This is a genomic window from Streptomyces sp. NPDC049887, assembly GCF_040656535.1.
In the GTDB taxonomy this organism is placed as follows: Bacteria; Actinomycetota; Actinomycetes; order Streptomycetales; family Streptomycetaceae; genus Streptomyces.
Map to the genome: position 1 here is coordinate 1 of NZ_JBFAMM010000007.1, position 55,263 is coordinate 55,263.

The following is a 55,263-nucleotide window of genomic DNA, read 5'->3' on the forward strand; positions in this document are numbered from 1 at the left end:
GGGCCCGCCCCCCGCGCCCGGGCGCGCTCCGGCCCGCGCACCGCGCCCGGGCGCGCTCCGGCCCGCCCACCGCGCCCGGGGTCCGGTCCCACCCGGTGAGGCGCGGGGCCGGCCCGCCCGGGTCGGCCCGCGTCGGGCGCTTCCGCCTCGTGCGCGCGCCGGCCTTCAGCCGCGCAGCTCCGCCGCGCACTCGTGGAGTACGTCGAGCGTCCGCAGCAGCAGGCCGGGGCCGAAGGTGACGCGGGTGGCTCCCAGACCCCCCAGGGCGGGGACGCTCGGGCCGCCGGGGGACTTCAGCGCGTTGATCGGGCCCGCGACCTCCCGGCGCAGCCGCGCCAGGGCGTCCGCCGGAGCGGCGATCGGATAGACGCAGTCCGCTCCCGCCGCCACGTACAGCCGGGCCCGCTCGATCGCGGCCCCGGGGCCGGGCACCCCGCGCAGGAAGGTGTCGACGCGCGCGTTGACGAAGAGCGCGTCGCCCGCCTCCGCCCGGACCTCCGCCAGCCGGTCCGCCTGCCGCCGCGGGTCCACGAGCGTCCCGCCCGGCCCGGAGTCCTCCAGATTGATCCCAACGGCGCCGGTCTCCAGGACGCGCGCCACGAGTTCCCGGGCCGGCAGGCCGTACCCCGCCTCCACGTCCGCGGAGACGGGGACGTCCACGGCCCGGACGATCCGGGCGATCGCCGCGAACATCTCGTCCGGCGGCGTCCGCCCGTCCTCGTACCCGAGTGACGCGGCCACGGCCGCGCTCGGCGTGGCCAGTGCGGGGAAGCCGGCGTCGGCGAGGACGCGTGCGCCGGCCGCGTCCCACGGTCCGGGCAGCACCAGGGGGTCCTCGGGCGCCCGCCCGTGGTGCAGGTCGCGGAAGTCCTCCACGGACATCGCGGCCCTCAGCGCTTGTACTGCCCGGGCGTGTAGTGGCCGGGCGCCATCCGCGTCGTCACGGCGAAGCGGTTCCACGTGTTGATCACTGCGATCGCCGCGATCAGCTGCGCCAGCTCCGCCTCCTCGAAGTGCTTCGCGGCCCTCTCGTACACCTCGTCCGGGACGAACCCGTCCGTCAGGACCGTCACGGCGTCCGTCAGCTCGATCGCCGCGACCTCCCGGGCCGTGTAGAAGTGCCGAGACTCCTCCCAGGCGCTCAGCTGGATGATCCGGTCCACGGACTCGCCCGCCGCGAGGGCGTCCTTGGTGTGCATGTCGAGGCAGAAGGCACAGTGGTTGAGCTGGGAGGCGCGGATCTTCACCAGCTCCAGCAGCTTGGGGTCGACCCCCTGCCGGGCGGCCGCGTCCAGCCTGACCATGGCCTTGTACACCGCGGGGGCGTGCTCGGCCCACTGCATGCGCGGGCTGTGCTCGTGGTTGAAGTCGTTTTCGATCTCAGGCATGTGATCGACGGTACGCGGAACTTGGCGCATCGCTATGGTCCATTTCCATGACGAACGACTGGGCCACTTTTCGCTCCGGAGCCGGCGCCGACCTCCATGTCGAGCTGCGCGGCACCGGCCTGCGGACCGGGCTGATGGACGCCCTGCGGGAAGCCGCTCGCAGCGGCAGGCTCGCCCCCGGAACCCGCCTGCCGTCCTCGCGGACGCTCGCCGCCGATCTCGGCATCGCCCGCAACACCGTCGCCGACGCCTACGCGGAACTCGTCGCCGAGGGATGGCTCACCGCCCGGCAGGGCTCGGGCACGAGGGTGGCCCGGCGCGCCGCCCCGAGCAGGCCGGCACCGCCGCCGCGCCCCGGCCCGGCGCGCGGCCGCCCCACGTACAGCCTGATGCCCGGATCGCCGGACCTGGCGTCGTTCCCCCGTGCCGAGTGGCTGAGGGCGGCCCGCCGCGCGATCACGGCCGCCCCGCACGAGGCCTTCGGCTACGGCGATCCACGCGGCCGGGTGGAGCTGCGCACCGCCCTCGCCGACTACCTGGCGCGGGCCCGTGGCGTGTACGCCGACCCGGAGCGCATCGTCATCTGCTCGGGATACGTCCACGGACTGATGCTGCTCGGGTCGGTGCTGCGGGCCGGCGCGCCGTCGGCCGGCCTCAGGGGCCGGGTGAGGGAGGTGGCGGTCGAGGCGTACGGGCTCGACATCCACTGGAGGCGGCTGACCGACGCCGGCCTGCGGCTGTCCCCCCTGCGCTTCGACGAGCGCGGCACCCGCACCGCCGATCTCGCCTCCTCCAGGGGAGCGGGAGCGGTGCTGCTGACGCCCGGCCACCAGTTCCCGATGGGGGTCGCGCTGCCTCCGGACCGGCGCACCGCCGTGGTCGACTGGGCGAACGGAACGGGCGGCCTGATCCTGGAGGACGACTACGACGGGGAGTTCCGGTACGACCGCCAGCCCGTCGGCGCCCTCCAGGGACTGGACCCCGAGCGGGTCGTGTACCTCGGTACGGCGAGCAAGTCCCTGGCTCCGGGGCTGCGGCTGGCGTGGATGGTCCTTCCGGAGGCGCTGGTGGGTGAGGTGGCCGCCGCGAAGGGGGTGTCGGACTGGTCCTCGGGCTCGCCGGACCAGCTGACCCTGGCCGAGTTCATCTCCTCCGGTGCCTACGACCGCCATGTGCGGGCCATGCGGCTGCGCTACCGCCGCCGCCGCGACCAGCTCGTCGACGCGCTCGCGGAACGCGCGCCGGGCATCCGGGTGAGCGGCATCGCGGCCGGCATGCACGCGGTGCTGGAACTCCCGCCGGGTACCGAAGGCGCGATCGTCCAGGCCGCCGCCTGGCAGGGCCTCGCCGTGGTGGGGCTCGGCCGCTTCCGTCACCCGTCCGCCCCACCGGGTCCGGACGCTCTCGTCGTCGGCTACGGCACCCCGGCGGACAGTGCGTGGTCGGGGGCGCTGGACGCGTTGTGCCGGGTGCTTCCCTGACGCCCTCTCAGGCGCACCGCCCGGGCCCGACCGCCCCGGACCGGTCGGACCGCCGGCGCACCGGGAGCGCACGACGGCCCGGTGGAGCTCCTGACCGCCTGATCCCGACGGGCGTCCCGACACCCCTCGTGCACGGCCGGGTGCGGGCCTCCGCGCCGTCCGGGACCGGGTCAGCCGCGGTCGCCGGGCCGGGCCCCGGAGGGGCCGGACGGCGTCACCGCGGCCGGGATCTCGCCGAAGCGGGCCAGCGCCAGCGCGCCGGCCACGGATACGGCGAAGCCCAGGACCGCGAGCCAGGCGAGGCCCTCGCGGGTGCGGTCACCCAGCCAGACCACCCCCACGGCTGCCGGGACGACGGTCTCCGCGAGGACCATCCCGGCGGTGGCCGTGGTGACGGAGCCGTGGGCGAACGCCGAAGTGAGCAGCAGGAACGCCGCCGCGCCACCGAGCAGCAGCGCATACAGCGCCGGATCGGCCGGCGAGGGCCGCTCCAGCAACCGGACCGCCACTTCCGGTACCCCGAAGCCCAGACCCGCGCACACCCCCAGTACCGGCGCACGCGAACGGCCGGGCAGCCGGCCGGCGGCGGCGCCGCACAGCAGCACGCCGGCCCCGGCGCCGAGCAGTGCCCATCCCAGCCACGGTGGTGCGGGCGCCCTGCCCTCCGGCCCCGAGGCGAGCCCCAGCATCGCGAGCCCCGCGCAGACCGCGACGACCGCCGTCCACTCCGTCCGGCTCAGCCGTGCCGCCAGCACACGCGTGGCCAGTACCGCGGTTACGGCCAGACTCGCCGCCAGCGCCGCGCCGACCGCGTAGATGGGGATCAGCAGCAGTGCCACGACCTGCAGCGCGAAGCCCGCCCCGTCGAGCCCGAGTCCGAGGAGGTAGCGCCACCGGCGCACCGCGCGCACGAACAGTGCGACATCCACCCCCGCGTGGGACGCCCCCTCGTCCTGGCCGGCGGCCGCCCGGGCCGCCGCGGCCTGGAGGACGGTGGCCGTGCCGTAGCAGACCGACGCACCCAGGGCGCAGAGCATTCCAAAGATCACAAAACGACTCTAGACGTGGAGGGTTCGCGGACCCGGTTACGGACTTCCGAAGCCGCCCTCTAGTCTGTCCGGCGGCCGGTCGTCCGGCTGGAAACGTCCGAACGCCGAGGGGGAGGCCCGGAGGATGGCACGTCGCAGGCTGAGGTCGAGCACGGTGGTGCTGGGCGGTATGGGAGTGCTCGCGACGGCGATCACGTCGTGCGGTTCGGAGCCCGACAAGCGCTGCGTCGACCCCGTCACCCGCGAGGTGCTGCCGAGTTACGAGTGCGACGACAGGACCAGCGGAAGCGGCACCTACTACTACGGCGGCAGCAAGTCCGGCGGCAGGGTGTCGGGCGGCAGCTTCGACAAGGCCGCGGTGGAGCGCGGCGGCTTCGGCTGCTCCGGCTCCGGCGGCGGCTGAGGGGCCCGGCGGCATGGAGCGGCACACCGTCGAACCCCGCCCCGGCTGGCAGCGGATCGTCGAGGAGCAGGGGCTCGTCTACCCCCTCACCCGCTACCCGGACGGTTCACTGCGGCCGTACTGGGACGAGAGCGCCTACTACGCGTTCTCGCTGGCGGAGGTCGAGGCGCTGGAGGAGGTCGTCGAGGAACTGCACGCCATGTGTCTCACCGCGGCGGCCCACATCGTGGAGCACGACCGCTTCGCGGACCTCGGCATCACCGACCCCCGACTTGCTCGCCTCGTCGCCGAGTCCTGGCAGCGGCGCGCCGAACTCCCCTCCCTGTACGGAAGGTTCGACCTTCGCTACGACGGCTCCGGGCCGGCCAAGATGCTGGAGTACAACGCCGACACCCCCACGTCACTGGTGGAGGCGGCCGGCCCCCAGTGGTTCTGGATGGAGGACCGCTTCCCGGATGCCGACCAGTGGAACTCGCTGCACGAGCGCCTGGTCGACGCCTGGAGGCGGCAGGCCCCGCTGCTGCCGCCCGGACCGCTGCACTTCGTGCACTCCGACGGCGACGAACTGGGCGAGGACCTGATGACGGTCGCGTATCTGCGCGAGACCGCCCAGCAGGCCGGGCTGACCACCGAGGCGCTGTCCGTGGAGCAGATCGGCTGGGACCGGCTGTCGGGCCGTTTCGTGGACGACCGGCTCCGCTTCATCCGCAGCTGCTTCAAGCTCTACCCCTGGGAGTGGCTGACGACGGACCGCTTCGGCCCGCACGTCCTGGACACCCTGGACAACGGCGGCGGCACCGGCAGCACCTGCTGGATCGAACCCGCCTGGAAGATGCTGCTCTCCAACAAGGCGCTGCTCGCGGTCCTGTGGGAGCTCCACCCCGGGCATCCGAACCTGCTGCCCGCCTATCTCGACGGCCCGCGCGAACTCGCCGCCGGCACCGGCTGGGTCGCCAAACCGCTCCTGGGCCGTGAGGGCTCGGGCATCACGGTCCACGAGCCGGGAACGGCGCCCGAAGTGCGCGACGAGCCCTGCTGCTACCAGCAGTTGGCCCCGCTCCCCGATCTGACGGCACCCGAGGGCGACGGCTCCGGCGGCGGGAACCGCGTGGTGCTCGGCGCCTGGGTCGTCGAGAACGAGGCGGCCGGACTCGGCATCCGCGAGTCCGCCGGGCTGGTCACGGACGAGTACGCGCGCTTCCTGCCGCATGTGATCCTCTGACCGCCCGAGGCACCGGCCGGGAGGAACTCTCCGGCCGGCGGAAGCGGCCGCCCGGACGGAATCCCCCGACGGGCGGAGCCGTCCGGTCCGTGGGCGAGGGCGCCGCCCGAACGCGGCGGTGGTCCGGGGCCGGCAGGGCCCGGGTCCACCGCCCGTCGCTCACGTCCCGGTCAGGCCACGCCGCCTCCCGGACTGCGCTCCGGCGCCCCGCTCACTCGCCCGCCAGCACCGCGCGCAGCTGGTCGAGGCCCCAGTCCAGGTCCTCCTTGCTGATCACGAGCGGCGGCGCGATCCGGATCGTCGAGCCGTGTGTGTCCTTGACCAGGACACCGCGGTCCATGAGTTTCTCGGAGACCTCCCGGCCCGTGCCGTGCGAGGGAGCGATGTCGACACCGGCCCACAGCCCGCGCCCGCGCACCGCCTCCACCGCGCCGCCCCCCACCAGCAGCCCGAGTTCATGGTGCAGATGGTCGCCCAGCTCGCTCGCCCGCTGCTGGAACTCGCCGGTGCGCAGCATCGTGACCACCTCGAGCGCCACCGCGCAGGCCAGCGGATTGCCGCCGAAGGTGGAGCCGTGCTCGCCCGGCCGGTAGACCCCGAGGACCTCGGAGGAGGACACCACCGCCGACACGGGGACGACACCGCCCCCGAGGGCCTTGCCGAGGACGTACATGTCGGGGACGACACCCTCGTGTTCGCAGGCGAACGTCCGTCCGGTGCGCCCCAGACCGGACTGGATCTCGTCGGCGATGAACAGGACGTTGCGCTCGCGGGTCAGCTCCCGTACACCGGCGAGATAGCCGGCCGGCGGCACCAGCACCCCGGCCTCGCCCTGGATCGGCTCCAGCAGCACCGCCACCGTGTTCGCGCTGCACGCGGCCTGCAGGGCGGTGAGGTCGCCGTACGGCACGATCTCGAAGCCCGGTGTGTACGGACCGAAGTCCGACCGGGCCTCCGCGTCCGTGGAGAAGCTGATGATCGTCGTCGTACGGCCGTGGAAGTTGTTCGCCGCGACGACGATCTTCGCCTGGCCGGGCGGGACCCCCTTGACCCTGTACCCCCACTTGCGGGCCGTCTTCACGGCGGTCTCGACCGCTTCCGCCCCGGTGTTCATGGGCAGCACCATCTCCATGCCGCACAGCTCGGCGAGCTGGGTGCAGAAGTCGGCGAACCGGTCGTGGTGGAACGCCCGCGAGGTCAGCGTCACCCGCTCCAGCTGGGCCTTGGCGGCGTCGATCAGGCGCCGGTTGCCATGGCCGAAGTTGAGCGCCGAGTACCCGGCGAGCATGTCGAGGAAGCGGCGCCCCTCGACGTCCGTCATCCACGCACCGTCCGCCGTCGCGACCACGACGGGCAGCGGGTGGTAGTTGTGGGCGCTGTGCGCCTCCGCGGAGGCGATGGCTCTCTCCGTTGCAGACACGGGGTCTCCGTTCGTACTGCGGCGTGGGTCCACTGCGGCGTGGGTCGCCCGATCGGACCGGGGCCGGGCTGCGTGCCCCCTTTCTATCGTCGCTCGCCCATCGGATGAAGAAACATCGGGCTTCCGGTGCGGTCCGCCGGAGACCTTCCCGTTTCCCCGCCGTTCGCGCACCCGTGGCCGTGCCCCGGGGCCACCACCAGTAGGGTGGACGGTACGCACGGCGACTGGCGTACGCGGAACGAACCGCGGGGGAGCCGTGTGCGGCAGAACCTGCGAGGTGCCGCCCGCCTGGGCACCCCGGACGCACCCGCCATCTGCCCGGAGGACGCCATGCCCGTTCCCGCCACGCCCGCCCGCCATCCCGCGCTCACCGCCGCCGATCCCGAACTGGCCGCGCTCGTGGGCGCCGAGGAACGGCTGCAGGCCGACACCCTGCGGCTCATCCCCAGCGAGAACTACGTCTCCCGGGCGGTGCTGGAGGCATCCGGGACCGTCCTGCAGAACAAGTACAGCGAGGGCTACCCGGGGCGCCGGTACTACGAGGGCCAGCAGAACATCGACCGGGTCGAGCGGCTCGCCGTCGCCCGCGCGAGGTCCCTCTTCGGCGTCGAGCACGCCAACGTCCAGCCCTACTCCGGCTCCCCGGCCAATCTGGCCGTGTACCTCGCCTTCGCCGAGCCGGGCGACACCGTGATGGGCATGGCCCTCCCCATGGGCGGCCACCTCACCCACGGCTGGGGCGTGTCGGCCACCGGCACGTGGTTCCGGGGCGTCCAGTACGGCGTCCGGCGGGACACCGGCCGCATCGACCTCGACGAGGTGCGTGAACTCGCCCTCGAGGAACGGCCGAAGGTCATCTTCTGCGGCGGCACCGCCCTGCCGCGCACCATCGACTTCGCCGCTTTCGGTGAGATCGCCCGCGAGGCGGGCGCAGTCCTCGTCGCCGATGTCGCGCACATCGCCGGCCTGATCGCCGGTGGCGCCCATCCCTCGCCGGTCCCGCACGCCGACGTGATCTCCACGACCACCCACAAGACGCTGCGCGGCCCGCGGGGCGCCATGCTGATGTCCCGCGAGGAGCACGCCAAGGCCATCGACAAGGCCGTCTTCCCCGGCCTCCAGGGCGGTCCGCACAACCAGACCACCGCCGCCATCGCCGTGGCTCTGCACGAGGCGGCCCAGCCCTCCTTCCGCGACTACGCCCACGCCGTCGTCGCCAACGCCGGGGCGCTGGCCGAGGCCCTGGCCGCCCGTGGCTTCGAACTGGTCTCCGGCGGCACCGACAACCATCTGGTGCTGGTGGACCTCACGTCCAAGGACGTCCCGGGGAAGGTCGCGGCACAGGCCCTGGACCGGGCGGGGATCGTGGTCAACTACAACACCGTCCCCTACGACCCGCGGAAGCCCTTCGACCCCTCCGGCATCCGCATCGGAACACCCTCCCTGACGTCCCGCGGCCTCACCGCGGAGCACATGCCGGCCGTCGCGGACTGGATCGACCGCGGGGTGGCCGCCGTCCGCAAGGGCGACGAGGACGCCCTGGCCTCGATCCGGGCCGAGGTCCGCGATCTGATGTCGGCCTTCCCGGCGCCCGGCCTGCCGGCCTGACCCGACGACTGCCCCCGCGTCCCCGGCGATCCCGTCCCGCACCTCCTCCGCCGCGTCCGCTCCTGTACGTCCGTTCCCCGCGTGGTCGGGAGTGTGCGGCCGGTGCGGCCGTCCCAGGGCCGGCCGGACGGCGCGGTGGTGCACGCGGTCCGGCCCCGCCGCGTCCGGATGCCGTTCCGGCTACCCCACGCCCCGGCCCCGTCCATGGGCCGTTCCTCGTCCACGGGCCGTCCCCGTCCTCGTCCACGGGCCGTCCGGCCCGATCCGGTCGGGGGCGGCCCCGTCCGGTACCTGGCGCCCGGCAGCCGGGCTTCCCGGCGGGCGAGCTCACCCGTCCGCGGGGCCGACCGCACTGTGTTCCTCGTCTCACCGCCCCCGATCCGCGGCAGCCACGGCCGACGGGCCGCGCCGTCCCGGAGCCGACCCGGTGGCTGCCACGCCCCCGGGAGGGCGGACGGCGCCGCGTCGGAGCCGGCGCCGCAGGCCACCGCCGTGCGCGGCGCCGCCGCTGCCCGAGTGCACCCGGGCCCGCATTCGCCTCGGGCTTCCCGGAACGTGCTCGCGCGACCACCGCCGCCGAGTCGACGGGGCCGGAGCGCGGCCCTCTCCGGGGTCCCCTCCCGCATGCCCGCACCCCTGACGCACCGCGCGCCGCCGATCGGTTCCCGACCTGTCGGCGCCACCTGAGAGAATGCTGGACATGGCCTCTGAACGTCCTCGTGTGCTCTCGGGAATCCAGCCCACCGCCGGCTCGTTCCACCTCGGCAACTATCTCGGCGCGGTCCGTCAGTGGGTCGCCCTGCAGGAGACCCACGACGCCTTCTACATGGTCGTCGACCTGCACGCGATCACGGTCCCGCAGGACCCGGCCGAGCTGCGCGCCAACACCCGACTGGCCGCCGCCCAGCTGCTCGCCGCGGGACTCGACCCGGAGCGCTGCACGCTGTTCGTCCAGAGCCATGTGCCCGAGCACGCCCAGCTCGGCTGGGTCATGAACTGCCTCACCGGCTTCGGCGAGGCATCGCGCATGACGCAGTTCAAGGACAAGTCCGCCAAGCAGGGCACCGACCGGGCCACCGTCGGACTCTTCACGTACCCGATCCTGCAGGTCGCCGACATCCTGCTGTACCAGGCGGACCAGGTGCCGGTCGGTGAGGACCAGCGGCAGCACATCGAACTCACCCGCGATCTCGCCGAGCGTTTCAACGGCCGTTTCGGCCGGACCTTCACGCTCCCCGAGCCGTACATCCTCAAGGAGACGGCGAAGATCTACGACCTGCAGGACCCGCAGATCAAGATGAGCAAGTCGGCGTCCACCCCCAAGGGCCTGATCAATCTGCTGGACGAGCCGAAGGCGACCGCGAAGAAGGTCAAGAGCGCCGTCACCGACACCGACACGGTGATCCGCTTCGACCCGGCCGAGAAGCCCGGCGTGAGCAACCTGCTCACGATCCAGTCCACCCTCACCGGCACGAGCGTCGCGGAGCTGGAGCGGAGGTACGAGGGCAAGGGCTACGGCGCGCTCAAGACCGACCTCGCCGAGGTCATGGTCGACTTCGTCACCCCGTTCAGGGCGCGCACCCAGGAGTTCCTGGACGACCCGGAGACGCTCGACTCGCTGCTGGCCAAGGGCGCGGAGAAGGCCCGCGCGGTGGCCGCGGAGACCCTCGCGCAGACGTACGACCGGGTGGGATTCCTGCCCGCCAAGCACTGAGGACGGCGGTTCCGCCGGGCACCGGGCCAAGTGCCCTGGCGGGACCACGGCCGCAGGCGTCACACTGGCCTGCGCAGACCACCCAGAACCCGGATGAGGAGAACGACGTGGGGACCGTAACGCTCGGCGTTTCGATCGCGGTCCCGGAGCCCTACGGCAGCCTGCTCCAGGAGCGGCGCGCCGGCTTCGGGGATCCCGCCGCGCACGGCATCCCCACGCACGTGACCCTGCTTCCGCCCACCGAGGCCGACGAATCGGTCCTTCCCGAGGTCGAAGCTCATCTGACGAGGGTCGCGGCGGCCGGCCGGGCGTTCCCCATGCGGCTGTCCGGCACGGGCACGTTCCGTCCGCTGTCACCCGTGGTGTTCGTCAAGGTGGTCGAGGGCGCGGCGGCCTGCACCCGGCTCCAGCAGCGGGTGCGGGACGACTCGGGACCGCTCGTGCGCGAGTTGCAGTGGCCTTACCACCCGCACGTGACGATCGCCCACGGCATCGCCGAGGAGGCGATGGACCGGGCGTACGAGGAACTCGCCGGTTACGAGGCCGCGTGGACCTGCACCTCCTTCGCCCTCTACGAGCAGGGCGCGGACGGCGTGTGGCGGAAGCTGCGCGAGTACGCGTTCGGCGGCGGCTCCGTGCCGGGCGTCCCGCCGCAGAGCGCCCCGGTCGACGCACCGACCCCGACGCACCGCTGATCCGGTGCCGGGACGCACCACTGCTCCCCCGGGGCGTGTTCCCGTGACCGCGGGGGCGGCCCGGTTCACGGCACAGCGGGCGGAGCGGACGGCCCCGGCCGCGGCGGGCCGGGCCTCCCCGTGGGACCGCGGACCGCTCAGACCGGGAGACGGCGGAACAGCGGCCGGGGGACGTGCCGCAGCGCCGACATCACCACCCGCAGCACCCCCGGGACCCACACGGTCTCGGAGCGCCGCCGCAGTCCCCTCTCGATGGCCTGCGCCACCTGGTCGGGAGTCGTGGCCAGGGGCGCCTCCGCCAGCCCCGCCGTCATCCTCGACCGTACGAAGCCGGGCCTGACGACCATCACGTGCACGCCCGTGCCGTGCAGGGCGTCGCCGAGCCCCTGGGCGAAGGTGTCCAGCCCCGCCTTGCTTGAGCCGTAGATGAAGTTGGCCCGCCGGGCCCGCTCGCCCGCCACCGACGACAGCACGACGAGCGAGCCGTGCCCCTGCGCCTGCAGTGCGCCGGCACAGATCAGCCCGGAGGACACCGCTCCGGTGTAGTTGGTCTGGGCGACGCGGACCGCGTCGAGCGGCCGGGCCTCGTCGTGGGCCTGGTCGCCCAGCACGCCGAACGCGAGCAGCACCATGTCGATGTCGCCCTCGGCGAAGACCTTGCCGAGGGCCTCCTCGTGCCCGGTGGGGTCCAGGGCGTCGAAGACCACGGTGCGTACGTCGGCGCCGAGTTCACGCAGTCCGTCGGCGGCGGAGTCCAGCGCGGGGGAGGGGCGGCCGGCCAGCCAGACCGTGCGGGTTCGGCGGGCCACCAGCCGCCGCGCGGTGGCCAGGCCGATCTCCGACGTGCCGCCGAGGACGAGCAGGGTCTGGGGGGTGCCGAAGGCGTCCTTCATGGTGCGTGCTCCTTGCGTCACATGGGTGCTGGGCCGGCCGAGGTCACAGGGACAGCCGGCGGGACAGGTCGGACACGAACACCCCGCGCGGGTCGAGCCGTGCGCGCAGCGCCCGGAAACGGTCGATGCCCGGGTACATCACCGACAGCAACTCCGGTCGCAACCGGGAGTCCTTGGCCAGATAGACCCGTCCGCCGCAGTCGGCCACCACCTGGTCGAGCCCGTCCAGGAACGGGCCGAGGCCCGGCAGCCCGGCCGGTACGTCCAGGGCGAGCGTCCAGCCGGGCATCGGGAACGACAGCCAGCCCGGGTCGCCCTCGCCGAACCTCTTCAGCACGGCGAGGAACGACGGGCACCCGTGCCGGGCGACGCGCCGCACGATCTCGCGCAGCGCCTCCTCCTGCCCGTGGCCGACCACGAACTGGTACTGCACGAAGCCGCTCCGGCCGTAGACGCGGTTCCAGTGCGGAACACCGTCGAGCGGATGGAAGAAGCCGGGGATGCTCTGCAGCTGCCCGCGGCGTAGGCGCGGGGCGCGGCGGTACCAGAGCTCGTTGAACAGGGACACGGAGGCGCGGCCGAGCAGCCCTTCCGGGAGGAGGGCGGGCGCTGGGGGGAACTGCCGGGGGCGGAACTCCAGCGGCCGGCGCCGAGCGCGCGCCGGGAGCGCGTCCAGCGGCGCGTGCTCCCCGCGGGTGAGAACCGCGCGGCCCGTCGCCGCCCCGCGCGCGAGCAGGTCGATCCATGCGACCGAATAGCGGTAGCGGTCGTCGTGGGCGGTCAGACGGGCCATCAGGTCGTCGAGGTCGCCGGCGCGCTCGGTGTCCACCGACATCAGCGACGTCTCGACGGGGTGCAGCCGGATCGTGGCGGAGAGGACGACGCCGGTCAGGCCCATGCCGCCGGCCGTCGCGTCGAAGAGCTCCGTGCCGGGGATCACCGTGCGCACCTCGCCGTCCGCGGTCAGCAGTTCGAGCGAGAGCACATGGCGGGAGAAGGACCCGGACACATGGTGGTTCTTGCCGTGGATGTCCGCGCCGATGGCGCCGCCGACCGTGACGTAGCGGGTCCCGGGCGTGACCGGTACGAACCAGCCGAGCGGCAGCAGCACCTCCATCAGTCGGTGGAGGCTGACCCCTGCGTCGCAGACGACGACCCCGCCCTCGGCGTCGATCGTGCGGACGCGGTCCAGGCCGGTCATGTCGAGGACGGCCCCGCCCGCGTTCTGCGCCGCGTCGCCGTAGGCCCGGCCCAGCCCGCGGGCGATGGTGCCGCGGTTGCCGCATCGGTGCACGGCCGCCACGGCCTCCTCGTGCGTGCGGGGGCGGACCAGCAGCGCCGCGGTGGGTGCGGTACGTCCCCATCCGGTCACCGGCACCGGCAGATAGTCCTCCCGGCCGTAAGGGGCCGCGGGCGCGGTCGGGGCGGCGTGCTCGGCAGGGGTGACGGGGACGCACTCGGCAGACATGCGCGCGACGGTATCGCCCATTACAGACGATTTGCCATCAATGTCCCTGACTCGCCGAAACGGGTGATTAACCGGGTGTCACAAAATATGACCGCAAAATTCGGCCCCATGTTGAGAAGAGTCGTTCCCGGTGCATCGAAAGGGGCGGCAGATGCGAGACACCGAAGGCACACCCCGGCCGGAACGGAGGGGCCCGCATGACCCGCGCGATCCGATCGACCCGCGGGACACGCACGATCCGCAGGTCCGGCGGCCCGGGCGCGGGCAGGAGCCGATCGGCTGGACCGCCGCCGAGCGGCGGCTGCTGGCCGTGCTGCGCGGCTGCGGCGACGGGCCCCGGATCGCGGCGGCGGCCCGCGCGCTCTCGCACGGCGGTGAGCACGCCGCTCTCTGGCTGGCGGGCGGCCTGGTCTGTGCGGCGGCCGACCGCGAGCGGCGCGACGGCTGGCTGCGGGGCACCGCGCTGATCGCCGCCGCCCATCTGACCAGCATGGGCGTCAAGCGCGTGGTGCGGCGCCCCCGGCCCGTGCTGCCCACGGCCGAACCCCTCGTACGCACCGCGGGGCGGCACTCCTTCCCCAGTTCGCACGCCACCTCGGCGGCGGCCGCCGCCGTGGCCTTCGGGGTGCTGCGTCCGGCCGGCCGTGTGCTGGTCCCGCCGCTCGCCGCGGCCATGTGCCTGTCCCGCCTGGTCGCCGGGGTCCACTACCCCACCGACGTGGCCGCGGGGGCGCTGCTCGGAGGGTTGCTCGCACACGGAGGCACGGTCTGGCTGCGGGCCGCGGGAGGGTGCCGGCCCGGCGGGGGACGCCGTGTCTGAGCGCAGCACCGCACTGCTGGAGCAGCCGGGAGAGCCGGGACGACCGCCGCTGCCGTCCGGCGGGGGCGGCCGCGGACGGCGACGTCCGCTGAGCCTGCCGATCGGCCTGGTCAGGACCGCCAGACCACGCCAGTGGATCAAGAACGTGCTCGTCGGGGCGGCGCCCGCCGCGGCCGGGGAACTGGTGTCCCGGCAGACCGCCGGCCAACTCGGTCTCGTCTTCCTGCTGTTCACGGCCGCCGCCTCCGCCGTCTACCTGATCAACGACGCCCTGGACGCGGAGGCCGACCGAGCGCACCCCGTGAAGTGCCGGCGCCCGGTGGCCCGCGGGGACGTGCCGGTGCCCGTCGCCTACGGCGCCGGGGCGCTGCTCGCCGTCGCCTCGACCACGGCGGCGGCCGTCCTGTGCAACACCATGACGGCCGCGCTGCTGACGGCGTACGTGGTGATGCAGATCGCCTACTGCGTCCGGCTCAAGCACGTCCTCGTCGTCGATCTCGCCATCGTCACCACCGGGTTCCTGATGCGCGCCGTGGTCGGCGGGGTGGCGCTGTCCATTCCGCTGTCCCGCTGGTTCCTGATCACCACCGGCTTCGGTGCGTTGTTCATGGTGGCCGCCAAGCGCTACTCGGAGGCCGTCGAGATGCAGGGCACCGCCGGTGCGACCCGGGCCCTGCTCACCTCGTACACGACCGGCTACCTCCGCTTCGTGTGGCAGCTCGCGGCCGGTGTGGCGGTCCTCGGCTACTGCCTCTGGGCGCTGGAGGGCGGCGGGAGCGCCGACGGCTCCCTGCTGCCGTGGCGCCAGCTCTCGATGATCGCGTTCATCCTGGCGGTGCTGCGGTACGCGGTCTTCGCCGACCGGGGGGCCGCGGGCGCACCCGAGGACGTCGTGCTGCGCGACCGGCCGCTCGCCGTCATCGGACTGGGCTGGCTGGCGATCTACGGAATGGCGGTCACGGGCCTGTGACCGAGCCGCTGCACCGGCCGCACCTCCTCCACCCGCTCCCCCGCCCCCGCGCCCGGAAGGGCGGGCCGGACGGGCGGGAACTCGTCTCGTTCCTGTTCGTCGGATGCTGCGCCTACGCCGTCGACCTGGTGCTCTTCCTGGTGCTCCGCGGCCGGTTCGGCTGGGAGCCGCTGACGGCCAAGGCCCTGTCCTTCCTCGCCGGCTCCACCGTCGCCTACCTGGGCAACGCGCTCGGCACCTACGGCGGGCGCGGGCGGGCCCGGCGGGTCGCCTGGCGCGACTTCGCCGCCTTCTTCGGGGTCAACACGGCCGGCGCCGTCGTCCAACTGCTCTGCCTCGCCGTCTCCCACCACGTCCTCGGCCTCACCTCGGCCCGTGCCGACACCGTGGCAGGTCTGGGCGTGGGCATGCTCCTCGCGACCTGTCTGCGCTTCTGGGGGACGCGGACGCTCGTCTTCGGATCAACGGAGCCGTTCGGGGGAAGGCGTAGGCCATGGACTGGCTGACCCGGCTTCCCGTCATCGGACCGCTCGTGCAGCGGCTGATGCGGACGCACGCATGGCGCTCGTACGAGAAGCTCGACGAGGCGCGCTGGACCCGGCTGGCCGCGGCGATCACCTTCATCAGCTTCCTCGCGCTGTTCCCGCTGATCACCGTCGCCGCCGCGATCGGTGCCGCGCTCGTGGGCAAGGAGCGGCTGAAGTCCCTGCAGGACAAGCTGACCGAGCAGGTGCCGGGCATCTCGGACCAGCTGGACCTCGGCGCGCTGGTGGACAACGCCGGCACCGTCGGACTGATCGCCGGTGCGCTGCTGCTGCTCACCGGCATCGGCTGGGTCGGCTCGATGCGGGAGTGCCTGCGGGTCGTCTGGGGCCTCGACGACAAGGAGGAAGGCAACCCGCTGGTCCGCAAGGGCAAGGACGCGGTGGTCCTGCTCGGCCTCGGCGCCGTGGTGCTGGCCTCGTTCGCCGCGTCGGCGCTCGGGTCCAGCGCCGTCGGCTGGACGGCGGACCAGATGGGCATCGACCGCGACGGGGCGGGAGGCGTGCTGCTGCAGACCGCCGCCCTCGCCGTCGCGGTCGTCGCCGACTTCCTGATGCTGCTCTACGTCCTGACACTGCTGCCCGGAGTCCACCCCCCGCGCCGCCGGCTGATCGTGGCGGCGCTGATCGGGGCGATCGGCTTCGAGCTGCTGAAGCTGCTGCTCAGCGGCTACATCTCCGGTGTGGCGGCGAACTCGATGTACGGCGCGTTCGGTGTGCCCGTCGCCCTGCTGCTGTGGATCAACTTCACGGCCAAGCTGCTGCTCTACTGCGCCGCCTGGACGGCGACGGGCAGTGGCTCCGGGGCGGCGGAGCCCGTCAGCGGCGAGGCAGACGACGGGCCAGATCGGGCAGCGGCCAGCGCCGGTTGACCAGGAACCCGCCGACCGCGAGCAGCACCAGTGCGACGATGGCGACCGAGACGGCGATGCCCGCACCGGTGGACTCGCCGTGGGCGGCGGCGGACGCCTCGTCCGGGCCGCGCTGGTTCTGACCGCCCTCATCGCCGGTCGGCGCCGGTTCGCCGGACTCGCCCGACGCGTCCGTGTCCGCCGACCTCGGCGGCACCAGCTCGCCGACCGGCTCCACCTTCCCGGCCGCCGCGAAGCCCCAGTCGAGCAGCCGGGCGGTCTCCTTGTAGACCGCGTGGCCCTCCTTCGACGACGGGTTCATCACCGTGACCAGCAGCACCTTGCCGTTGCGTTCCGCCACCCCGGTGAAGGTGGATCCGGCGAGCGTGGTGGTGCCGTTCTTCACCCCCGCGATGCCCTGGTACGGGGCGACGCCGAAGTCACCGGTCAGCAGCCGGTTGGTGTTCTGGATCTGGAACGACTCGCGCTTCTTGCCCGGCTTCTGCTCGCCCGGGAACTGGGCGCGGGGGGTCGCGCAGTACTCCCGGAAGTCCTTCTTCTGCAGACCGCTCCGGGCGATCAGGGTCAGGTCGTACGCGCTCGACACCTGGCCCTTCTCGTCGTATCCGTCCGGCGTGACGACACGGGTGTCGAGGGCCTGCAGTTCCTCCGCGTGCTCCTGCATCTCCTGCACGGTCCGGGGGATGCCGCCGTTCATCTCGGACAGCACGTGGACCGCGTCGTTCCCCGAGCGGAGGAACACCCCGAGCCACAGGTCGTGGACGGAGTAGGTCTGGTTCTCCTTGATGCCCACCAGGCTGCTGCCCACGCCGACGCCGTCGAGCTCCTCCCGGGTGACCGTGTGCTTCTGGTCCTTGGACAGCTTGGGCAGCACCGTGTCCGCGAACAGCATCTTCAGCGTGGAGGCGGGGGGCAGGCGCCAGTGCGCGTTGTGCGCGGCCAGCACCTCGCCGCTCTCGGCATCCGCGACGATCCAGGACCGGCCCGTCACTTCCTTGGGGAGGACGGGTGCGCCCGCCGCGAGCCTGACCTGGGTGCCGGGCCTGCCGAGTTGCGCGCCGCCGACGGTGGACATCACCGACGGCGGGTTGGGGGCCTTCTCGTCCCGGGTGCCGGCCTTGGCGGCGGCGGTCGCGGGTGCGGCGGTGAGCGCGGGCAGCAGCGCGGCGACGGCGACTGTCAGTGCGGTTTTCCTCAAGGCAGACACGGACGAGAACGTACATGGAGTCGACGACGGCTCCGACACCGGCCGGGTGACCCGCCGCGAGCTCCGCCGGTACAGCCCAGCCGGGCCGGATGCGGATGCCAGGGCTCCGGTTTCCGCGGGCGGGGAACCGGCTCCCGCCTGCACCGGACCCCGCCGCTCCGGCGCAGGCGACTGCGGCGATACTGAGTCCATGAAGCTCAGTCGCCCCGTCTCCTGGTTCCTGCTCGCGTTCGGGGTGTGGAGCTGGGTCATCTGGGTCACTTTCGTCAAGAACCTGTGGCAGGACGCGAGCGGCCTCGCCTTCGACGACGCCGGTGACCCGACTGCGTACTTCTGGGTCCATCTGCTGCTCGCCGTCACGTCCCTGCTCCTGGGGACGGCCGTCGGGGTCATCGGGTTGCGTGGCGTACGCGCATTGCGCCGCGACCGCGAATAGGGGAACGGTGCCGTGCTGGTCGTCCTGCTTGTGATCGCTGCCGTCGTCACCGTGCTGGTGACGGTGCACTGGTACGTCTGGCGGCGCCTGATCCGCGACACGACGGCCGGGCCCGGCGCGGCCCGCCGTACGGGCACGGCGGCCGTGATCGTGCTGCCGCTGCTCACCGTCGGCGCGTTCGTCTCCAGCCGGGCGGACGCGCCCTTCTGGCTTCAGCAGACCTTCGCGTGGCCGGGCTACCTCTGGCTCGCCGCGCTGCTGTACCTGACGCTCGCCCTGGTCGCGGGCGAGGCCGTCCGCCCCCTCCTGCGCCGTGCCCTGGCCCGCCGTGCGGCGGGCCGCGCACCCGGGACCCCGCCGGCCGGGGTGACGGACACGCCCCCGCCCGCCGGGGCGTCCGCGAACCCGGCAGCTTCGGGCGCGGCCCGCCGTCCGGCCGGGGGCGCCCCGCCGTCCGGCCTCGCGACGGCCGCGGACCCGGCCCCGCCCGACGCCGGCCCGGGAACGGCGACCGCGGTCGCCGCAGCGGCCGAGGACATGCCGGTCGGAACCGACCGCACCGACGGCCGTCCGGCACCCGGCGCACCCGAGGCGCCGCCGGCCGGCCCACCGGAGGCCGATCTGCCCGCGGCCGGTGTGTCGCGCAGGCTGTTCGTGGCGCGGATCGTCGGTGGGGCTGCCGTCGCCGCGGCCGCGGGCACCGTCGGCCACGGGACGTACGGCGTTCTGCGCGGGCCGAGCGTCAAGCGCGTCACGGTGCCGCTCGCGAAGCTCGCGCGGGGCGCGCACGGCTACCGGATCGCGGTCGTGAGCGACATCCACCTCGGGCCGGTCCTGGGCCGCGCCCACACCCTGCGGATCGTGGACGCGATCAACGCCACGCAGCCCGATCTCGTCGCCGTCGTCGGGGACCTGGTCGACGGCAGCGTCGCCGACCTCGGAAGCGCCGCCGAACCCCTCGCCGGGCTCCGCGCGCGCGACGGCTCGTTCTTCGTCACCGGAAACCACGAGTACTTCTCCGGCGCCGACGCCTGGGTCGACCACGTGCGCGAGCTCGGACTGACCCCGCTGCGCAACGACCGCGTCGAGATCGCCGGTTTCGACCTCGCCGGGGTCGACGACGTGGCGGGGGAACGCGAGGGCCAGGGCCCGGACTTCGCACGGGCGCTGGGCGACCGCGACCGCAGCCGTGCCGCCGTGCTCCTCGCCCACCAGCCGGTCGTCATCCACGAGGCCGTGCGCCACGGAGTGGACCTCCAGCTCTCCGGCCACACCCACGGCGGCCAGCTCTGGCCCGCCAACTACATCGCGGACCTGGCCAATCCGACCCTGGCGGGTCTGGAGCGGTACGGCGACACCCAGCTCTACGTCTCGCGCGGGGCCGGGGCCTGGGGACCTCCGGTGAGGGTCGGCGCCCCCTCCGACATCACCGTGGTGGAGCTCGCCTCCCGCGAAACCTGACGGTCACCGGGACTCGTGCCGCTGTGGCGGAAGAAGGACCACGCCCCGCCGGCCGGTACGGACCGCGCCAGCCGCCCGGCCGGGGTCACGCCGTGGTGCCGCGCTCCCCGCGGCCGCCCCTGCCCCGGCTCACTTTCGAGCCCTTGCCACCGTCTTCGCCACCGTCCGCGGCGGAGACCTTCCGGTCCGTTTTCCGCCCGGGCATGCCCGACGCGGCCATGCCCGCGGCCGTCGGCATGAAGTCCCGCAGCAACTCGTGGGTTTCCTGTACGAGGGGGCGCAGGATGCGGAACCGGGAGAGCGAGACCGCCCTGGCGGTGACCGGCGCGAGCCGCTCGACGAGCCGGCGGCTGTTGGCGCAGCCCTCGGAGCGGTCGTACACCCAGAACAGGACGAGCCCCATCTGCTGGAGCCAGAGCAACCGCGGCAGGGCGTCGGCCAGTTCGGGGTCGACCTTGACGGAGGCCCCGGACAGCACCTGCCGGTGGACGTCGATGGCCGCCTCCCGCGGCCCCTCCGACTCCGGGGAGAAGGGACTGAGCGGACTGTCCGGGTCGGCCGCGTTCTTGAAGAACTGGGACGCGAACTCGTGGTACGGCTCGGCGATGTCCAGCCAGCCGAGCAGGACCCCCCGGATACGTGCCGCGAGGTCCTTCTCGCCGCCGTCCAGGACCTCCGCGACGGCCGCCCGGTGCTGTTCGGCGATCCGGTCGTAGAAGCCCTGGACGAGGTGTTCCTTGGAGGAGAAGTAGTAGTAGGCGTTTCCCACGGAGACCCCGGCCTCCTGGGCGATGGCCCGCATCGTCGTCCTGTCGTAGCCGCGCTCCTGGAAGAGCCGGAGGGCCGTCTCGAGGATGAGGGTGCGGGTCTGCTCGCTCTTCGCGGGCTTTCCGGCCCGGTCCTGCTTCTCGTCCGTCACGTCGTTCACGGTGAGTGAGCCTAGCCGGGCGGGACCGGGACCTCGCACCGCCCTTCGCAGGAGGTGGCGGTCATCTCGCGGTACTTGGCCGCGGCGAGGACCGTCACCTTGGCGAAGGGCCGCCCGGCGGGAGTGCTCAGCCAGTGCGCCTTGGGCCGGTGCTCGGCCAGCGCCCAGAGGCAGACGATCCAGGCGGAGGCGGCCCGGTAGACCTGACCCCGGTCGCCGATCACCGTGATCTCCCTCAGGGTGCTCTCGTGGTCGAGGGCCGGGAAGCGGCGCCTGGCCTCCGCGGACGCGGCCGGGACGAGGTCCAGCGGGACGAGCTGCCGCTGCCGCAGCAGCCAGTGGCGCAGGTGGACGCAGAGCGGGCACCGGGCGTCGTACAGGACGGTCAGCCGCTTCACGGGGACCCCCACGGCCTCTTCACGCACCCGTCGCGGGCGCGGCCAAGGGCCCGTTGTCGGCCGGTCCGGTCCAGCCCTGCGGCGGAACCGGCGGGGTCTGCTCGCGCTCCATCACACCGCGCCGGCGGATCTTGTTGAGCACGTAGACGTTGGCGAGGTGCATCACCCCGAGGACGAGCAGGACCACTCCGAGCTTCACCGAGAGCGCCTCGAACAGTCTGCGGGCGTCGGCCACGGCGTCGTCCTGGCTGAGGTAGAGGGCGACGAAGCCGAAGTTGACGAGGTAGAAGCCCACCACCAGCAGATGGTTCACGGCGTCCGCGAGCTTTTCGTTCCCGTGCAGGACGTCGGAGAGGAAGATCCGTCCGTTCCGGCTGAGCGTACGGGCCACCCAGATGGTGAGCGCCACGCTGATCAGCAGGTAGACGACGTACGCGACGACAGTGAGGTCCATTCCCCACCCTCCTTTGAACGCGTTCAAAAGGTCTTGCCGAGGACTGTAGCCCTCTTCTTGAACGCGTTCAAGTCGGTTCGGGGCAAGGGAGGACGACGGGCGCCGCCCACCCGTGTCCCGTAGGGTCGTCCGGATGACCATTGCTCACGACGTGGCGGGGGACGGCCCCGCAGTGGTGCTCCTGCATTCCTCGGTCTGCGACCGCCGGATGTGGGACGACCAGCGGAACGCGCTGGCACGGGCCGGGTACCGGGTCGTGTGCCCCGACTTCCGGGGCTTCGGCGACACCCCGGCCGAGGCACTGCGCCCCTACCGCGACGCGGACGACGTCCTCGCTCTTCTGGACGGGCTCGGGATCGGGCGCGCTGCCTTCGTCGGGGCCTCGTTCGGAGGCGGGGTCGCCGTCGAGATCGCGGCGACGCGACCGGAGCGGGTGACGGCGCTCGCCCTGCTCTGCGCCGCCCTGCCCGGCCATGAACCGGGGCCCGGCCTGCTGGCCTTCGACGAGGAGGAGGACCAGCTACTGGACGCGGGCGACCTCGACGCGGCCGTGGAGCTCAACGTGGCCACCTGGCTGGGCCCGGAGGCCGGCGAGACCGTGCGGGGCCGCGTACGGGCCATGCAGCGGCATGCCTTCGAGGTCCAGCTCGCGGCGGACGCCGAGGCGGAGCAGGCCGGTGCGGAGCCCGTGGACGACGAGGAGCCCTCCGTCGACCCGTCCGCGATCACCGCCCCTTCCGTCGTGGTCTCGGGCCGTCACGACCTCGACGACTTCCGGGCCATGTCCGCCCGCCTCACGGAACTGATCACGGGAGCGCGCGCCGTGGAGCTTCCCTGGGCCGGGCACCTCCCCGCGCTGGAGCGTCCGGCCGAGGTGACGGAGCTGCTCCGGGACTTCCTGCGCGACAGCGTCCTCCACGGGGACGGCGCCGCGGTGCCTGTGGCGCCCACCGTCTGACGCCCCGCGGCCCGGTCCGTCCGGTCCTGCCCGGGCGGGGCGCGGCGGGCCAGGGCGTCAGGCGCTCAGCGCACGGGCGTGGTTGATCCGGTCCATGACCCAGTACAGGGTGTCCGCGCCGGTCGCCGGGATCAGCGTCGTGTGATGGCGGCCGCCGCTGGTCACGCCGACCTGGATGTAGCCCGTCGTCCGCCGCTCCTTCATGAGCAGGAAGAGCAGCCCGAGGAGGCAGAAGACCGCGAAGACGACCGCGAGCACGACCCCGACGGTGGGGATCCGCTCCTCCGTGCGGGACATGTCCGTCACGTGCCACACCGCCCCCTTGAGCGGCAGCGTCCCGTTCGGGGTCACGATGGAGTCCTGGAGGACGACGATGTCGCCGACCGCCAGCAAGGGGACGCCGGGGCCGCCCAGGTGCGCGAGCGGCGCCGGGGCGAAGCCGTGGCCGAACCCGGGTGCGGCCGGCGGCTCCGCCGGGCCCCACTGGTAGTCGCCGCCGTCCTGATAGGGGTTCGGCTGGTTCATCGGTCCCCGCTCTCGCATGACAGAAGCTGGCACGGCACAAGCACGCGTGACGGGAACGCACAGGCAAGGGCCCGTTCCCGTACGGCGAGCGTACAGAAACGGGCCCTTGACGGAGCGTCCGACCCTTCGCTCAGAAGCGGCGGGTGATCAGCGCGCGCTTGACCTCCTGGATCGCCTTCGTGACCTCGATGCCACGCGGGCAGGCGTCCGTGCAGTTGAACGTCGTGCGGCAACGCCACACGCCGTCCTTGTCGTTGAGGATCTCCAGGCGCTGCTCGCCCGCCTCGTCACGCGAGTCGAAGATGAAGCGGTGCGCGTTGACGATCGCCGCCGGGCCGAAGTACTGCCCGTCGTTCCAGAACACCGGGCAGGAGGACGTGCACGCGGCGCACAGGATGCACTTGGTGGTGTCGTCGAACCGCTCGCGGTCCTCGGCCGACTGCAGCCGCTCGCGCGTCGGCTCGTTGCCCTTGGTGACCAGGAACGGCATGACGTCCCGGTACGCCTGGAAGAACGGCTCCATGTCCACGACCAGGTCCTTGAGGACCGTCAGGCCCTTGATGGCCTCGATCGTGATGGGCTTCTCCGGGTTGATGTCCTTGATCAGCGTCTTGCAGGCGAGCCTGTTCTTGCCGTTGATCCGCATCGCGTCGGAGCCGCAGATGCCGTGCGCGCACGAGCGCCGGAAGGTCAGCGTGCCGTCGACGTCCCACTTGATCTTGTGGAGACCGTCGAGCACGCGCTCCTTCGGGTCGATCTCGATCTGGAAGTCCTCCCAGACCGCCGCGTCCGAGATCTCCGGGTTGAAGCGGCGGATCCGGAAGGTGACCGTGATGTACGGGGAGGAGACGGACTCCGCCTCCACCTCCACCTTGTCCATGGTCGGGGTAGCCATCAGTACTTACGCTCCATCGGCTGGTAGCGGGTCTGGACGACGGGCTTGTAGTCGAGACGCACGGTCTCGGTGCCGTCGGCGCCGACCTCGCGGTACGCCATGGTGTGGCGCATGAAGTTGACGTCGTCGCGGTTCGGGAAGTCCTCGCGGTAGTGACCGCCGCGGGACTCCTTGCGGGCCAGGGCGGAGACGGCCATGACCTCGGCCAGGTCGAGCAGGTTGCCCAGCTCGACGGCCTCCAGCAGATCCGTGTTGAACCGCTTGCCCTTGTCCTGGACGGACACGTTCTTGTAGCGCTCGCGCAGTTCGGCGATCTTCTCGACGGCCGTCTTGATGGTCTGTTCCGTACGGAACACCATCACGTTGGCGTCCATCGTCTCCTGCAGCTCGCGGCGCAGCTCGGCGACCCGCTCGGTGCCCGTGGAGGTGCGCAGGCGCTCGACCTGCTCCTCCACGAGAGAGGCCGGGTTCTCCGGCAGGTCCACCCACTCGGCCTTCGCCGAGTAGTCGGCGGCGGCGATGCCGGCCCGCTTGCCGAAGACGTTGATGTCGAGGAGCGAGTTGGTGCCGAGGCGGTTGGCGCCGTGCACCGACACGCAGGCGACCTCACCCGCGGCGTACAGCCCCGGTACGACGGTGGTGTTGTCCGCCAGGACCTCACCCTCGACGTTGGTCGGGATGCCGCCCATCGCGTAGTGCGCGGTCGGCTGGATCGGGATCGGGTCCGTGTAGGGCTCGATGCCGAGGTACGTACGCGCGAACTCGGTGATGTCCGGGAGCTTGGCGTCCAGCTGCTCCGGCGGGAGGTGCGTCAGGTCCAGGTAGACGTGGTCGCCCTCGGGGCCGCAGCCGCGGCCTTCGCGGATCTCCGTGTAGATGGAGCGGGAGACGACGTCGCGGGAGGCGAGGTCCTTCATGACGGGCGCGTACTTCTCCATGAAGCGCTCGCCGTCCTTGTTGCGGAGGATGCCGCCCTCGCCGCGGGCGCCCTCGGTGAGGAGGATCCCCATGCGCCAGATGCCCGTCGGGTGGAACTGGAAGAACTCCATGTCCTCCAGCGGCAGGCCGCGCCGGTAGCAGGCCGCCTGGCCGTCACCGGTGAGCGTGTGCGCGTTGGAGGTCACCTTGAAGAACTTGCCGGTGCCGCCGGAGGCGTAGATGACGGCCTTCGCCTGGAAGACGTGGATCTCGCCGGTGGCCAGCTCGTAGGCGACCACGCCGGCCGACTTCCTGACGCCGTCGACCTCGGTGATCAGCTGGTCGAGGACGTAGAACTCGTTGAAGAACTCCACGCCCTCCTTGACGCAGTTCTGGTACAGCGTCTGGAGGATCATGTGGCCCGTGCGGTCCGCGGCGTAGCAGGACCGGCGGACCGGGGCCTCGCCGTGGTTGCGGGAGTGGCCGCCGAAGCGGCGCTGGTCGATGGTGCCCTGCGGAGTCCGGTTGAACGGCAGGCCCATCTTCTCCAGGTCGAGGACGGCGTCGATGGCCTCCTTCGCCAGGATCTCGGCGGCGTCCTGGTCGACCAGGTAGTCACCGCCCTTGACCGTGTCGAAGGTGTGCCACTCCCAGTTGTCCTCCTCCACGTTCGCCAGCGCGGCGGCCATGCCGCCCTGCGCGGCACCCGTGTGGGAGCGGGTCGGGTACAGCTTCGTGAGCACGGCGGTACGGCTGCGCTTCGTCGCCTCGATGGCGGCGCGCATGCCGGCGCCGCCGGCGCCGACGATGACGGTGTCGTACTTGTGAATCTTCATGGTGTGGAACCTCAGCCCCGTCCTAGCGGATGTTCGGGTCGAAGGTGAAGATCACCAGCGTGCCCAGAAGGATGGTGAACACCGTGGCGGTGTACAGCAGGCCCTTGAGCCACAGACGCGTGTTCGGCCGCTCGGCGTAGTCGTTGATGACGGTACGCAGACCGTTGGCGCCGTGCAGCATCGCCAGCCACAGCATCAGCAGGTCCCAGACCTGCCAGAACGGGTTCGCCCAGCGGCCCGCGACGAAGGCGAAGCCGATCTTGGAGACCCCGCCGTCCAGGACGAGCTGGATCAGCAGGTGGCCGATGACCAGGACGACGAGGACCACACCCGAGAGGCGCATGAAGAGCCATGCGGCCATCTCGAAGTTGCCGCGGGTCGACCGCGGGGTCCGGCCCGTCCGCTTGCGCGGGGGCTCGATGTACGGCGCGGGGTTGTCGGGGCCGTAGGAGGCGCCTTCGACGGCGCCGATCGCGGAGGAGGTCTCAGCGGACATGTCTGGCGTCAGCTCCCGAACAGTTCACGTGCGGCGTGGCCGAGCACCGGGTATACGGCACCGGCCATCAGGACGACCCAGATGCCCATCACGGTCCAGAGCATCTGCTTCTGGTAGCGCGGGCCCTTGGACCAGAAGTCCACGGCGATGACGCGAAGGCCGTTCAGCGCGTGGAAGAGGATGGCGGCCACCAGGCCGTACTCCAGCAGCGCGACGATCGGCGTCTTGTACGTCGCGACGACCTCGTCGTACGCCTCGGGGGAGACGCGGACGAGAGCGGTGTCCAGCACGTGTACGAACAGGAAGAAGAAGATGAGGACGCCGGTGACTCGGTGAGCCACCCAGGACCACATACCTTCCCGGCCGCGGTACAGCGTTCCAGCCGGCACGGAAAAACCCTCCGGGAGCGGGGATTGGAGCCGGCCGCCAGCGTCCTACCAAGGTGACAGCTCTGTCGGTCTGGCCCGGCCGGGTACGGTCCACCGGCCCTCGCCATCGTAGCGACGACTTGTCGGATCCCTCGCCCGGGGTCCGCTGGTGTGATCAAACAGGCACGGACGGGCTATCGGGGCGGCCTCCGGTGTGGCCGGATTCGGGGTGTCCGGGATGATTGGCGACCACATGTGCCAGTCGGGCCCGGGCGAGGCGGCGCAGTTCGTCGGCGGCCACCACGCGCTCCTCGTCCGGATCGTTGGCGAGTCGCGAGCGGATGCCGGCCAGTACCTGGTCCGGCTGCTCGTCGGTCCGGAAGCCGTCCAGGCAGATCACGAAGGCGTGGCCGAAGCTCGCCTCGTACGCGGCGTGCGCGGCGCGCAGGGCGGTGTGCGCGGCCGCCGGGGCGGCGGGGTGCAGCCCGGACGACGACTCCGCGGCCAGCGCCTGGTCCAGGTCGGCGGCGGCGAGGTCGTAGCTGGCCTCGTCGGCGGCGGCGAGCAGGGCGCCGAGGTCGGGATAGGGGCGATGGGCGGCGACGCGCCGGGCCCAGCGGTCGCTCCCGCAGCAGCTGAGGAGGGCCGCGGTGGTGGCGGCCGCCGGGGCGGTGTTGAAGCGCTCCAGGCCGGGCAGGTGCGCCCCGGCGGCCGGGCGCGGCCCGGGGACGGGTGCGGGGGCGGCGGGACCGGCGGGGGCGGGGATCCGTACCGCCGGGGGGAGCGTGGGCGGTCGCTGCGGGAGGCCGGTGTGCGATTCGCTGGACAGCGTGGGCTCCGGTGCGACTGGGAAGCGTGGGGTGGTTGAGCTGCAACGCTATCGAGGCGCGCCAGAAGGTGTCCGATAGATACGTGAATTTCACCCGGACGGGAGAGTTTCGGTGCGCACCGTAGACGACGGCGGGGTGAAACACCCGATTAGGCTTTGTTCGTCATACTTCTTCAGGAGGAGGAGGTTTTTTCGTGATGTGGCACTCCCGGAGAGTGCGGCGCGCGGCCCCGGCCGTCGCGGCCGCCGCGGCGCTGTCCACGGTCGTCTCCTGCGGCGCCGGCGGCTCCGCGGGCGCCGAGCGGGCCCAGGGGACGCCGCGGGCGGAGGCCACTCCGACCCCCTCCCCGACGAAGACGTACCCGCTCTCGACCGCCCCCCGCACGATCCCCGCCGTGCGCGAGCACGAGGCGGCCCGCGGACCGGGCTGGCGCGCGGCGACGGGCAGCGCCGTCGTGGTCGCCAAGGGGAGCGAGGAGCTGGCGGACGAGGGTCGGCTGCTGGCCGGGGAGCTGAAGACCGGCTTCCGCAGCAGCGGGCCCGTGAACGCCGGCGACATCGAACTGTCGCTCGACTCCGCCGGCGGGGGCGCGCCCGAGTCGTACACGCTCACCGCGCGCGACGACCGCGTCCGCATCACGGGGCCGGACGAGGCCGGCGTCTTCTACGGCACCCGCACCCTGAAGCAGGCCGTCCGGTCCGGCGGCACGATGCCCGAGGGGGTCGTCCGCGATCGGCCCGACCGGCCGCAGCGCGGTCTGAACGTCGACATCGCGCGCAAGCACTTCACCGCGGACTGGATCGAGGCCCGGCTGCGTGAGATGGCCGACCTCAAGCTCAATGTGCTCGGCCTGCACTTCTCCGACGACCAGGGCTTCCGGATCGCCTCCGACACCCACCCCGAGGTCGTCTCCCGGGAGCACCTCGGCAAGGCCGAGGTGCGCAGGATCCTCGCCCTCGCGCGGAGCCTGCACATCACCGTCGTGCCGGAGATCGACTCGCCCGGGCACCTGGGCGCGGTCATGCGGGCGCACCCCGGGCTCCAGCTGCGCGACGTCCGGGGAGTGCCCAGGCAGGGAGCCATCGACATCTCCGATCCGGAGTCCGCGCGGATCGTCGACGACCTGCTGCGCGAGTACGCCCGGCTCTTCCCCGGCCGCTGGTTCCACGTCGGCGCCGACGAGTACCAGGCGCTCACCGTGAGCGACCCGCAGGCGTCGTACCCGCAGCTGGCCCGGGCGGCCGAGCGGAAGTACGGGCCGGACGCCACGGTGCAGGACCTGGCGACGGGCTGGCTGAACGACCGGGCCGCGGTGGTACGTGCCGGGCAGAAGCAGCCCAAGGCGTGGAACGACGGCTTCTTCCGCGGCGGTGCGGTCTCGCCGGACAAGGGCATCGAGGTCGAGTACTGGACGGGCAAGGAGATCGGGGCCAGGCCGCCGGCCGAGTACCTGGCCGAGGGCCGCAAGGTCGTCAACCTCAACGACGAGTACCTCTACTACGTGCTCGGTGAGCCCAACGAGTTCACGTACCCGACGGGCCGGCGCATCTACGAGGAGTGGACGCCGCTCGTGCTGCGGGGCACGGCTCCCGTCCCCGAGCGCTACTCGGACCAGATCCTCGGCGGGCGCCTCGCGATCTGGGGCGACCGGGCACAGGCGCAGACCCAGGACCAGGTGGCTGCGGGCATCCGCATGCCACTGCGCGCGGTGTCCCAGAAGCTGTGGACCCCGGGGCGGCCCGCGCTCACGTGGACGCAGTTCAACGCGCTGGCGGACAGGCTCGGCTGAGGTCAGGGTCCGGCGGAGGCCGGCCGTTCGCGTACGGTTGTGCGCCGCGCTGCCCTGGGGAGGGGCGCGCTCTTGTCTCCGTGTCCCGTGGGGGGAACTTCTCATGACGCATGCGCCCGTACCCGTACCCGCGGTGTCCGCGCCCGGCCGTGCACTCCGCTCACCCATCGGGCTCTCGTACGCCGTCACCGCGCTGCTCGGCGTCGTCGTCCTCGTCGACCTGCTGATCGTCGCGGCCTCGCCCAACATGCGGTCGTTCCTGAGCGGCGTCAAATCCGGCACGGCCGACTTCGACGCGGACGCGGCGAACCGCGCCGACTACGCGATGGCCGGATCGAGCGGGTTGTACGTCGCCGCCGTGGTGGCGGCCGGCACGCTCTTCATCGTCTGGTTCCACCGCGTCCGGCAGAACGCCGAGGTCTTCGCGCCCGGCACTCAGCGCAGGACCCCGGGCTGGGCGATCGGCGCCTGGTTCATCCCCATCGCCAACATGTGGATCCCGCGGGGTATCGCCGCCGACGTACTGCGGGCGAGCCGCCCCGACCCCTACGGCGGCGGGGCGGAGGGTCGGGGCCTCCTCAACGCCTGGTGGGGCGCCTGGGTCTGCTCGCTGGTCTTCGACCGGTACGCGAGCAGGACCTACGACAGGGCCGAGGACGCCGAGGCGATCCACGACGCGGCGGCGCTGGTGCTGGCCGGCGCCGGGATCGATATCGTCGCCGCGGTGCTCGCAGTCCTCTTCGTCCGCAGGATCACCTCGATGCAGCACGCCAAGGCCCTCGCGGGCCGGACCGCGCCGTCGGCCTGAACCCGGTCGAATCGGAAACACCGGGTGGTTCTTCGGCCGCCCAAGTGACGATTTTCGGCCACTCGGCGCTGTAAGTGACGTACTGCGAACGCACAGTCGGGGAGACGTCCATGGGCCTGGTGCAACTGATCGCGGAAGCGGACGAGCGGAGCCTGGCCGCGAGCGGTCTCGCGTGTCTGGACCGCTGCCAGCCCCTGCTCGACGAGGAGCCCGACGTGCTGCGGCCCCTGTGGGCGGGCATCTCCGAGGGCGAGGAGGGCTGGGCCGGGCAGCTGGCCGCTGCGAGGGCGGCGCTCGACGAGACGCCCGTCGACGACGCGTCGAGCGAGGCATGGGCGCCGGTGCGGAGGATGATCGCCGCCGCCCCGTCGGAGTGGGCCACCGGACCGCTCGGCGAGTGGGCGGCGGCCTGCTCCGCCCTCGCGCTCGAACTGCACCGGGAACTCGACCCGTCCGGCGGCCACGGAGGCCCGCTCGTCGCCGGCGAGGAGCGCCGTCAGATCCAGATCCTCGAGATCCTCGCCGGCAGTCCGGACGGCGCCGCCCTCCGCCGCGCCCTGGACCTCTCGACGGAGGGTCGACGTGTGCTGCGCGCCGCCCTGTCCCGGCGGGCGAGGGCCCAGGGCTGAGCCTTCCCGCGGCGCGTCACCCGGTGGGCGCGGCCGGCTCGTTCCCGGGGACGGTGAGCCCCAGCGGGCCACCGGTGGCGATCACATCGGGACCGGCGAGCAGATCCGCGTAGCCGTCGTCGTCCAGGTCCTGCGCGGTCAGCGACCCGGCGTACGCACCCACCGCGAGGGAGGGCGCGCCGGCGGTGCTCAGGCCGGTGGGCGACCCGTGGTACGTCACGATCCCGCGCCCGGTCGACACGGCCAGGTCGTCGTACCCGTCGCCGTTGGTGTCGCCCGAGGCGAGGGCGGTCCCGCCGGCGCCCATCAGCACGGTCGTCGAGGCGGTACGGCGTCCGCGCTCGGGGTTGCTCAGCACGACGAGCGGGGTGCCACCCTCCGGTGTGCGGTAGGCGACGGCCAGATCCCGGTCCCCGTCCCCGTCGAAGTCGCCGCCGACGGAATCCTGCTCCTCGGCGCCGTCCGGTACGGCGGCCGCCGCCTCGGAACCGGGGTCCTGAGGCCAGGGCACTCCCAAGGCGTCCGGCCCCTCGCCCCGTGCCGCGGCTGCCGCGCGGATGGCGGGCAGATCGGCGTACAGATGACCGCCGGGGCACTCGGTCGGGTACCCGTCGCGGTGTCCCGGCAGCCGCGGGAGCGTGACGCGCTGCCCCCGCCGGAACTTGCCGTTGTCCACGGACGCCGTGAGCGTCGTGGTCCCGTTGAGGGCCAGCCCGTAGAGGCCGAGCTTCCAGGAGGCGATCCTCATGACGGCGTCGCGGATCGCGGGCGTGGTCGTGGCCGTGCTGTAGTCGCCGATCACGGACACGCTGCTCGTGTCGACGTTGAAGCCGTACGTGTGGGCGCCCTGGACCGGCCGGTCGATGCCGCCGGCCCGGCCCTCGAAGATCCTGCCGCACTTGTCGACCAGGAAGTGGTAGCCGATGTCGTTCCAGCCCTGGCCCTCCACGTGGTAGGTGAAGATGGCCCGGACGATCGCGGGCGAGTCGGCGCACTGGTACGTGTTCGACCCCGCGGTGTGGTGGACGAACACCGCCTTGGTCGTGGAGTTGTAGGTGGGCGGCCCACCGACCTTGGACTCGTCCGCGCCCCATCCGGCCCGCGTGGTCATCGCCGGAGCGCCGGCCGGCACCTCTGCACGGGCGGACGGCGGGGCCGGGGCGCCTCCCTGCGGGTCCACGAGTTCCACCCGCAGCCCACGGGGCAGCGACACCCCCTCGGCCCGCAGTTGCACCCCGTCCGACGGCCCGGTCCACAGCGGCCGGCTGCCCGCCCGCAGCCCCGCGGAGGCCTGTCCCGGGCCGGTCTCGGGCGTCCGCTGGTCGATGTCGAGCATCTTCCAGTCCGACCAGGCGCCGGTACGGCTGTCCCGGGTGCGGACCTCGACGGTGCCGCCCAGCTCCGCGTCCGGGTCGTCCCATGTGACGCCGACCAGGCTGAACGGTTCGGTGGCACGCGCGGGGAGCTCACGCCTCGCCGGGTCCGTGCCCGGTACAGGCACGCTGTGGACCTCGCCCGAGCCGGGCGTGCCCGGACCGTGCGCCGGGGAAGCGGGGGACGGGACGGCGGGGACGGAGGGGGAGAGGGGAGCCGAGGGGGGCGCGGCGGCCGTGAGCACGGTGAGGCACACGACGGCGGTGCACGCGGCGGTGAAGGCCACAGGACGGCATCTCATGGGGCCGGAGCATAAGGAAGCGGCGGGCATATGGTGTGCAATGACGCTACGCCCGTGACGGTGACGCCCGGAAAGAAAGGGTGATTGACGGGCTGTCCGAAAATGATCGCCACGAACTCCCGTTCTCCGGGCATTGGTACGGTCCGGTCATGGCCGTTGATCGCGCGTCAGGTGTGCCGGACGCATCAGAGGAACCGACGAGGACCCCCGTCACCGCCGACGACGTGCAGCACGCCGTCAGACTGGCGCTCGCCACCCTGCGGGCCGGGCTCGGCGCCGACTGGGACGTCAGGGCCGGCGCCCTGGAGTGGACCTGCTGGGAGACCGTCGAACATCTCACCGACGACCTCTTCGCCTACGCCGCCCAACTGGGCCCCGAGTCCCCGCCGCTGGACGGCCACGTCCCGTTCGACTGGATGGCGCGCCGGGACGGCGGACCGGCGAACGTCACCTTCGCCGACCGGGCCGCCGGCCCCCGGGGCCTGCTCCTCATGCTCGACGCCTGTGGCGGGATGCTCACGGCGATGGTCCGCACGACCCCCGCGGAGGCCAGGGCGTACCACACCTTCGGGACGGCCGACGCCGAGGGCTTCGCCGCCATGGGTGTGGTCGAGACCCTCGTCCACACCCATGACGTGGCCCAGGGCCTCGGCCTCGGCTGGTCCCCGCCGGCGGGCCTCTGCGCGCGAGTCCTCGCCCGCCTCTTCCCGTACGCCCCGACGGACACGGACCGCTGGGCCACCCTCCTCTGGGCGACGGGTCGCGGGGAACTGCCGGGCCGCAAACGCCTGGAGTCCTGGCGGTGGCACGGGGCCACGCGGGACTGACGCGGACCGGAAGGCGAGCGGCCGGACCCCTTTCTCATCGGGGGCCCCGGCCGCTGACGTTAGGCGGCCGTGCCCGTCCCCGTGACCTCGTACGTCACATCGCCGTCGGGACGGCTCGGGGCTTCGGGCGCTCCTTCGTGTCGAGCACGCCGTGGCCGAGACGAGCCCGCCGTGGGCGAGCAGTACGGCCGCGGCGATCGGCAGCACTTGCCAGGACACGCGTAGCCGATCGGTGTGCACATGCACGTTTCGGGCTCGTCGGGTTCATTCTCCCGGCTGGTAGCGTCCGGGGCCCACGGCTGATCCGGCGCGGCGGAGGCGGTGGGGCAGGCGGCCGTAGGGCCCGCCCGCCCCACCGCCGACGCTGTTCAGAGAGGTACAGGTGAATCTTCACGACGTCGTCCGACTTCTCGGGCTCACAGTTCCGACGTCCGCCGAGGGACAGGCGTCCGGGCAGGTCGTGCCCGGGGACTTCGAGCTGCTGCTGCGGGCGGTGCCCGCGGGCGTGGTGGCGGGGTCCGTGATCCTGAACCGCGCCGACGTCCCGGTGCGCTCGGTGAAGGACTTTGCGGCGGAGGCGGAGCTGCGCCTCGGAGACATGCGCGAGGCTCTGACCTCCCGCGAGCAGGCGCTCCCGGCGTCGCTCCACCCGGAGCCCGGGGGCCTCGTGCCCTGGGGCCGGACCGCGCGCGACGGGGTGCTGCTCTGGGACGCCTCCGCGCCGGACACCGCGGACTGGACGACGGTCCTGGCGGACAAGGACTTCCAGCTCTGGCTGGACCTTCCCTTCTCCGTCCCCGAGTTCCTCGCACGGGCGCTGATGGCGCGCGAGGAGGGCACGCCCGCGTTCGAGAGTTTCGAGGAGTACGAGTCGGGTTCGTTCTGGAAGGTCGCGGACGACATGCGCGCGACAGCCATGGCGATGGCGAACCCGGACTTCCGGGCGGTGGAGGAGCTCGTCACCAGACTGCGGGCGCTCGGCGTCCCCGGTGTCCGGGAGTACGCGAAGGAGCGCGTCACTCGGGCGCTGGAGCTCGCCCGGGAGTCCTCGCTCGCGTACCCGGAGGAGTATCTGGCGGTGATGCGGGAGTTCCCGGGCGGGGTGATCGCCGGGATGCAGGTGTTCCCCGTCGACCGGGTCGGCTGGTTGACCGAGGACCCGGTGTTCCTGCAGTGGGGCGAGTCGGAGGGGCGGGCGTTCGGGTGGCTCGCGCTCGGCGGTGATCCGGGGGAGTGGCGCGTCGCGTACGTCGAGCCCGACGGCACGTCCCTGACGCATCTGCGCGACCAGACCTTCGCCTCGTTCCTGCGCCGCCGACTGCGGGGGGACGACTCGCTGTTCTGATCCGCTCCGGCCCCTGCCCGGGGCTGATTCGAGTGCGGTAGTTCTGCACGATCTGGGAACGATGATCAGGGCGGATCTCGAGTCCGGCGCGAGGAGGAGGCAGAGTTTCTGCCCAGTCAACCGCTTCGAGGTGGGCGGCCCGGAGGAGTCCGTGCACCGGCTCTACCTGTTGCTGCACGGCCGCAGCAGCCGAAAGGTGGCGTGCTCAGTCGGCCCTGGGCCGACCGGACTCGTCGTCCGGGGGAGGGGCGAAAGGACGACCGGGGCCGCCACCCCCCACAGGAGAGGCCCCGGCCGTCGTCCGCCGGAGCCGCGGAGCGGCTCCGTACTTCTCTCAGCGCCGCGCGTGCGTTTTCTGTCACACCGCACGCCGCCGCAGAATGTTGCAGGTTGTACAAGACGTGGACGTGGCACCCGCGGAGGACGTAGCGTGTCGCTGCGCGCTGGGGTGTGCGGCGGTGGTGACCAGCCGCGATGACGAACGGGTAGTGGGAGTGCTGGGGGACGACGCGGAGCTGACCGCCGCGGTGAGCGCGGCGCAGGACGGGGACGAGGACGCCTTCCGGACTGTGTACCGCGCCGTTCACCCGCGGCTGCTCGGATACATAAGGACGCTGGTCGGCGAGCCGGAGGCCGAGGACGTGGCGTCCGAGGCCTGGCTGCAGATCGCCCGCGACCTCGAAAGGTTCAGCGGTGACGCCGACCGCTTCCGCGGCTGGGCGGCGCGCATCGCCCGCAACCGCGCCCTCGACCACATCCGGATGCGCGGCAGGCGCCCCGCGGTCGGCGGGGACGAGACCGAACTCACCGGGAAGCCCGCCGAGTCCGACACCGCCGGCGAGGCCATGGAGGCCATGTCGACCGGCCGGACCATGGCGCTGATCGCCCAGCTCCCCCAGGACCAGGCCGAGGCGGTCGTGCTGCGCGTGGTCGTCGGCCTCGACGCGAAGACCGCGGCGAAGACCCTGGGCAAGCGGCCCGGCGCCGTGCGCACCGCGGCCCACCGGGGGCTGAAGAGGCTCGCGGAGCTGCTGGGGGCCGAGCATGGAGCAGAGCACGGAGGGGCGTCGGAGACTTCTGGGCGCGGTACCGGACTCGGCGCGGTACCGTCGCCGCGCACCGTTCGCCCCGGCGCGACGCGCCCCACCGGTGTGACGCATTCGCGTCTGCGGACGCAGAAGGACATGTGATGGCCGACGAGCGTTACGAATGGCTCGATCAGGAGGCGGCGGAGCGGTTGCTCCGCGGTGAACCGGTCGAGCCCGTCGGTGTTGACGCGCGTCACCAGGCCCTTCGGCTCGCCCACCTGCTCGACGAAGCGCGCGCCCAGGAGACCGTGACCGAGCCCCTCAGGGGCGAGGACGCCGCGCTCGCCGCGTTCCGCAAGGCACGTGACGGTGGCGCGGCGGAACTGCTGCCGACGGTGCGGCTGACGCCGGAGACCCGGCCGGTCTCCTGGAGCCGGTCCCTGCGCTGGGGGCTGGCCGCCTCGCTCACCGGATTCGCGGTGGGCGGCGTGGCCGTCGCCGCCGGGGTCGGGGCGCTGCCGACGCCGTTCGGCGGTCCTCAGCCCGCACCCGCCTCCTCCGTCTCGGGTGCCGTCACCCCCGGGCCGGTCACCTCCGAGGACACGCCCGGCGAGCTGCGCAGCCCCGACCTGCCGTCGCCCGCGGACACCCCCCTCCCGCCGAGCGCCCCCGCGGCCTCGGGCGGCACCGACGCCCCGGACCGTCCGGGGGACGGGCCGGGCGCAGGTCCGGGGCCGGACGAGTCCGCAGCGCCGGACGGCCGCGGGGACGGGGCCACCAACGGCAGGGACTGGTACCGCACGACCGTCGACGCCTGCCGCGACTACCGCAACGGCACGCTGGACGAGGAGCGCAAGCGCAAGCTGGAGGCCGCGGCGCAGGGCGCGGACCGTGTGAAGCGGTTCTGCGACCGGATGCTGTCCGCCGACGGCACGGGCGACGACGGCGATGACGGCGGCGACGGCAACGGCGACGGCAACGGCGGTGACGGCGGCCAGGGCGGCGGGGACGACGGCGACGACGACGGTGACGGCTCCGGCCCGGCCGGCTTCCCCCGCTCCCCGTTCCTGCCCCCCGCCTCCGTGCGGCCCGGTGCCGCCGAGCAGCCCTTCGTGCCGCCGAGCGGAGTACGTGCCGCGGTGCCGGGTGCGTCCGTCTCCGGGCCGTCGCTGTCCGGCGGGTTCCGCGCTCTCCCCGTCGGCGGCCCGCCGTCGGCGGACGACGCGCGCCCGCTCTCGCTCGCAACGCTCTGAACTGCGGTTTTCCTTGCGCGGCAAAATTTTCCGGCCAGGTGTGACGTTTTTCGGCTGGGTGACGCAGTAATAAGTGAGCCGACTGGTCATCGGCGATGCCTGAGCCGGGGTTCCCCCCGTACCCACGGCTCAGAGCACACAGGCGCGGGCGGGACACGTTCCCCCGGTCCCGCCCGCGCCTCCTCACTTCTTCCGGCCGGTCCGCGCCGCCTCACCAGTGGACGACGACCTTGTCGCCGACCTTCACCTGGCCGAAGACCGACGCGATCTTCTTTCTGTCGCGGACGTTGACACAGCCGTGCGAGGCCCCGTTGTAGCCGCGGGCGGCGAAGTCGGAGGAGTAGTGCACCGCCTGGCCGCCGCTGAAGAACATCGCGTACGGCATGGGGGTGTGGTAGAGCGTCGACTCCCACTCCTCGGCCTTCCAGCCCACGCTGAACGTCCCTTCGCGGGTGGGCGTGTTCTCCGAGCCGAAGCGCACGTCCATCGCCGCCACGACCGTGCCGTCGATCATCCAGGCGAGTGTCCTGCTCTCCTTGCTGATGCAGAGCACCCGTCCCGTCATGCACCGGGGGTCGGGCTCGTCGAGCGCGTTGGTCGTCGCAGGGCGCAGTTCGTCGGCGGTGGGCTTGCGGGTCGTGCCGAGCAGTCGCTGCCAGGTGGTCTCGTCGACCGAACCGGTCGCGGCGAGCCCCTGCTTCCGCTGGAAGCCGCTGACCGCCTTCGCCGTCATCGAGCCGTAGAACGCGGTGGGGCTGCGGTGGAAGTGGCCGATCTGGCGCAGCCGCGCCTGCAGTTCGCGTACCTGCTCGGTCTCGGTGCCCTCCGCCATCAGAGCCCTCGGCTCCGCCGTTCGGGCGCCCGGCGTCGACGGGGACGGGGCGGGGGGCTTGGCGTCGTCGGCCGCAGGAGTGGCGGTGGCGGCCGGGGCCTTCGACGGACCGGCCGGGGCGGCCGGCGGCTCGGCGCCCACCCCGGCCACACCCTGGCTCGTGCACCCGGCGGCCAGGGCCACGGCGGCGAGAGACATGAGCGATCTGCGTAGAACGGACGTACGGTGCATAGGTGCCCCCCTGAGGTTGTGTGAGTAGGGATGCCTCGCGGCCGTGCTTGGTTGCGGTCGAAGGAGCATGCTGTGAGCAAGGTCCCAGCAGGGGGCGAGTCGTTGCCCGCAGACCCGCCGGTACGGTCCGTCGCGAGAGTTGCGTACCGGCGAGTAGCTCCACCGGGAGGCACACCACATGGCGCGCGAGTCCGAGTCGGGTCTGCCCATCGAGCCGGTCTACGGACCGGACGACCTCGAAGGGTGGGATCCCGGCGAGAAGCTGGGGGAGCCGGGCTCCTACCCGTTCACGCGCGGTGTCCACCCGTCCATGTACACGGGCCGCCCGTGGACCATGCGCCAGTACGCGGGTTTCGGCACGGCCGTCGAGTCCAACGCCCGGTACAAGCAGCTCATCGCCAACGGCACGACCGGCCTGTCCGTGGCCTTCGACCTGCCGACGCAGATGGGGCACGACTCCGACGCGCCGATCGCGCACGGCGAGGTCGGCAAGGTGGGCGTGGCCGTCGACTCGATCGACGACATGCGGGTGCTGCTGGACGGCATCCCGCTGGACCGGGTCTCCACGTCGATGACGATCAACGCGCCGGCCGCGCTGCTGCTCCTCCTCTACCAACTGGTTGGCGAGGAGCAGGGGGTGCCGGCGGACAGGCTGACCGGCACCGTCCAGAACGACGTGCTGAAGGAGTACATCGCCCGGGGCACCTACATCTTCCCGCCCAAGCCCTCGCTGCGGCTGACCGCCGACATCTTCAAGTACTGCAGGGCCGAGATGCCGAAGTGGAACACGATCTCGATCTCCGGCTACCACATGGCCGAGGCCGGCGCGTCCCCCGCGCAGGAGATCGCCTTCACCCTCGCCGACGGCATCGAGTACGTACGGGCGGCCGTCGAGGCGGGGATGGACGTGGACGACTTCGCGCCCCGGCTTTCGTTCTTCTTCGTGGCACGGACCACGTTCCTGGAGGAGGTGGCGAAGTTCCGCGCCGCACGCCGCATCTGGGCCCGGGTGATGCGCGACGAGTTCGGCGCCAGGAACCCGAGGTCGCTGATGCTGCGTTTCCACACCCAGACCGCCGGGGTGCAGCTCACCGCGCAGCAGCCCGAGGTGAACCTGGTGCGCGTCGCCGTCCAGGGGCTCGCGGCCGTCCTCGGCGGCACGCAGTCGCTGCACACCAACTCCTTCGACGAGGCGATCGCGCTGCCGACCGACAAGTCGGCCCGGCTCGCGCTGCGCACCCAGCAGGTGCTCGCGTACGAGACCGATGTCACCGCCACGGTCGACCCGTTCGCCGGGTCGTACGTGGTGGAGAGCATGACGGACGACGTGGAGGCCGCGGCGCTGGAACTGATGCGGAAGGTGGAGGACCTCGGCGGCGCGGTGAGCGCCATCGAACGCGGCTTCCAGAAGGGCGAGATCGAGCGCAGCGCCTACCGCATCGCGCAGGAGACGGACACCGGCGAACGCGTCGTCGTCGGTGTCAACCGCTTCACCCTCGACGAGGAGGAGCCGTACGAGCCGCTGCGCGTCGACCCCGAGATCGAGGCCCGGCAGGCCGAGCGGCTGGCGGGACTGCGGGCCGGGCGGGACCGGGCCGCCGTGGACGCGGCGCTCGGCGCGCTGCGGGACGCCGCCGCCGGCACGGACAACGTCCTGTACCCGATGAAGGAGGCGCTGCGGGCCCGGGCGACGGTCGGCGAGGTGTGCGGCACGCTCCGCGAGGTGTGGGGCACGTACGTCCCGAGTGATGTGTTCTGATCGACTTTCCGCCATCCGGAACGCGGAGGCGGAGGATCGTACCCGTGTGCGACACTCCGCCTCATGCTGGGTGTCACCGATCTGCCGACGTATCTCGCGGGACTTGTCCTGATCATCCTCCTGCCGGGGCCCAACTCGCTGTACGTGCTCTCGGTCGCCGCCCGCCGAGGGGTGCGCACGGGCTACCGGGCCGCCGCGGGCGTGTGGTGCGGCGACACGGTGCTGATGGTGCTGTCCGCGGCGGGCGTCGCCTCGCTGCTCCAGGCCAACGCCGTGCTCTTCTCGGTGGTGAAGTTCGCCGGCGCGGGCTATCTGACGTGGCTGGCCGTCGGCATGCTGCGCGCCGCATGGTCGATGTGGCGGTCACGCCGGGAACTGACCGAACCCGAGGGAGGACGGGCGCCGGACGCGTCCGCGGCGGGTGAGCGGCCGTTCCGCAGGGCCCTGGTGATCAGCCTGGTCAACCCGAAGGCGATCCTGTTCTTCATCGCCTTCTTCGTGCAGTTCGTCGACCCCTCCTATGCCTATCCGGCGGTGTCCTTCGCCGTGCTCGGCGGACTCGCCCAGCTGGCGAGCGTCCTCTACCTCACCCTGCTGATCTTCACCGGCACCCATCTGGCCGCCGCCTTCCGGCGCCGCAGGCGGCTGTCGGCCGGGGCGACCTCGGCGGCGGGCGCGTTGTTCCTCGGCTTCGCGGTGAAGCTGTCGTTCAGCAGCGCATGACACGGCGGACGGACTCGTCCGCTCCGACTCGAGTGGGGTGGTCCGCTGCCCCTGAAGTGAAAGCCGCCGCCGTCCATCCGTTCAGCAGCTTCCACACTCAGCAGACCTTCAAAGCCCCGTGAGCCGAACCAGGCGGCCGCATACCCGCAGCGACCTCGCCGGGCAGTTCGCACCAGACGGTCTTGGTAGCGGGCCCCTCGTCCACGCCCCAGCGCAGGGCCACCGCATCGAGCAGGGTGAGGCCGCGGCCGGTCTCCTCGTCGGCGGCAGCGGCCCGGCATCGGACGGGCGAGGCGCGGGGGGCCGGGTCGGTGACCTCCAGCCGCGTACGACCGCCGTCGGCGGCGCGGGTGACGCGGATCGTGACCGGCACCCCGTCCCCGAGATGCCGGATGACATTCGTGAGCAGCTCGCTCACGCACAGTTGGAGGTCGGCGCAGGGGACCCCCAGGTACTCGCGTACGGTGCGGCGCACGTCGGGTACGGCCTCCGGTGTCGCGAGGAGTTCCAGGGTCAGCGGTCGCATCGGGCAACCCCCTTGCGGAGGGCCGCGACCAGCGCTCGGGCGGTGGTCAGGTTGCACTTGCCCAGCGCGATGAGTGGCCGGCCGGGGCCACGGGCCGCGAAGCTCGGCAGGTCGACCCCGAGAGACGGCAGCGTGATGCCGTGGGCGGCGAGGGCGGCGCGGAGCTGTTCGGTGCACTCGTCCGCGTCCGTCGCGTCGTACATGGGGGTAAGCCTTCCTGTGCGCTCTGTGACGAATCACTCACACACTGGCGTGGCGGGCCCTACCGTGAAAAGAGGCTCGGGTTCCCGGCCGTGAACGGCGTGGATACCACCGGTAGGCGGGAAAGAGCGGTGAACGATGGCGCGACGCAGGGACATCGACGGATCGGAGGGTGTCCCCACCTTCTACGGCAAGGAGCTGCGCTGGCAGCGTGAGCGGGCCGGGCTCACCCTCCAGCAGTTGGTCGAGGGCAGCTTCTACGGCCCCAGCCACCTGAGCGAGATCGAGCGCGGCGAGCGGCGGATGCCGGCGGAACTGGCGGAGCATGCGGACCGGGTGCTCAAGACGGACGGGTTCTTCAAGCGGCGGTGCGAGGACGTGAGGAAGGCGAGGCGGCGGGGGCACGCGCAGTACTTCGAGCGGGTACTGGAGGCGGAGAAGCACGCGGAGACGATCGAGGAGTGGAGCCCGACGCTGATTCCGGGCCTGCTGCAGACGGAGACGTACGCGCGGGCGATTGTGCGGGCGGCGCACCCACTGGCGTCGGACGAGGATGTGGACGAGAGGGTCACCGCCCGAATGACACGGTCCCACCTGTTCGAGGCCGACCACAACACCCCGGAGTATTGGGCGATTGTTCCGGAGTCACTGCTGCGCCAGCCGGTCCTTCCGCCGGACGGGACGGCCGAACAGCTGCACCACATCGCGGCGTTGGCGAGGCGGCACCGGATCGTTCCACAGATCCTTCCGTGGAACTGCGGAGCACATCCCCTCATGATGGGCGCGACCACAACAATGACCTTCCCGGATGCCCCACCTTTGGTCTACCTGGAGTCTCAGTACAGCGGTGACACCATCGACGATCCGGCCCTCGTGAAGCTGTATCGCAAGGCATACGATCGTCTCAGGGCCGCCGCACTACCGCCCGAGGCGTCCCTCGCCCTGATCGAGGAAGCGGCTGATGATTACCCAAATGGCAAGCATCCGGATTGACTTGAGCACAGCCGTCTGGCGCAGGAGCAGCTACAGCAACGGTGACGGTGGGAACTGCGTCGAGGTCGCGGAGGGCTTTCTCGGGGCCGCCGTCTGGCGCAAGAGCAGCTACAGCAACGGCAGCGGAGGCGATTGCGTCGAGGTCGCCGACGGCCTCGCCGGCCTCGTCCCCGTCCGCGACTCCAAAATGCCCGACGGCCCTCACCTCGTGGTCCCGGCCCGGGCCTGGGCGTCCTTCGTCACCGCCCTCAAGGACGGCCACGCTCAGCTGGGCTCGTGACCCAAAGCCTTGCGGTCGCCCCACCGGGGGCGACCATGACGCGGGGCGCGGGCAGGTCCCGTCACCAGCGCGCCCGCTCCCGTCGGGGAAGGCCCGTCATGCGAGCCCGTCAGCCGAGCGCGGCGCGCTTGATGCGGCGGACCCGGCGGGCCACGCGGCGGATCGCGGCGTGCCGGGGGACCGGGAGGCCGCCGGGGAGGCCGAGGACCGTGAGACGGCGGCGCTTGAAGTAGCGTGCCTTTCGGTCCGTGAGACGGGCCGTCAGATACGCCTCCGCCGCCGGGCGCAGGTCGGCTCGGATCCGCGGTTGCATGGCGAATCCGACAGCCCGGACCAGCCCCGACACCTCCTCGTCCACCGGGCGCGGGGCGCCGGGGCGGTCGCTCTCCAGGTCCGGGACGAGCGCGTCGACCAGCGTCACCGGTACCCGGTTGCTGTTCTGGTACGGCTTCAGCCGGTCGAGCAGCGGCTCCGTCCCGACCCGTGCGACCGGGATGCCGTAGAAGGTGCTCGCGGTCAGCAGCGCCGTGGAGAAGCACCCCACCACCAGCGCGGGCCTCAGCTGCCGGTACAGCACCTCCGCCAGTACCGGGCGCTCCAGCACGGTCAGTTCGGCGTCCAGCTTCTCCGCCTCGCGCTCCAGTGCCCGCGACCACGCCGCGGGCGCCGTCGGATGCGGTTTGAAGACCAGTCGGCGGTGGCCGTGGGCGACCGCGCCCCGGACCATCCGCACATGCAGGGCTTCCTCCTCCTCCGCGGTGAGGATGCCCAGGGCCGCCAGGTACTGCCCGAGCAGCAGCGCGGGCTGCTCGCCGGCACGGTCGGAGGAACCGTCGGAGGCGCCGGACGTGGCGTCCGCTGCATCGGGTTCGGCCGGTTCGGTGAGTTCGGCGACCACCTTGGTGAACGCCTCGGTCGGCACCGTTTCCGGCCGGGCCCCGAACTCCTCCAGCAGCAGCGGCGTCAGCCCCGGCACCAGATCGAGGTGCAGCAGCCTGCGTACCCGCTCACCCACCAGCGGGTCGATCCTGTTGCGGGTCGGGCCGTAGCTCATCAGCCCGTCCGCGTACACGTCGAGACGGGCGTCCGGGAACAACTGGGCCACCGCGAGCGCCGGATTGACCTGGATGGACTCCAGGGCCAGCTCGATCCGGTCGTCCCCCAAACCCCACAGCATCCGCAGATACCGCTCCCACATCGGGACGTCGTCCGGGCGCGGCGACCAGCCGCCCGGATGGAAGGGCGCGATCGCCTCGTTCCACGACAGCACCTCGTCGAACCGGCCGCGCAGCCGCTCGAAGCCGGGCATCCGGTCGACCGGGGTCGCCGTCTCCGGGGTCGTCGCGTTGTTGCTCACCAGCAGCAGCCGCCGGTCCGCCGGCGCGAAGCAGCCGCTGTCGAGCGCGGCCGTCAGCGTCGCCGCGCCGTAGAGGGTGGAGGCGAAGAAGATCTGCGTGGTCCGCGCGGTGCTCGGCGTCGTATCCATCAGGCCGCTCCCGCCACGGCGGAGGCGGAGACCGCCGGTGCGCCGGCCGGGCGCCTGCGCAGCCTGCGCAGCCGGGAGGAGCGTTCGCCGTCCATGCCGTCGAGCGCGTCCTTGAGGACGTCCTGCGGCATACGGCGCAGGGCGTCCGCGCTCATCGAACGCAACTTCCGGGCCACGGACGGTTCGAACCTCTCGATCGATCCCAGATGATGGGAAATGACGGCGCAGTAGGTCCGGACGGCTTTCGGCAGAAGCCGCTCGGATTCCGGATCATTTGCGGTTTCTTCGAGTACCTGGTCGAAAGCCTTGATGAAATCCAGCTGCCGGACGTCACCGATCTGGGTCAGTGACGAGGCGACCCCGCGGCGGTAGAAGATCCCCAGCAGACCCACCGCGGCGAAGGACCCCGCCCCGCGGTGCAGCCGCCAGATCCAGGGCCGGTCCTCGGCGGTGCGCAGGCCGTCGGTGAAGTGCAGCAGCCCCCGGTCCAGCAGCTCGCGCCGGTAGATCCCGGCCCAGGCCATGGGGTAGTCGACGGAGGTGGACCGGTCGGCGGGCAGGATCGCGTCACGCGGTCGGAGCACCTCGTTCCGGCGGCCGACGGGTACCCGGAAGACCTTGCGTTCCCTGGCCGTGCACTGCACGTGGTCGGTGCGGACGAAGTCGACGCCGAGGTCCTCGGCCGCCGCGAGCAGCTTCTCGTAGTAGCCCGGGGCCAGCCAGTCGTCGCCGTCCAGGAAGGTGATGTACGCGCCGCGGGCGGCGTCCAGGCCGGTGTTGCGGGCCGTGGCGAGCCCGCCGTTGCGTTCGTGTCTGATCAGTACCGCTCCCGGCACCTCGCGTTCGGCACGCTCCAGGATCTCCGGCGTCCCATCCGTCGAGCAGTCGTCGACGAGCAGGAACTCGAAGTCCCCCCGGGCGTTCGCCCGAAGGCTTGCCAGGGTGTCGGGCGCATAGGACTGGACGTTGTAGAAGGGCACGATGACCGAGAGCTTGACCACGCGCCGGAGATTAGGCGCGGGCTCCGTCATTCGCTCTGACCGGGGGAGGGACGGCGGGTGAACAAGGTGCGGCGGAATTGTTAACCCGGGCGGTTCCCTGGCTCTTTCGCCGTTCGTCGACGCGCTGTTAACCCTTTGTTGCTGCCGAGTTGGGCCGCCGAGCCGAATGCCTTTCTAACGTCCTCGGCGTGCCATCACGTACCAGCCAGGCGCCGCGCGTCGCCGTGCTCGCCGACTCCGACACCCGGTGGAAATGGGGTGCGCTCACCGCGCGCCGGATAGCCGCCGGCGACGACCCGGCGGCCTCCGCCGAACCGGCCGGATTCCTCCTGCGGGGGCGGGCTACGCCCACCGCGCGGCAGCTCGCCGAGGTCGGGGTCGCCGCGGACGACGTGCGCGAGGTCACCGCCGCCGGGTTCCTTCGCGCGATGCGCGACGAGGGGTACGACGTCGTCGTCCTCGCCCTCGTCGGCGGCGCCGTGCAGGCCGTGCTCCAGGGAACAGCGGCCCTCCGGCTGCCCCGCCGGCCCGTACTGGTCACCGGCTACGTCGGCGTCGTCTACGAGAAGCTCGCCGACGGACTGCTGCTGCGGCACGGCGCCGACGTCGTCCTCGCCAACTCCCGCCACGACGCCGAACGGTTCCGCGCGGTGTACGAGGGCGTCGGCGTCGATCCCTCGCCGGTGACCGAGGCGGCGCTGCCCTTCCTCGGCGGCGCCCCGTACCAGCGGAGGGACGACCGGGACACGGTGGTCTTCGCCGTCCAGCCGTCCGTCCCCGAGTCCCGGTCCGACCGTGAGTACCTGCTCGGCCGGCTCGCCGGGCACGCGAGGCTCCACCCCTCCCGCGAGGTGCTGCTCAAGCTGCGCTCCCGGCCCGGCGAGCACACCACGCACCTGGAGGAAGTGCCGTACCAGAGGCTCGCCGAGCGGCTCCCCGGGGGACTGCCGCCGAACCTCAGCCTGGTGTACGGGCACATGGGCGAGGTCCTGGACCGGACGGACCTGCTGGTCACGGTCTCCTCGACCGCCGCCCTCGAAGCGCTCCACCGGCGCATCCCCACCGCGATCCTCACCGATCTCGGTGTACGCGAGGCGCTCGGCAACCACCACTTCCTCGGCTCCGGGCTGCTCACCTCCTGGGACCGGCTCGACCGGGGCCACCGGCCGGTACCCGACGAGGAGTGGCTGGCCCGGCAGGGCGTCGCCGCCGACGGGCGGTACGAGACGGCCTTCGACGAGGCGCGCGAGCGGGTGGCCGCACTGCTGCGGCGGCCGGACCTCCCTCCCGTCACCCCCTACTACACCCCCACCACGGCGCCCGGATATCTGCCGGGGATCCTCGCCCGCCACCGCCTCGCCCCGGACGGCAGCCCTCTCCCCGGGACGGAGCCGGCCGCCGGTCCCACCGGGGTGCGTCGATTCGTCCGCGACGCGGTGCGTGGGGCGGCCCGCGGCGCCTACCGCCACGGCGTGCAGCGCGTGGCGCCCGTCATCCGCCGCATGGGCGAGCTGTGACCGTTCCGAAGGCCCGAAGGAGCTCCACCTCATGACCACCGTCCTCGCCGTGATCCCCGCCAGGGGCGGCTCCAAGGGCGTGCCCGGCAAGAACCTCGCCGCGGTCGGCGGCGTCCCGCTCGTCGCGCGCGCGGTACGGGCCTGCACCGGATCCGCCCTGGTCACCGATGTCGTGGTGTCCACCGACGACCCGGCGATCGCGGACGCCGCGCGGGCCGCCGGAGCGGCCGCCGGCCGGGTGCACTGCGTCGACCGCCCGGCGGACATCGCGGGCGACACCGCGACCAGCGAGTCCGCGGTGCTCCACGCCATGGACGCCTATGAGGCGGAGCACGGCCGCACGGTCGACGTGGTCCTCCTCGTCCAGTGCACCAGCCCCTTCCTGACCGCCGACGACGTCGAGCGGGTCGCCTCCGCGGTGGCGAAGGACGGCGCCGACACCGCGGTCACGGTCGCCCCTTTCCACGCCTTCGTCTGGCGCCGTGAAGCGGCGACGGGCAGGCCCGCACCCGCACCCGCCCACGACGACGGCCGAGGCGTCAACCACGACAAGGGCCACCGCCCCCGCCGGCAGGACCGGCCCGAGGACTTCCTCGAGACCGGGGCCGCCTACGCCATGGACGCCCGCGGTCTCCGCGTCCACGGACACCGCTTCTTCGGCCGCACCGCGCTGGTCGAGACCGACCCCGCACGGGTCCTGGAGATCGACGACCCGCACGACCTCGCCCGGGCCCGCGCGCTTGCGCCGCTGCTCGACCCGGTGGCCGTCCCCACCCGCGCGGACGTCGACGCCGTCGTCCTCGACTTCGACGGCACCCAGACCGACGACCGAGTCCTCGTCGACTCCGACGGACGCGAACTCGTCGCCGTGCACCGCGGCGACGGCCTCGGCATCGCCGCGCTGCGCCGTGCCGGGCTGAAGCTGCTGATCCTCTCCACCGAACAGAACCCCGTCGTCGCGGCCCGCGCCCGCAAGCTCAACCTCCCCGTCCTGCACGGCATCGACCGCAAGGACGCCGCCCTGGAGCGGTGGTGCCGGGAGAACGCGGTCGCGCCCGAACGGGTCCTCTACGCCGGCAACGACGTCAACGACCTGCCCTGCTTCGGGCTCGTCGGCTGGCCCGTCGCCGTGGCGAGCGCACACGACTCAGTGCGTGCCGCCGCCCGTGCCGTCACCACCACCCCCGGTGGCGCCGGCGCGATCCGGGAGATCGCCACCTGGCTTCTCGGTCCCACCCTCAGCACCCCCACCCAGTAAGCCGAACCGTAAGGAACCCCTCATGAACTCCCGTCTGCGCACCCTCGGCGGCAAGACCGCCGGTCCCGGCCGACCCGTCTACATCACCGGCGAGATCGGCATCAACCACAACGGCGACCTGGACAACGCCTTCGCGCTGATCGACGCCGCCGCCGACGCGGGCTGCGACGCGGTCAAGTTCCAGAAGCGCACCCCGGAGATCTGCACTCCCCGCGACCAGTGGGACATCGAGCGGGACACCCCCTGGGGCCGGATGACGTACATCGACTACCGCCACCGCGTGGAGTTCGGCGAGGACGAGTACCGCGCCATAGACGAGCACTGCCGCCGGCGCGGCATCGACTGGTTCGCCTCCCCGTGGGACACCGAGGCCGTCGCCTTCCTGGAGAAGTTCGACGTCCCCGCCCACAAGGTGGCCTCCGCGTCCCTCACGGACGACGAGCTGCTGCGCGAGCTGCGCGCCACCGGCAGGACGATCATCCTGTCCACCGGTATGTCGACGCCGAAGCAGATCCGGCACGCCGTCGAGGTCCTCGGCAGCGAGAACATCCTGCTCTGCCACGCCACCTCGACCTACCCGGCCAAGGCCGAGGAGCTCAACCTCCGCGTCATCAACACCCTGATGCAGGAGTACCCGAACGTCCCGATCGGCTACTCCGGCCACGAGACCGGTCTGCAGACCACCCTCGCGGCCGTCGCGCTCGGCGCCGCGTTCGTCGAGCGCCACATCACCCTCGACCGCGCCATGTGGGGCTCGGACCAGGCCGCCTCCGTCGAGCCCGGTGGCCTGCAGCGCATGGTGCGCGACATCCGCACCATCGAGGCCGCCCTCGGCGACGGAGTGAAGAAGGTCTACGAGTCCGAGCTCGCCCCGATGAAGAAGCTCCGCCGCGTCCCCGGCGTCGTCGCCGAGGCGGAGCAGAGCGAGCGGGCCGAGCCGGTCGCGGTCTGACGCGCCATGGACCTCGCCTTCGTCGAGAGCCCGGTCCAGCTGCTGAACGTCCTGGAGTGGGCACACACCCCCGTGCCGGCCGCGATACCCGCGCAGCCGGGACCGGGCGCCGCCCGCGGCGCGGCTGCCCGGGGCGGCGACCTGACGGTCGTCGTGCTCTCGCCCACCGATCCCATGTCCCGCGGACAACTGCGCCGGATGGTGGAGCTGGCGCGCGACGAGGGGATCGCGGTGCGCTGGCAGGAGGCCCGCGGCGGCGCGGACGCGGTCGTTCGGACCGTGCGGGCGCTGGGCCCCGTGCTGCGCCGGGCCGAGCGGATCGTGATCGGCGACCCGTTCTCCCGCTATGTGCAGCTCCTGCTCACCCTCGTGGGCACCCGGCGGCTGACCGTGGTCGACGACGGCACGGCCACCATGGAGTTCGTGGCGCAGCTGACGCGCGGCGAACGGCTGGTGCGCTGGCACCGGCGCGGCCGCCGCGGCCCGCGCGAGCTGCTGCTCGCGCCGGTCACGGCGGCCGCCCGCCGGCGGCTCACGCCGTCGCGCTGCCGGGCGGTCGAGCTCTTCACCGCGATGCCCGTGGAGGAGGCGCCGGACGGCATCACCGTCACCCCCAACCGGTTCCGCTGGACGCGCTCGCGGTTCGGCCCGCCGCTGCTCACCCGGGGCGCGGACCTGGTGGGCACCTCCCTCGTGGAGACCGGAGTGGTCGATCTCCAGCGGTACCTGGACGCCGTCGCCTCGCTCGCCCGTACGCACGGCGCCACCCGCTACTTCGCCCACCGCCGGGAGGGCGCGGACAAGCTGCACCGGCTCGCGGCCGACACCGGTCTGGAGATCGTCCGGCCCGACCTGCCGCTGGAGCTGATCGCCCGGCGCGGGCCGGTCGGCCGTACGGTGCTGAGCTTCCCCTCCACCGTGGTGCACACCCTGCCGCTCGCTCTGGCCGGCACCGGTGTGACGGTGGCGGTGTGCGACATCGCCCCGGAGTGGCTCAGGGACACGGCGTCACCGCGTGCCCAGGGATTCCTCGCGGGGGTCACGGGCACGGCACGGCACGTGCGGCGGCTCTCGGCACCCGCCTGACGCGCGGGGCCAGGCCGACGGACCAGGGCCCGGGGCCACGAGGGGCCGGGAGCGCCGGAGACCGGTGGGCGTGGTCAGGAGACCGGCAGGACGGGCCCGGAGTCCGGTCCGGACGGACCGGGAGGCGAAGCCGCGGGCCCGCGCCGCTCGGGCGCGAGGTACCGCGCGGACGGGCTGCGGGACGGGCGGCCGGTGCGGAGGCCCCGGCGGGCGGGCCGGAACGCCGTACGGACGTCCCCGCACCCGGCCGGGGGTACCCGTACGGCCGACCTGGACGCGACAGGAGGGCGGAGTGTCCATATCGTGGTCAGGAGCGGGTGAGCTTACCCACACCGAACAACGGTCAAGCGTCGTCAGGCGCATTTTCTTCCCCCTATAGGGCTGAACTTTTGTTGATCTCGAGTTAGTTGGGCCTTGAAGGGGCCTACTCTTCAACGGGTGAACCAGTTGATGTCCCGCGAGCCCGACGCCGGCCTCCCCGGCGAAGCCGAGTTGCCCGGCGACTACGTTCTGCCCGGCACGCTGCCCGACGCCCTGCGCACCGAACTCATCGCCTTCCGCCGGGACTTGCACATGCACCCGGAGCTCGGGAACCAGGAGTTCCGCACGACGGCCGCGATCAAGGCGCGGCTGGAGGCCGCCGGCCTGCGCCCGCAGGTGCTGTCGACGGGCACGGGACTCGTGTGCGACGTGGGTACGGACCGGGTCCGGCCCATGCTCGCCCTGCGCGCCGACATCGACGCCCTCCCGATCCCGGACACCAAGACCGGCGTGCCGTACCGGTCGACCGTGCCGGACCGGGCTCACGCCTGCGGCCACGACGTCCACACCACGGCGGTCCTCGGAGCCGGTCTGGTCCTCGCCGACCTCGACCGGCAGGGCCTGCTGCCCCACCCGGTGCGGCTGATCTTCCAGCCCGCCGAGGAGGTGCTGCCGGGCGGCGCGGCCGACGCCATCGAGTCGGGGGCGCTGGACGGCGTGGGCCGGATCATCGCCGTGCACTGCGATCCCCGTGTCGACGTCGGCCGGATCGGCCTGCGTATCGGTCCCATCACCTCGGCGTGCGACCGACTGGAGATCACCCTCGACGGCCCCGGCGGCCACACCGCGCGCCCGCATCTGACGACGGACCTCGTCACCGCCGCCGCCAAGATCGTCACCGAGGTCCCGGCGCTGCTGTCCCGCAGGGTGGACACCCGCTCCGGACTGGCACTGACCTGGGGCCGTATCGAGTCCGGGCACGCCTGCAACGTCATCCCGCAGCACGCGGAACTCGCGGGCACCGTCCGCTGTCTGGACCTGCCCGCCTGGCGCGAGGCCCCGGACCTGGTGCACGCCGCGGTCGACGAGATCGCCACGCTGCACCGCGCCAAGTCCCAGATCAACTACATCCGCGGGGTGCCGCCCGTGGTCAACGACCCGGTGATCACGGAGCTGCTGCACGACGCCCACGCCGCGCGGAGGGGATCGCAGGCGATCGAGGACACCGAGCAGAGTCTCGGCGGCGAGGACTTCTCCTGGTACCTGGAGCACGTCCCGGGTGCGATGGCACGCCTCGGCGTCCGCACCCCCGGCTCGGGATCCCGCCTCGACCTGCACCGGGGCGACTTCGATGTGGACGAGGAGGCGATCCGCGTGGGCGTCGAGCTCTTCACGGCGGCGGCGCTCCTGGATGAACACCGATCGTAACCAGACAGTTCACCTTACGTTCGTCCAACGCGACGATCCGATAACGGCTGTCGAACACGTCTTTACCTGACATCTACGCGCGTTACGATCGCCGCAAAACCAGCGCCGGAAGTGGCGCTTTCGGTCAGGTTTATAAGGAGCCTCTAGTGCGCCGGATCACCAGGATCGCCACCGTGGGCATCGCGTCCACGGCACTCGCGTTGTCCGCCACCGCATGTGGCGGCAAGTCCTCGTCCGAGGCCGGATCGAGCAGTGGTGCCAAGGCGGCCATCGCCTACGACATCGGCGGCCGCGGAGACCAGTCGTTCAACGACGCCGCCTACGCGGGTCTCGCCAAGGCCGAGAAGGAGCTCGACGTCACGGGCGCCGAGGCCGAGCCGAGCGAAGGCGAGGGCGACCCGGACAAGGTGCAGCGCCTCACCTCGCTTGCCCGCGCCGGCAACAACCCGGTGATCGGCGTCGGCTTCGCCTACGCCCCGGCCATCGCCGAGGTCGCGCCGAAGTTCCCGGACACCACGTTCGGCCTCATCGACGACACCTCCAAGACCGGCAAGAACATCGCCAACCTGGTCTTCAACGAGGAGCAGGGCTCCTACCTGGCCGGCGTCGCCGCCGCCAAGGTCACCAAGAGCAACACCGTCGGCTTCATCGGCGGCGTCGAGGTGCCGCTGATCAAGAAGTTCGAGGCCGGCTTCGTCCAGGGTGTCAAGGACACCAACAAGAACGTCAACGTCAAGGTCCAGTACCTGACCCAGCCGCCGGACTTCGGTGGCTTCTCCAAGCCGGACCTGGGCAAGGCCGCCGCGCAGGGCCAGCTCGACGCGGGCGCCGACGTGATCTACGCCGCCGCCGGTCTCGCCGGCTCGGGTTCGATCGAGGCCGCCGCCAAGGCCAAGAAGTGGGCCATCGGCGTGGACTCCGACCAGTACAAGCAGCGGGGTCTCGCCCAGTACCAGGACTACATCCTCACCTCGGTGACCAAGGACGTGTCCGGCGCGGTCTACAACCTGATCAAGTCGGTCAAGGACGGCAAGGCGCAGTCCGGTGAGGTCCGCTACGGCCTCGACAAGGGCGGCGTGGGCCTGGCCACCTCCAACCCGGCCTTCACCGCGATGACCGAGGTCACCGCCGCGATCGACAAGGCCAAGGCCGACATCGTCGCGGGCAAGGTCACGGTCAAGACCGCTCCGTAACCGGGCGACGGGAACCACGGGCCCAAGGGTCCGGAGGGGCGGCGCGAAGCAGCCCCTCCGGACCCGGACCGGATTCCGTCCACCGGTTCTCGCTCTTTGTTTCTGCTACGCGCGTAGAGTTCTCTCGGGCGCGATAGCTTCGCCACCACCCCTGACCGCGGAACAGCCCGCCCCCACGCCTGCCCTGCCCCTGCTTCTCGCTCCTTCCTCCAAGGAGAGTGCGTCATCAACGCGTCCAGTCCGTCAACGCCGCCGGCTGTAGAACTGCGCGGCATCACCAAGCGCTTCCCCGGCGTCGTCGCCAACCACGACATCGACATCACCATCCGCAAGGGCACGGTCCACGCCCTCGTCGGTGAGAACGGTGCCGGCAAGTCGACCCTCATGAAGATCCTCTACGGCATGCAGAAGCCGGACGAGGGCACCATCACCGTCGACGGCAACCAGGTCGGCTTCCACAGCCCGGCCGATGCCATCGCCACCGGCATCGGCATGGTCCACCAGCACTTCATGCTGGCGGACAACCTCACCGTGCTCGAGAACGTCGTACTCGGCGGCGAGAAGCTGTACGGCATCGGCGCCAGGGCCCGGAAGAAGATCAAGGACATCTCGGACGCGTACGGGCTGAACATCCGCCCGGACGTCCTCGTGGAGGAGCTGGGCGTCGCCGACCGCCAGCGCGTGGAGATCCTCAAGGTCCTCTACCGCGGTGCCCGCACTCTGATCCTCGACGAGCCGACCGCCGTGCTGGTCCCGCAGGAGGTCGACGCGCTCTTCGACAACCTGCGGGAGCTCAAGGCGGAGGGCCTCACGGTCATCTTCATCTCGCACAAGCTCGGCGAGGTGCTGTCGGTCGCCGACGACATCACCGTCATCCGCCGCGGTACGACCGTGGGCACCGCCGACCCGCGCACCACCACCCCGAAGCAGCTGGCCGAGCTGATGGTCGGCAGCGAGCTGCCCTCGCCGGAGACGCGGGAGTCGACGGTCACCGACGTGCCGATGCTCGACGTCGACGGTCTCCGATTGACCGCGGTCGACCCCGACGGCATCGTCCGCGAGGTCCTCGCGGGCATCACCCTCACCATCCACAAGGGTGAGGTCATGGGCATCGCGGGAGTCGAGGGCAACGGCCAGACCGAGCTCATCGAGGCGCTGATGGGCATGCGCGACCCCGACGGCGGCGTGATCACCCTCGACGGTGCCGACATCTCCCACGCGCCGACCCGCAAGCGCCGTGAGGACGGGATCGGGTACATCCCCGAGGACCGCCACCGGCACGGTCTGCTGCTGGAGTCCCCGCTGTGGGAGAACCGTATCCTCGGCCATGTCACCGAGCGCCCCAACAGCAAGAACGGACTGCTCGACCTCAAGGCCGCCCGCAAGGACACCGAGCGGATCGTGCGCGAGTACGACGTCCGCACCCCCGGGATCGAGGTCACCGCGGCCTCCCTCTCCGGCGGCAACCAGCAGAAGCTGATCGTCGGTCGCGAGATGAGCCACGCGCCCAAGCTGCTGATCGCAGCCCACCCGACCCGTGGCGTGGACGTCGGCGCTCAGGCGCAGATCTGGGACCAGATCCGCGAGGCCCGTCGCGAGGGCCTCGCGGTGCTGCTGATCTCGGCCGACCTGGACGAGCTCATCGGGCTCTCCGACACCCTGCGGGTGATGTACCGCGGCCGGCTGGTCGCGGACGCCGACCCCGCCACGATCACCCCCGAGGAGCTGGGCTCGGCCATGACCGGTGCCGCCACCGGCCACCTCGAGCACCACGAGAACGGAACCGGTGAGGGCCGATGAAGAAGTTCGACAAGGACCGGCTGATCCTGGCCTTCGCCGGGCCGGTGCTCGCCCTGGCCGTCGCCTTCGTGCTGACCTCCGTGGTGCTGCTGGCCTCGGGTCTCAGCCCCGTCGAGCCCTACCAGCTGATGGCGGAGCAGGTGGAGTTCACCGATGTCCAGGTGAACATCCTCAACCAGAGCGGCATCTACTACCTCGCCGCCCTCGCCGTCGCCATCGGCTTCCGGATGAACCTGTTCAACATCGGCGTCGACGGCCAGTACCGCCTCGCGGTGATGCTGGCGGCCGTCGTCGGCGCCGCCGTCGAGCTGCCCGGCCCGCTGCACGTCGCGCTGATCGTGCTCGTGGCCATGCTCGTCGGCGCGCTCTGGGCCGGTATCGCGGGCCTCCTGAAGACGACCCGCGGGGTCAGCGAGGTCGTCTCGACGATCATGCTCAACGCCATCGCGACCAGCCTGATCGCCTGGCTGATCCTGCCCGCCAACCTCGGTGTGCAGCCCAAGGGCTCCAACGACCTGACGACCGGGGAGATCGCCGAGTCCGGCTGGTTCCCCGGCCTCGAGCTCGAAGGCGGCACCATCTACGGCTTCACCTTCGTCGCCTTCGCACTCGGCCTCGTCTACTGGTTCGCCCTGAACCGCACCCGCTTCGGCTTCGACCTGCGCGCCACCGGCGCCAGCGAGTCCGCGGCGCAGGCGAGTGGCGTCAACGCCAAGAAGATGGTCATGACGGCGATGCTGATCTCGGGTGCGGTCGCCGGCCTCGCCGGCATGCCGATGCTGCTGGGACAGACCCACACCTACAGCCTCAGCTTCCCGGTGGGCGTCGGCTTCACCGCCATCACCATCGCACTGCTGGGCCGCAACAGCCCCATCGGCATCTTCTTCGCCGCCGTGCTCATCTCCTTCCTGGAGAAGACGGCGGAAGGGCTCGGTCTCGCGGGGTACCCCAAGGAGATCGCCATCATCATGCAGGGCCTGATCGTGATCGCGGTCGTCGTGTCCTACGAACTCGTCCGCCAGTACGGGCTCCGCCGCCAGCAGCAGAAGGTCGGCGAGGAACTCGCCGCCCAGGCCCGCAAGAACCGTGAGGAGGTGGCCGCGTGACGACCACCACGGCCGTCCCGG

General features: G+C 72.2%; 55 protein-coding genes and 1 riboswitch (1 of these 56 only partly in view). Of the genes, 33 read left to right on the plus strand and 22 right to left on the minus strand.

Annotated elements, in window-relative coordinates:
* Positions 1-165 precede the first annotated feature (165 nt).
* Together AB0J10_RS10685 and AB0J10_RS10690 are read right to left on the minus strand one after the other, a co-directional pair.
* Positions 166-882, minus strand: coding sequence for an isocitrate lyase/phosphoenolpyruvate mutase family protein (locus AB0J10_RS10685; protein ID WP_363059990.1), 717 nt, complete (start codon positions 880-882; stop codon positions 166-168).
* Between the two features lie 8 nt (positions 883-890).
* Positions 891-1,388 (minus strand): carboxymuconolactone decarboxylase family protein, encoded by a 498-nt coding sequence (locus AB0J10_RS10690; RefSeq protein WP_363059992.1) that lies wholly within the window; start codon positions 1,386-1,388, stop codon positions 891-893.
* 47 nt (positions 1,389-1,435) lie between these two features.
* Between AB0J10_RS10690 and AB0J10_RS10695 the strand changes: the two genes are divergently transcribed.
* Complete coding sequence (locus tag AB0J10_RS10695; protein WP_363059994.1) at positions 1,436-2,869, plus strand: PLP-dependent aminotransferase family protein; 1,434 nt, start codon at positions 1,436-1,438, stop codon at positions 2,867-2,869.
* A gap of 170 nt (positions 2,870-3,039) precedes the next feature.
* On the opposite strand, the gene AB0J10_RS10700 is transcribed toward AB0J10_RS10695, so the two are convergent.
* Entirely contained in the window at positions 3,040-3,906 is an 867-nt protein-coding gene (locus AB0J10_RS10700; RefSeq protein WP_363060493.1) for a hypothetical protein, read from the minus strand.
* Positions 3,907-4,042: 136 nt separating this feature from the next.
* Between AB0J10_RS10700 and AB0J10_RS10705 the strand changes: the two genes are divergently transcribed.
* On the plus strand, positions 4,043-4,321 hold the full coding sequence (locus AB0J10_RS10705) for a hypothetical protein (protein ID WP_363059996.1): 279 nt from the start codon (positions 4,043-4,045) through the stop codon (positions 4,319-4,321).
* 13 nt (positions 4,322-4,334) lie between these two features.
* On the plus strand, positions 4,335-5,543 hold the full coding sequence (locus tag AB0J10_RS10710) for a glutathionylspermidine synthase family protein (protein ID WP_363059998.1): 1,209 nt from the start codon (positions 4,335-4,337) through the stop codon (positions 5,541-5,543).
* Positions 5,544-5,754: 211 nt separating this feature from the next.
* On the opposite strand, the gene rocD is transcribed toward AB0J10_RS10710, so the two are convergent.
* Positions 5,755-6,963: an ornithine--oxo-acid transaminase gene (gene rocD, locus AB0J10_RS10715; RefSeq protein ID WP_363060000.1), complete on the minus strand. Its 1,209-nt coding sequence runs from the start codon at positions 6,961-6,963 to the stop codon at positions 5,755-5,757.
* 210 nt (positions 6,964-7,173) lie between these two features.
* A riboswitch (ZMP/ZTP riboswitch) is annotated at positions 7,174-7,264 on the plus strand.
* Between the two features lie 29 nt (positions 7,265-7,293).
* Here rocD and glyA point away from each other — a divergent pair.
* The 3 genes from glyA to AB0J10_RS10730 all read left to right on the plus strand — a co-directional run bounded on the left by glyA (position 7,294) and on the right by AB0J10_RS10730 (position 10,980).
* Positions 7,294-8,571: a serine hydroxymethyltransferase gene (glyA, locus tag AB0J10_RS10720; RefSeq protein ID WP_363060495.1), complete on the plus strand. Its 1,278-nt coding sequence runs from the start codon at positions 7,294-7,296 to the stop codon at positions 8,569-8,571.
* Between the two features lie 700 nt (positions 8,572-9,271).
* The gene (trpS, locus tag AB0J10_RS10725) at positions 9,272-10,285 is read left to right on the plus strand and encodes a tryptophan--tRNA ligase (RefSeq protein WP_363060002.1); all 1,014 of its coding nucleotides are present in this window, start codon (positions 9,272-9,274) and stop codon (positions 10,283-10,285) included.
* A gap of 107 nt (positions 10,286-10,392) precedes the next feature.
* A complete protein-coding gene (locus AB0J10_RS10730; protein ID WP_363060004.1) occupies positions 10,393-10,980 on the plus strand; it encodes a 2'-5' RNA ligase family protein in 588 nt (195 codons plus the stop codon).
* Between the two features lie 137 nt (positions 10,981-11,117).
* On the opposite strand, the gene AB0J10_RS10735 is transcribed toward AB0J10_RS10730, so the two are convergent.
* Together AB0J10_RS10735 and AB0J10_RS10740 are read right to left on the minus strand one after the other, a co-directional pair.
* Positions 11,118-11,873 carry a decaprenylphospho-beta-D-erythro-pentofuranosid-2-ulose 2-reductase gene (locus tag AB0J10_RS10735; RefSeq protein WP_363060006.1) on the minus strand — a complete coding sequence of 252 codons (756 nt, stop codon included), beginning with the start codon at positions 11,871-11,873 and terminating at the stop codon, positions 11,118-11,120.
* A 43-nt stretch (positions 11,874-11,916) separates the two neighbouring features.
* Entirely contained in the window at positions 11,917-13,341 is a 1,425-nt protein-coding gene (locus tag AB0J10_RS10740; RefSeq protein ID WP_363060008.1) for an FAD-binding oxidoreductase, read from the minus strand.
* 151 nt (positions 13,342-13,492) lie between these two features.
* Between AB0J10_RS10740 and AB0J10_RS10745 the strand changes: the two genes are divergently transcribed.
* From AB0J10_RS10745 to AB0J10_RS10760, 4 genes are all read left to right on the plus strand, one after another.
* A complete protein-coding gene (locus AB0J10_RS10745) occupies positions 13,493-14,161 on the plus strand; it encodes a phosphatase PAP2 family protein (protein WP_363060010.1) in 669 nt (222 codons plus the stop codon).
* On the plus strand, positions 14,154-15,131 hold the full coding sequence (locus tag AB0J10_RS10750) for a decaprenyl-phosphate phosphoribosyltransferase (RefSeq protein ID WP_363060012.1): 978 nt from the start codon (positions 14,154-14,156) through the stop codon (positions 15,129-15,131). The genes AB0J10_RS10745 and AB0J10_RS10750 overlap by 8 nt, the downstream gene beginning before the upstream one ends.
* Before the next feature lie 92 nt (positions 15,132-15,223).
* A complete protein-coding gene (locus tag AB0J10_RS10755) occupies positions 15,224-15,637 on the plus strand; it encodes a GtrA family protein (protein ID WP_363060497.1) in 414 nt (137 codons plus the stop codon).
* On the plus strand, positions 15,625-16,545 hold the full coding sequence (locus tag AB0J10_RS10760; RefSeq protein WP_363060014.1) for a YihY/virulence factor BrkB family protein: 921 nt from the start codon (positions 15,625-15,627) through the stop codon (positions 16,543-16,545). Before AB0J10_RS10755 ends, AB0J10_RS10760 begins: the two co-directional genes overlap by 13 nt.
* Here the strand turns inward: AB0J10_RS10760 and AB0J10_RS10765 are convergent.
* Complete coding sequence (locus AB0J10_RS10765; protein WP_363060016.1) at positions 16,493-17,752, minus strand: D-alanyl-D-alanine carboxypeptidase; 1,260 nt, start codon at positions 17,750-17,752, stop codon at positions 16,493-16,495. The two genes, AB0J10_RS10760 and AB0J10_RS10765, sit on opposite strands and share 53 nt — an antisense overlap.
* Before the next feature lie 190 nt (positions 17,753-17,942).
* On the opposite strand from AB0J10_RS10765, the gene AB0J10_RS10770 reads away from it, so the two are divergent.
* Both AB0J10_RS10770 and AB0J10_RS10775 read left to right on the plus strand, forming a co-directional pair.
* Complete coding sequence (locus AB0J10_RS10770) at positions 17,943-18,188, plus strand: SCO4848 family membrane protein (RefSeq protein ID WP_269728788.1); 246 nt, start codon at positions 17,943-17,945, stop codon at positions 18,186-18,188.
* 12 nt (positions 18,189-18,200) lie between these two features.
* Entirely contained in the window at positions 18,201-19,649 is a 1,449-nt protein-coding gene (locus AB0J10_RS10775) for a metallophosphoesterase (RefSeq protein ID WP_363060018.1), read from the plus strand.
* Positions 19,650-19,734: 85 nt separating this feature from the next.
* On the opposite strand, the gene AB0J10_RS10780 is transcribed toward AB0J10_RS10775, so the two are convergent.
* From AB0J10_RS10780 to AB0J10_RS10790, 3 genes are read right to left on the minus strand one after another with little or no spacing between them, the layout of a single operon-like run.
* A complete protein-coding gene (locus AB0J10_RS10780) occupies positions 19,735-20,577 on the minus strand; it encodes a TetR family transcriptional regulator (protein ID WP_363060020.1) in 843 nt (280 codons plus the stop codon).
* A gap of 11 nt (positions 20,578-20,588) precedes the next feature.
* Positions 20,589-20,987 (minus strand): DCC1-like thiol-disulfide oxidoreductase family protein, encoded by a 399-nt coding sequence (locus AB0J10_RS10785; RefSeq protein WP_363060022.1) that lies wholly within the window; start codon positions 20,985-20,987, stop codon positions 20,589-20,591.
* A 7-nt stretch (positions 20,988-20,994) separates the two neighbouring features.
* The gene (locus AB0J10_RS10790; RefSeq protein ID WP_363060024.1) at positions 20,995-21,429 is read right to left on the minus strand and encodes a hypothetical protein; all 435 of its coding nucleotides are present in this window, start codon (positions 21,427-21,429) and stop codon (positions 20,995-20,997) included.
* A gap of 133 nt (positions 21,430-21,562) precedes the next feature.
* On the opposite strand from AB0J10_RS10790, the gene AB0J10_RS10795 reads away from it, so the two are divergent.
* The gene (locus AB0J10_RS10795; protein WP_363060026.1) at positions 21,563-22,387 is read left to right on the plus strand and encodes an alpha/beta hydrolase; all 825 of its coding nucleotides are present in this window, start codon (positions 21,563-21,565) and stop codon (positions 22,385-22,387) included.
* Between the two features lie 57 nt (positions 22,388-22,444).
* Here the strand turns inward: AB0J10_RS10795 and AB0J10_RS10800 are convergent, their stop codons facing one another.
* From AB0J10_RS10800 to AB0J10_RS10825, 6 genes are all read right to left on the minus strand, one after another.
* Positions 22,445-22,912: a hypothetical protein gene (locus tag AB0J10_RS10800; RefSeq protein WP_363060028.1), complete on the minus strand. Its 468-nt coding sequence runs from the start codon at positions 22,910-22,912 to the stop codon at positions 22,445-22,447.
* A 130-nt stretch (positions 22,913-23,042) separates the two neighbouring features.
* Positions 23,043-23,807 (minus strand): succinate dehydrogenase iron-sulfur subunit, encoded by a 765-nt coding sequence (locus AB0J10_RS10805; protein WP_363060030.1) that lies wholly within the window; start codon positions 23,805-23,807, stop codon positions 23,043-23,045.
* Positions 23,807-25,561, minus strand: a complete 1,755-nt coding sequence (gene sdhA, locus AB0J10_RS10810; RefSeq protein ID WP_363060031.1) for a succinate dehydrogenase flavoprotein subunit — start codon at positions 25,559-25,561, stop codon at positions 23,807-23,809. The genes AB0J10_RS10805 and sdhA overlap by 1 nt, the downstream gene beginning before the upstream one ends.
* Before the next feature lie 22 nt (positions 25,562-25,583).
* On the minus strand, positions 25,584-26,057 hold the full coding sequence (locus AB0J10_RS10815; RefSeq protein ID WP_138053551.1) for a succinate dehydrogenase hydrophobic membrane anchor subunit: 474 nt from the start codon (positions 26,055-26,057) through the stop codon (positions 25,584-25,586).
* Positions 26,058-26,065: 8 nt separating this feature from the next.
* The gene (gene sdhC / locus AB0J10_RS10820) at positions 26,066-26,446 is read right to left on the minus strand and encodes a succinate dehydrogenase, cytochrome b556 subunit (RefSeq protein WP_026165064.1); all 381 of its coding nucleotides are present in this window, start codon (positions 26,444-26,446) and stop codon (positions 26,066-26,068) included.
* Between the two features lie 154 nt (positions 26,447-26,600).
* Entirely contained in the window at positions 26,601-27,254 is a 654-nt protein-coding gene (locus AB0J10_RS10825) for a 2-oxo-4-hydroxy-4-carboxy-5-ureidoimidazoline decarboxylase (RefSeq protein WP_363060499.1), read from the minus strand.
* A 197-nt stretch (positions 27,255-27,451) separates the two neighbouring features.
* Here AB0J10_RS10825 and AB0J10_RS10830 point away from each other — a divergent pair, with 197 nt between their 5' ends.
* From AB0J10_RS10830 to AB0J10_RS10840, 3 genes are all read left to right on the plus strand, one after another.
* Positions 27,452-29,044 (plus strand): glycoside hydrolase family 20 protein, encoded by a 1,593-nt coding sequence (locus AB0J10_RS10830; protein WP_363060501.1) that lies wholly within the window; start codon positions 27,452-27,454, stop codon positions 29,042-29,044.
* A gap of 103 nt (positions 29,045-29,147) precedes the next feature.
* Complete coding sequence (locus AB0J10_RS10835; protein WP_363060033.1) at positions 29,148-29,852, plus strand: DUF4328 domain-containing protein; 705 nt, start codon at positions 29,148-29,150, stop codon at positions 29,850-29,852.
* A 110-nt stretch (positions 29,853-29,962) separates the two neighbouring features.
* On the plus strand, positions 29,963-30,481 hold the full coding sequence (locus tag AB0J10_RS10840; RefSeq protein ID WP_363060035.1) for a hypothetical protein: 519 nt from the start codon (positions 29,963-29,965) through the stop codon (positions 30,479-30,481).
* 16 nt (positions 30,482-30,497) lie between these two features.
* Here AB0J10_RS10840 and AB0J10_RS10845 read toward each other — a convergent pair whose 3' ends face one another.
* On the minus strand, positions 30,498-32,156 hold the full coding sequence (locus tag AB0J10_RS10845; protein ID WP_363060037.1) for an FG-GAP-like repeat-containing protein: 1,659 nt from the start codon (positions 32,154-32,156) through the stop codon (positions 30,498-30,500).
* Between the two features lie 149 nt (positions 32,157-32,305).
* Here AB0J10_RS10845 and AB0J10_RS10850 point away from each other — a divergent pair, with 149 nt between their 5' ends.
* The 4 genes from AB0J10_RS10850 (at position 32,306) to AB0J10_RS10865 (ending at position 36,609) form a co-directional block, all read left to right on the plus strand.
* Positions 32,306-32,983 (plus strand): hypothetical protein, encoded by a 678-nt coding sequence (locus AB0J10_RS10850; protein WP_363060039.1) that lies wholly within the window; start codon positions 32,306-32,308, stop codon positions 32,981-32,983.
* A 382-nt stretch (positions 32,984-33,365) separates the two neighbouring features.
* Positions 33,366-34,328: a hypothetical protein gene (locus AB0J10_RS10855; protein ID WP_363060041.1), complete on the plus strand. Its 963-nt coding sequence runs from the start codon at positions 33,366-33,368 to the stop codon at positions 34,326-34,328.
* 494 nt (positions 34,329-34,822) lie between these two features.
* Entirely contained in the window at positions 34,823-35,518 is a 696-nt protein-coding gene (locus tag AB0J10_RS10860; protein WP_363060503.1) for an RNA polymerase sigma factor, read from the plus strand.
* Entirely contained in the window at positions 35,518-36,609 is a 1,092-nt protein-coding gene (locus AB0J10_RS10865; protein WP_363060043.1) for a hypothetical protein, read from the plus strand. The genes AB0J10_RS10860 and AB0J10_RS10865 overlap by 1 nt, the downstream gene beginning before the upstream one ends.
* Before the next feature lie 211 nt (positions 36,610-36,820).
* On the opposite strand, the gene AB0J10_RS10870 is transcribed toward AB0J10_RS10865, so the two are convergent.
* On the minus strand, positions 36,821-37,672 hold the full coding sequence (locus tag AB0J10_RS10870; protein ID WP_363060045.1) for a L,D-transpeptidase family protein: 852 nt from the start codon (positions 37,670-37,672) through the stop codon (positions 36,821-36,823).
* A 178-nt stretch (positions 37,673-37,850) separates the two neighbouring features.
* Here AB0J10_RS10870 and AB0J10_RS10875 point away from each other — a divergent pair, with 178 nt between their 5' ends.
* Positions 37,851-39,431: a methylmalonyl-CoA mutase family protein gene (locus tag AB0J10_RS10875; protein ID WP_363060047.1), complete on the plus strand. Its 1,581-nt coding sequence runs from the start codon at positions 37,851-37,853 to the stop codon at positions 39,429-39,431.
* 63 nt (positions 39,432-39,494) lie between these two features.
* Positions 39,495-40,154 (plus strand): leucine efflux protein LeuE, encoded by a 660-nt coding sequence (gene leuE / locus AB0J10_RS10880; RefSeq protein ID WP_363060049.1) that lies wholly within the window; start codon positions 39,495-39,497, stop codon positions 40,152-40,154.
* Positions 40,155-40,251: 97 nt separating this feature from the next.
* Here the strand turns inward: leuE and AB0J10_RS10885 are convergent, their stop codons facing one another.
* A complete protein-coding gene (locus tag AB0J10_RS10885) occupies positions 40,252-40,680 on the minus strand; it encodes an ATP-binding protein (protein WP_363060051.1) in 429 nt (142 codons plus the stop codon).
* Positions 40,668-40,883, minus strand: a complete 216-nt coding sequence (locus AB0J10_RS10890; RefSeq protein ID WP_363060053.1) for a hypothetical protein — start codon at positions 40,881-40,883, stop codon at positions 40,668-40,670. Before AB0J10_RS10890 ends, AB0J10_RS10885 begins: the two co-directional genes overlap by 13 nt.
* A gap of 136 nt (positions 40,884-41,019) precedes the next feature.
* Between AB0J10_RS10890 and AB0J10_RS10895 the strand changes: the two genes are divergently transcribed.
* Together AB0J10_RS10895 and AB0J10_RS10900 are read left to right on the plus strand one after the other, a co-directional pair.
* Complete coding sequence (locus AB0J10_RS10895) at positions 41,020-41,874, plus strand: helix-turn-helix transcriptional regulator (protein ID WP_363060055.1); 855 nt, start codon at positions 41,020-41,022, stop codon at positions 41,872-41,874.
* 1 nt (position 41,875) lies between these two features.
* A complete protein-coding gene (locus tag AB0J10_RS10900; RefSeq protein ID WP_363060057.1) occupies positions 41,876-42,154 on the plus strand; it encodes a DUF397 domain-containing protein in 279 nt (92 codons plus the stop codon).
* A 109-nt stretch (positions 42,155-42,263) separates the two neighbouring features.
* Here AB0J10_RS10900 and AB0J10_RS10905 read toward each other — a convergent pair whose 3' ends face one another.
* Together AB0J10_RS10905 and AB0J10_RS10910 are read right to left on the minus strand one after the other, a co-directional pair.
* Complete coding sequence (locus tag AB0J10_RS10905) at positions 42,264-43,640, minus strand: alpha-2,8-polysialyltransferase family protein (protein WP_363060059.1); 1,377 nt, start codon at positions 43,638-43,640, stop codon at positions 42,264-42,266.
* Positions 43,640-44,641 carry a glycosyltransferase family 2 protein gene (locus AB0J10_RS10910; protein ID WP_363060061.1) on the minus strand — a complete coding sequence of 334 codons (1,002 nt, stop codon included), beginning with the start codon at positions 44,639-44,641 and terminating at the stop codon, positions 43,640-43,642. Before AB0J10_RS10910 ends, AB0J10_RS10905 begins: the two co-directional genes overlap by 1 nt.
* A gap of 188 nt (positions 44,642-44,829) precedes the next feature.
* Here AB0J10_RS10910 and AB0J10_RS10915 point away from each other — a divergent pair, with 188 nt between their 5' ends.
* The 9 genes from AB0J10_RS10915 to AB0J10_RS10955 form a co-directional block, all read left to right on the plus strand.
* Positions 44,830-46,158 (plus strand): DUF6716 putative glycosyltransferase, encoded by a 1,329-nt coding sequence (locus AB0J10_RS10915; RefSeq protein WP_363060063.1) that lies wholly within the window; start codon positions 44,830-44,832, stop codon positions 46,156-46,158.
* Between the two features lie 31 nt (positions 46,159-46,189).
* Entirely contained in the window at positions 46,190-47,416 is a 1,227-nt protein-coding gene (locus AB0J10_RS10920) for an acylneuraminate cytidylyltransferase (RefSeq protein WP_363060065.1), read from the plus strand.
* Between the two features lie 22 nt (positions 47,417-47,438).
* The gene (locus AB0J10_RS10925) at positions 47,439-48,368 is read left to right on the plus strand and encodes an N-acetylneuraminate synthase family protein (protein ID WP_363060067.1); all 930 of its coding nucleotides are present in this window, start codon (positions 47,439-47,441) and stop codon (positions 48,366-48,368) included.
* 6 nt (positions 48,369-48,374) lie between these two features.
* Positions 48,375-49,454 carry a hypothetical protein gene (locus tag AB0J10_RS10930; RefSeq protein ID WP_363060069.1) on the plus strand — a complete coding sequence of 360 codons (1,080 nt, stop codon included), beginning with the start codon at positions 48,375-48,377 and terminating at the stop codon, positions 49,452-49,454.
* A 450-nt stretch (positions 49,455-49,904) separates the two neighbouring features.
* Positions 49,905-51,143 (plus strand): M20 family metallopeptidase, encoded by a 1,239-nt coding sequence (locus AB0J10_RS10935; protein ID WP_363060506.1) that lies wholly within the window; start codon positions 49,905-49,907, stop codon positions 51,141-51,143.
* A 146-nt stretch (positions 51,144-51,289) separates the two neighbouring features.
* Positions 51,290-52,336: a BMP family ABC transporter substrate-binding protein gene (locus tag AB0J10_RS10940; RefSeq protein WP_363060071.1), complete on the plus strand. Its 1,047-nt coding sequence runs from the start codon at positions 51,290-51,292 to the stop codon at positions 52,334-52,336.
* Positions 52,337-52,561: 225 nt separating this feature from the next.
* Positions 52,562-54,136 (plus strand): ABC transporter ATP-binding protein, encoded by a 1,575-nt coding sequence (locus AB0J10_RS10945; RefSeq protein WP_363060508.1) that lies wholly within the window; start codon positions 52,562-52,564, stop codon positions 54,134-54,136.
* Entirely contained in the window at positions 54,133-55,242 is a 1,110-nt protein-coding gene (locus tag AB0J10_RS10950; protein ID WP_363060073.1) for an ABC transporter permease, read from the plus strand. The genes AB0J10_RS10945 and AB0J10_RS10950 overlap by 4 nt, the downstream gene beginning before the upstream one ends.
* Positions 55,239-55,263: the beginning of an ABC transporter permease gene (locus AB0J10_RS10955; RefSeq protein ID WP_363060076.1), read on the plus strand. It continues 1,238 nt past the right edge of the window; 25 of the gene's 1,263 nt are visible here — the first part of the coding sequence; its start codon is at positions 55,239-55,241; its stop codon lies off the right edge, out of view. Before AB0J10_RS10950 ends, AB0J10_RS10955 begins: the two co-directional genes overlap by 4 nt.

What these genes read in the sequence shown, in the direction of transcription:
- AB0J10_RS10685 (WP_363059990.1), bottom strand. Translation starts at nt 882, where the DNA reads ATGTCCGTGGAGGACTTCCGCGACCTGCACCACGGGCGGGCGCCCGAG.
- AB0J10_RS10690 (WP_363059992.1), bottom strand. Translation starts at nt 1,388, where the DNA reads ATGCCTGAGATCGAAAACGACTTCAACCACGAGCACAGCCCGCGCATG.
- AB0J10_RS10695 (WP_363059994.1), top strand. Translation starts at nt 1,436, where the DNA reads ATGACGAACGACTGGGCCACTTTTCGCTCCGGAGCCGGCGCCGACCTC.
- AB0J10_RS10700 (WP_363060493.1), bottom strand. Translation starts at nt 3,906, where the DNA reads ATGCTCTGCGCCCTGGGTGCGTCGGTCTGCTACGGCACGGCCACCGTC.
- AB0J10_RS10705 (WP_363059996.1), top strand. Translation starts at nt 4,043, where the DNA reads ATGGCACGTCGCAGGCTGAGGTCGAGCACGGTGGTGCTGGGCGGTATG.
- AB0J10_RS10710 (WP_363059998.1), top strand. Translation starts at nt 4,335, where the DNA reads ATGGAGCGGCACACCGTCGAACCCCGCCCCGGCTGGCAGCGGATCGTC.
- glyA (WP_363060495.1), top strand. Translation starts at nt 7,294, where the DNA reads ATGCCCGTTCCCGCCACGCCCGCCCGCCATCCCGCGCTCACCGCCGCC.
- trpS (WP_363060002.1), top strand. Translation starts at nt 9,272, where the DNA reads ATGGCCTCTGAACGTCCTCGTGTGCTCTCGGGAATCCAGCCCACCGCC.
- AB0J10_RS10735 (WP_363060006.1), bottom strand. Translation starts at nt 11,873, where the DNA reads ATGAAGGACGCCTTCGGCACCCCCCAGACCCTGCTCGTCCTCGGCGGC.
- AB0J10_RS10740 (WP_363060008.1), bottom strand. Translation starts at nt 13,341, where the DNA reads ATGTCTGCCGAGTGCGTCCCCGTCACCCCTGCCGAGCACGCCGCCCCG.
- AB0J10_RS10745 (WP_363060010.1), top strand. Translation starts at nt 13,493, where the DNA reads ATGCGAGACACCGAAGGCACACCCCGGCCGGAACGGAGGGGCCCGCAT.
- AB0J10_RS10760 (WP_363060014.1), top strand. Translation starts at nt 15,625, where the DNA reads ATGGACTGGCTGACCCGGCTTCCCGTCATCGGACCGCTCGTGCAGCGG.
- AB0J10_RS10770 (WP_269728788.1), top strand. Translation starts at nt 17,943, where the DNA reads ATGAAGCTCAGTCGCCCCGTCTCCTGGTTCCTGCTCGCGTTCGGGGTG.
- AB0J10_RS10790 (WP_363060024.1), bottom strand. Translation starts at nt 21,429, where the DNA reads ATGGACCTCACTGTCGTCGCGTACGTCGTCTACCTGCTGATCAGCGTG.
- AB0J10_RS10795 (WP_363060026.1), top strand. Translation starts at nt 21,563, where the DNA reads ATGACCATTGCTCACGACGTGGCGGGGGACGGCCCCGCAGTGGTGCTC.
- AB0J10_RS10800 (WP_363060028.1), bottom strand. Translation starts at nt 22,912, where the DNA reads ATGAACCAGCCGAACCCCTATCAGGACGGCGGCGACTACCAGTGGGGC.
- AB0J10_RS10805 (WP_363060030.1), bottom strand. Translation starts at nt 23,807, where the DNA reads ATGGCTACCCCGACCATGGACAAGGTGGAGGTGGAGGCGGAGTCCGTC.
- sdhA (WP_363060031.1), bottom strand. Translation starts at nt 25,561, where the DNA reads ATGAAGATTCACAAGTACGACACCGTCATCGTCGGCGCCGGCGGCGCC.
- AB0J10_RS10815 (WP_138053551.1), bottom strand. Translation starts at nt 26,057, where the DNA reads ATGTCCGCTGAGACCTCCTCCGCGATCGGCGCCGTCGAAGGCGCCTCC.
- AB0J10_RS10830 (WP_363060501.1), top strand. Translation starts at nt 27,452, where the DNA reads ATGTGGCACTCCCGGAGAGTGCGGCGCGCGGCCCCGGCCGTCGCGGCC.
- AB0J10_RS10835 (WP_363060033.1), top strand. Translation starts at nt 29,148, where the DNA reads ATGACGCATGCGCCCGTACCCGTACCCGCGGTGTCCGCGCCCGGCCGT.
- AB0J10_RS10840 (WP_363060035.1), top strand. Translation starts at nt 29,963, where the DNA reads ATGGGCCTGGTGCAACTGATCGCGGAAGCGGACGAGCGGAGCCTGGCC.
- AB0J10_RS10845 (WP_363060037.1), bottom strand. Translation starts at nt 32,156, where the DNA reads ATGAGATGCCGTCCTGTGGCCTTCACCGCCGCGTGCACCGCCGTCGTG.
- AB0J10_RS10850 (WP_363060039.1), top strand. Translation starts at nt 32,306, where the DNA reads ATGGCCGTTGATCGCGCGTCAGGTGTGCCGGACGCATCAGAGGAACCG.
- AB0J10_RS10865 (WP_363060043.1), top strand. Translation starts at nt 35,518, where the DNA reads ATGGCCGACGAGCGTTACGAATGGCTCGATCAGGAGGCGGCGGAGCGG.
- AB0J10_RS10870 (WP_363060045.1), bottom strand. Translation starts at nt 37,672, where the DNA reads ATGCACCGTACGTCCGTTCTACGCAGATCGCTCATGTCTCTCGCCGCC.
- AB0J10_RS10875 (WP_363060047.1), top strand. Translation starts at nt 37,851, where the DNA reads ATGGCGCGCGAGTCCGAGTCGGGTCTGCCCATCGAGCCGGTCTACGGA.
- leuE (WP_363060049.1), top strand. Translation starts at nt 39,495, where the DNA reads ATGCTGGGTGTCACCGATCTGCCGACGTATCTCGCGGGACTTGTCCTG.
- AB0J10_RS10885 (WP_363060051.1), bottom strand. Translation starts at nt 40,680, where the DNA reads ATGCGACCGCTGACCCTGGAACTCCTCGCGACACCGGAGGCCGTACCC.
- AB0J10_RS10890 (WP_363060053.1), bottom strand. Translation starts at nt 40,883, where the DNA reads ATGTACGACGCGACGGACGCGGACGAGTGCACCGAACAGCTCCGCGCC.
- AB0J10_RS10895 (WP_363060055.1), top strand. Translation starts at nt 41,020, where the DNA reads ATGGCGCGACGCAGGGACATCGACGGATCGGAGGGTGTCCCCACCTTC.
- AB0J10_RS10905 (WP_363060059.1), bottom strand. Translation starts at nt 43,640, where the DNA reads ATGGATACGACGCCGAGCACCGCGCGGACCACGCAGATCTTCTTCGCC.
- AB0J10_RS10920 (WP_363060065.1), top strand. Translation starts at nt 46,190, where the DNA reads ATGACCACCGTCCTCGCCGTGATCCCCGCCAGGGGCGGCTCCAAGGGC.
- AB0J10_RS10925 (WP_363060067.1), top strand. Translation starts at nt 47,439, where the DNA reads ATGAACTCCCGTCTGCGCACCCTCGGCGGCAAGACCGCCGGTCCCGGC.
- AB0J10_RS10930 (WP_363060069.1), top strand. Translation starts at nt 48,375, where the DNA reads ATGGACCTCGCCTTCGTCGAGAGCCCGGTCCAGCTGCTGAACGTCCTG.
- AB0J10_RS10935 (WP_363060506.1), top strand. Translation starts at nt 49,905, where the DNA reads ATGTCCCGCGAGCCCGACGCCGGCCTCCCCGGCGAAGCCGAGTTGCCC.
- AB0J10_RS10950 (WP_363060073.1), top strand. Translation starts at nt 54,133, where the DNA reads ATGAAGAAGTTCGACAAGGACCGGCTGATCCTGGCCTTCGCCGGGCCG.